At 69.3% G+C, this 55,701-nt stretch carries 56 protein-coding genes and 1 tRNA gene (1 of these 57 only partly in view); 33 read left to right on the top strand and 24 right to left on the bottom strand.

The annotated features are described in order from the left end of the window. Window positions 1-226: the final stretch of a heme o synthase gene (locus tag LSF15_RS03980; RefSeq protein WP_232497229.1), read on the top strand. It extends 695 nt beyond the left edge of the window; only the last 226 of its 921 coding nucleotides appear in the window; the start codon falls outside the window, past its left edge; it ends in the stop codon at window positions 224-226. Between the two features lie 106 nt (window positions 227-332). Here the strand turns inward: LSF15_RS03980 and LSF15_RS03975 are convergent, their stop codons facing one another. Further along, window positions 333-1,238 carry a COX15/CtaA family protein gene (locus tag LSF15_RS03975; RefSeq protein WP_232497228.1) on the bottom strand — a complete coding sequence of 302 codons (906 nt, stop codon included), beginning with the start codon at window positions 1,236-1,238 and terminating at the stop codon, window positions 333-335. A 251-nt stretch (window positions 1,239-1,489) separates the two neighbouring features. On the opposite strand from LSF15_RS03975, the gene sufB reads away from it, so the two are divergent. The 5 genes from sufB to LSF15_RS03950 are packed head-to-tail and all read left to right on the top strand — an operon-like array spanning window position 1,490 to window position 5,588. After that, complete coding sequence (gene sufB, locus LSF15_RS03970) at window positions 1,490-2,908, top strand: Fe-S cluster assembly protein SufB (protein WP_232497227.1); 1,419 nt, start codon at window positions 1,490-1,492, stop codon at window positions 2,906-2,908. A 14-nt stretch (window positions 2,909-2,922) separates the two neighbouring features. Next, window positions 2,923-4,092 (top strand): Fe-S cluster assembly protein SufD, encoded by a 1,170-nt coding sequence (gene sufD / locus LSF15_RS03965; protein ID WP_232497226.1) that lies wholly within the window; start codon window positions 2,923-2,925, stop codon window positions 4,090-4,092. A 1-nt stretch (window position 4,093) separates the two neighbouring features. Beyond that, the gene (locus LSF15_RS03960) at window positions 4,094-4,420 is read left to right on the top strand and encodes a non-heme iron oxygenase ferredoxin subunit (protein ID WP_232497225.1); all 327 of its coding nucleotides are present in this window, start codon (window positions 4,094-4,096) and stop codon (window positions 4,418-4,420) included. Between the two features lie 47 nt (window positions 4,421-4,467). After that, entirely contained in the window at window positions 4,468-5,238 is a 771-nt protein-coding gene (gene sufC / locus LSF15_RS03955) for a Fe-S cluster assembly ATPase SufC (RefSeq protein ID WP_232497224.1), read from the top strand. Window positions 5,239-5,258: 20 nt separating this feature from the next. Continuing rightward, window positions 5,259-5,588, top strand: coding sequence for a metal-sulfur cluster assembly factor (locus LSF15_RS03950; protein ID WP_232497223.1), 330 nt, complete (start codon window positions 5,259-5,261; stop codon window positions 5,586-5,588). Window positions 5,589-5,694: 106 nt separating this feature from the next. Here the strand turns inward: LSF15_RS03950 and LSF15_RS03945 are convergent, their stop codons facing one another. Then, window positions 5,695-7,740 carry a M3 family metallopeptidase gene (locus LSF15_RS03945; protein WP_232497222.1) on the bottom strand — a complete coding sequence of 682 codons (2,046 nt, stop codon included), beginning with the start codon at window positions 7,738-7,740 and terminating at the stop codon, window positions 5,695-5,697. 54 nt (window positions 7,741-7,794) lie between these two features. Here LSF15_RS03945 and LSF15_RS03940 point away from each other — a divergent pair, with 54 nt between their 5' ends. Then, entirely contained in the window at window positions 7,795-8,622 is an 828-nt protein-coding gene (locus LSF15_RS03940) for a methyltransferase domain-containing protein (protein WP_232497221.1), read from the top strand. Window positions 8,623-8,634: 12 nt separating this feature from the next. Here the strand turns inward: LSF15_RS03940 and LSF15_RS03935 are convergent, their stop codons facing one another. From LSF15_RS03935 to LSF15_RS03905, 7 genes are all read right to left on the bottom strand, one after another. Continuing rightward, on the bottom strand, window positions 8,635-8,859 hold the full coding sequence (locus tag LSF15_RS03935) for a hypothetical protein (RefSeq protein ID WP_232497220.1): 225 nt from the start codon (window positions 8,857-8,859) through the stop codon (window positions 8,635-8,637). Next, window positions 8,859-9,305 carry a GNAT family N-acetyltransferase gene (locus LSF15_RS03930; protein ID WP_232497219.1) on the bottom strand — a complete coding sequence of 149 codons (447 nt, stop codon included), beginning with the start codon at window positions 9,303-9,305 and terminating at the stop codon, window positions 8,859-8,861. The genes LSF15_RS03935 and LSF15_RS03930 overlap by 1 nt, the downstream gene beginning before the upstream one ends. 19 nt (window positions 9,306-9,324) lie before the next feature. Then, a complete protein-coding gene (gene valS / locus LSF15_RS03925; protein WP_232497218.1) occupies window positions 9,325-11,907 on the bottom strand; it encodes a valine--tRNA ligase in 2,583 nt (860 codons plus the stop codon). A 137-nt stretch (window positions 11,908-12,044) separates the two neighbouring features. Then, window positions 12,045-13,694, bottom strand: coding sequence for a dipeptide ABC transporter ATP-binding protein (locus LSF15_RS03920; RefSeq protein ID WP_232497217.1), 1,650 nt, complete (start codon window positions 13,692-13,694; stop codon window positions 12,045-12,047). Next, the gene (locus LSF15_RS03915; RefSeq protein WP_232497216.1) at window positions 13,691-14,572 is read right to left on the bottom strand and encodes an ABC transporter permease; all 882 of its coding nucleotides are present in this window, start codon (window positions 14,570-14,572) and stop codon (window positions 13,691-13,693) included. The genes LSF15_RS03920 and LSF15_RS03915 overlap by 4 nt, the downstream gene beginning before the upstream one ends. Continuing rightward, window positions 14,569-15,543 carry an ABC transporter permease gene (locus tag LSF15_RS03910; RefSeq protein ID WP_372459900.1) on the bottom strand — a complete coding sequence of 325 codons (975 nt, stop codon included), beginning with the start codon at window positions 15,541-15,543 and terminating at the stop codon, window positions 14,569-14,571. Before LSF15_RS03910 ends, LSF15_RS03915 begins: the two co-directional genes overlap by 4 nt. Further along, window positions 15,528-17,195, bottom strand: a complete 1,668-nt coding sequence (locus tag LSF15_RS03905; protein ID WP_232497215.1) for an ABC transporter substrate-binding protein — start codon at window positions 17,193-17,195, stop codon at window positions 15,528-15,530. Before LSF15_RS03905 ends, LSF15_RS03910 begins: the two co-directional genes overlap by 16 nt. Before the next feature lie 128 nt (window positions 17,196-17,323). Here LSF15_RS03905 and LSF15_RS03900 point away from each other — a divergent pair, with 128 nt between their 5' ends. The 5 genes from LSF15_RS03900 (at window position 17,324) to ndk (ending at window position 23,533) form a co-directional block, all read left to right on the top strand. After that, window positions 17,324-17,719, top strand: a complete 396-nt coding sequence (locus tag LSF15_RS03900) for a GntR family transcriptional regulator (RefSeq protein ID WP_232497214.1) — start codon at window positions 17,324-17,326, stop codon at window positions 17,717-17,719. Between the two features lie 249 nt (window positions 17,720-17,968). Further along, window positions 17,969-21,307 (top strand): isoleucine--tRNA ligase, encoded by a 3,339-nt coding sequence (gene ileS / locus LSF15_RS03895; protein WP_232497213.1) that lies wholly within the window; start codon window positions 17,969-17,971, stop codon window positions 21,305-21,307. After that, window positions 21,304-22,668 (top strand): bifunctional folylpolyglutamate synthase/dihydrofolate synthase, encoded by a 1,365-nt coding sequence (locus LSF15_RS03890; protein WP_232497212.1) that lies wholly within the window; start codon window positions 21,304-21,306, stop codon window positions 22,666-22,668. The genes ileS and LSF15_RS03890 overlap by 4 nt, the downstream gene beginning before the upstream one ends. Further along, a complete protein-coding gene (locus LSF15_RS03885) occupies window positions 22,668-23,114 on the top strand; it encodes a DUF4233 domain-containing protein (protein WP_232497211.1) in 447 nt (148 codons plus the stop codon). Before LSF15_RS03890 ends, LSF15_RS03885 begins: the two co-directional genes overlap by 1 nt. Further along, window positions 23,111-23,533 (top strand): nucleoside-diphosphate kinase, encoded by a 423-nt coding sequence (ndk, locus tag LSF15_RS03880; protein WP_232497210.1) that lies wholly within the window; start codon window positions 23,111-23,113, stop codon window positions 23,531-23,533. The genes LSF15_RS03885 and ndk overlap by 4 nt, the downstream gene beginning before the upstream one ends. 146 nt (window positions 23,534-23,679) lie before the next feature. Here the strand turns inward: ndk and LSF15_RS03875 are convergent, their stop codons facing one another. Then, complete coding sequence (locus LSF15_RS03875; protein WP_232497209.1) at window positions 23,680-24,300, bottom strand: vitamin K epoxide reductase family protein; 621 nt, start codon at window positions 24,298-24,300, stop codon at window positions 23,680-23,682. A 276-nt stretch (window positions 24,301-24,576) separates the two neighbouring features. On the opposite strand from LSF15_RS03875, the gene LSF15_RS03870 reads away from it, so the two are divergent. Further along, complete coding sequence (locus tag LSF15_RS03870) at window positions 24,577-27,237, top strand: Rne/Rng family ribonuclease (RefSeq protein WP_232497208.1); 2,661 nt, start codon at window positions 24,577-24,579, stop codon at window positions 27,235-27,237. Between the two features lie 7 nt (window positions 27,238-27,244). Here the strand turns inward: LSF15_RS03870 and LSF15_RS03865 are convergent, their stop codons facing one another. Next, entirely contained in the window at window positions 27,245-27,538 is a 294-nt protein-coding gene (locus LSF15_RS03865) for a DUF4031 domain-containing protein (RefSeq protein WP_232497207.1), read from the bottom strand. A 238-nt stretch (window positions 27,539-27,776) separates the two neighbouring features. Here LSF15_RS03865 and rplU point away from each other — a divergent pair, with 238 nt between their 5' ends. The 11 genes from rplU to LSF15_RS03810 all read left to right on the top strand — a co-directional run bounded on the left by rplU (window position 27,777) and on the right by LSF15_RS03810 (window position 35,929). Then, window positions 27,777-28,085, top strand: coding sequence for a 50S ribosomal protein L21 (rplU, locus tag LSF15_RS03860; RefSeq protein WP_232497206.1), 309 nt, complete (start codon window positions 27,777-27,779; stop codon window positions 28,083-28,085). A 26-nt stretch (window positions 28,086-28,111) separates the two neighbouring features. Then, entirely contained in the window at window positions 28,112-28,369 is a 258-nt protein-coding gene (rpmA, locus tag LSF15_RS03855; RefSeq protein WP_232497205.1) for a 50S ribosomal protein L27, read from the top strand. Window positions 28,370-28,441: 72 nt separating this feature from the next. Continuing rightward, entirely contained in the window at window positions 28,442-30,031 is a 1,590-nt protein-coding gene (gene obgE, locus LSF15_RS03850) for a GTPase ObgE (RefSeq protein WP_232497204.1), read from the top strand. Next, window positions 30,028-30,810 (top strand): glutamate 5-kinase, encoded by a 783-nt coding sequence (gene proB, locus LSF15_RS03845; protein WP_232497203.1) that lies wholly within the window; start codon window positions 30,028-30,030, stop codon window positions 30,808-30,810. The genes obgE and proB overlap by 4 nt, the downstream gene beginning before the upstream one ends. 53 nt (window positions 30,811-30,863) lie before the next feature. After that, window positions 30,864-32,132, top strand: a complete 1,269-nt coding sequence (locus LSF15_RS03840; RefSeq protein WP_232497202.1) for a glutamate-5-semialdehyde dehydrogenase — start codon at window positions 30,864-30,866, stop codon at window positions 32,130-32,132. A 51-nt stretch (window positions 32,133-32,183) separates the two neighbouring features. Further along, entirely contained in the window at window positions 32,184-32,405 is a 222-nt protein-coding gene (locus LSF15_RS03835) for a hypothetical protein (RefSeq protein WP_232497201.1), read from the top strand. Window positions 32,406-32,421: 16 nt separating this feature from the next. Further along, on the top strand, window positions 32,422-33,021 hold the full coding sequence (gene nadD / locus LSF15_RS03830; RefSeq protein WP_232497200.1) for a nicotinate-nucleotide adenylyltransferase: 600 nt from the start codon (window positions 32,422-32,424) through the stop codon (window positions 33,019-33,021). A 35-nt stretch (window positions 33,022-33,056) separates the two neighbouring features. Then, window positions 33,057-34,160, top strand: a complete 1,104-nt coding sequence (locus LSF15_RS03825; protein WP_232497199.1) for a hypothetical protein — start codon at window positions 33,057-33,059, stop codon at window positions 34,158-34,160. A gap of 44 nt (window positions 34,161-34,204) precedes the next feature. Then, window positions 34,205-34,567: a ribosome silencing factor gene (gene rsfS / locus LSF15_RS03820; protein ID WP_232497198.1), complete on the top strand. Its 363-nt coding sequence runs from the start codon at window positions 34,205-34,207 to the stop codon at window positions 34,565-34,567. Between the two features lie 90 nt (window positions 34,568-34,657). Then, window positions 34,658-34,733 (top strand) — tRNA-Ala (locus LSF15_RS03815). Between the two features lie 266 nt (window positions 34,734-34,999). Beyond that, a complete protein-coding gene (locus LSF15_RS03810; protein ID WP_232497197.1) occupies window positions 35,000-35,929 on the top strand; it encodes an NAD(P)/FAD-dependent oxidoreductase in 930 nt (309 codons plus the stop codon). Between the two features lie 62 nt (window positions 35,930-35,991). On the opposite strand, the gene LSF15_RS03805 is transcribed toward LSF15_RS03810, so the two are convergent. Then, window positions 35,992-36,267, bottom strand: coding sequence for a hypothetical protein (locus LSF15_RS03805; RefSeq protein ID WP_232497196.1), 276 nt, complete (start codon window positions 36,265-36,267; stop codon window positions 35,992-35,994). Between the two features lie 132 nt (window positions 36,268-36,399). Here LSF15_RS03805 and LSF15_RS03800 point away from each other — a divergent pair, with 132 nt between their 5' ends. Further along, a complete protein-coding gene (locus LSF15_RS03800; protein ID WP_372459899.1) occupies window positions 36,400-36,945 on the top strand; it encodes a glutathione peroxidase in 546 nt (181 codons plus the stop codon). Between the two features lie 104 nt (window positions 36,946-37,049). Further along, window positions 37,050-37,550, top strand: coding sequence for a hypothetical protein (locus LSF15_RS03795; protein ID WP_232497195.1), 501 nt, complete (start codon window positions 37,050-37,052; stop codon window positions 37,548-37,550). Between the two features lie 51 nt (window positions 37,551-37,601). Here LSF15_RS03795 and LSF15_RS03790 read toward each other — a convergent pair whose 3' ends face one another. The 5 genes from LSF15_RS03790 to LSF15_RS03770 form a co-directional block, all read right to left on the bottom strand. Next, window positions 37,602-39,035, bottom strand: coding sequence for a dihydrolipoamide acetyltransferase family protein (locus tag LSF15_RS03790; RefSeq protein WP_232497194.1), 1,434 nt, complete (start codon window positions 39,033-39,035; stop codon window positions 37,602-37,604). Then, a complete protein-coding gene (locus tag LSF15_RS03785; RefSeq protein WP_232497193.1) occupies window positions 39,032-40,060 on the bottom strand; it encodes an alpha-ketoacid dehydrogenase subunit beta in 1,029 nt (342 codons plus the stop codon). Before LSF15_RS03785 ends, LSF15_RS03790 begins: the two co-directional genes overlap by 4 nt. Beyond that, window positions 40,057-41,190 (bottom strand): pyruvate dehydrogenase (acetyl-transferring) E1 component subunit alpha, encoded by a 1,134-nt coding sequence (pdhA, locus tag LSF15_RS03780; protein WP_232497192.1) that lies wholly within the window; start codon window positions 41,188-41,190, stop codon window positions 40,057-40,059. Before pdhA ends, LSF15_RS03785 begins: the two co-directional genes overlap by 4 nt. Before the next feature lie 108 nt (window positions 41,191-41,298). Then, window positions 41,299-41,793 carry an Lrp/AsnC family transcriptional regulator gene (locus LSF15_RS03775; protein ID WP_232497191.1) on the bottom strand — a complete coding sequence of 165 codons (495 nt, stop codon included), beginning with the start codon at window positions 41,791-41,793 and terminating at the stop codon, window positions 41,299-41,301. Then, window positions 41,790-42,614, bottom strand: coding sequence for an oxygenase MpaB family protein (locus LSF15_RS03770; protein ID WP_232497190.1), 825 nt, complete (start codon window positions 42,612-42,614; stop codon window positions 41,790-41,792). The genes LSF15_RS03775 and LSF15_RS03770 overlap by 4 nt, the downstream gene beginning before the upstream one ends. A gap of 127 nt (window positions 42,615-42,741) precedes the next feature. On the opposite strand from LSF15_RS03770, the gene LSF15_RS03765 reads away from it, so the two are divergent. From LSF15_RS03765 to LSF15_RS03755, 3 genes are all read left to right on the top strand, one after another. After that, window positions 42,742-43,923, top strand: coding sequence for a glycoside hydrolase family 3 N-terminal domain-containing protein (locus tag LSF15_RS03765; protein WP_232497189.1), 1,182 nt, complete (start codon window positions 42,742-42,744; stop codon window positions 43,921-43,923). A gap of 123 nt (window positions 43,924-44,046) precedes the next feature. Further along, the gene (locus tag LSF15_RS03760) at window positions 44,047-44,613 is read left to right on the top strand and encodes a YceI family protein (RefSeq protein WP_232497188.1); all 567 of its coding nucleotides are present in this window, start codon (window positions 44,047-44,049) and stop codon (window positions 44,611-44,613) included. 186 nt (window positions 44,614-44,799) lie between these two features. Beyond that, window positions 44,800-45,354 carry an NADPH-dependent FMN reductase gene (locus LSF15_RS03755; RefSeq protein WP_232497187.1) on the top strand — a complete coding sequence of 185 codons (555 nt, stop codon included), beginning with the start codon at window positions 44,800-44,802 and terminating at the stop codon, window positions 45,352-45,354. A 63-nt stretch (window positions 45,355-45,417) separates the two neighbouring features. On the opposite strand, the gene LSF15_RS03750 is transcribed toward LSF15_RS03755, so the two are convergent. Then, window positions 45,418-46,512, bottom strand: a complete 1,095-nt coding sequence (locus LSF15_RS03750; protein WP_232497186.1) for a winged helix DNA-binding domain-containing protein — start codon at window positions 46,510-46,512, stop codon at window positions 45,418-45,420. Between the two features lie 149 nt (window positions 46,513-46,661). Between LSF15_RS03750 and LSF15_RS03745 the strand changes: the two genes are divergently transcribed. Then, a complete protein-coding gene (locus LSF15_RS03745; protein ID WP_232497185.1) occupies window positions 46,662-48,260 on the top strand; it encodes an ABC-F family ATP-binding cassette domain-containing protein in 1,599 nt (532 codons plus the stop codon). A gap of 28 nt (window positions 48,261-48,288) precedes the next feature. Here LSF15_RS03745 and LSF15_RS03740 read toward each other — a convergent pair whose 3' ends face one another. The 3 genes from LSF15_RS03740 to LSF15_RS03730 are packed head-to-tail and all read right to left on the bottom strand — an operon-like array spanning window position 48,289 to window position 49,714. Further along, window positions 48,289-49,134: an SURF1 family cytochrome oxidase biogenesis protein gene (locus tag LSF15_RS03740; RefSeq protein ID WP_232497184.1), complete on the bottom strand. Its 846-nt coding sequence runs from the start codon at window positions 49,132-49,134 to the stop codon at window positions 48,289-48,291. Beyond that, window positions 49,131-49,385, bottom strand: coding sequence for a hypothetical protein (locus LSF15_RS03735; RefSeq protein WP_232497183.1), 255 nt, complete (start codon window positions 49,383-49,385; stop codon window positions 49,131-49,133). Before LSF15_RS03735 ends, LSF15_RS03740 begins: the two co-directional genes overlap by 4 nt. Further along, window positions 49,382-49,714 (bottom strand): DUF3099 domain-containing protein, encoded by a 333-nt coding sequence (locus LSF15_RS03730; RefSeq protein WP_232497182.1) that lies wholly within the window; start codon window positions 49,712-49,714, stop codon window positions 49,382-49,384. The genes LSF15_RS03735 and LSF15_RS03730 overlap by 4 nt, the downstream gene beginning before the upstream one ends. A 132-nt stretch (window positions 49,715-49,846) precedes the next feature. Here LSF15_RS03730 and LSF15_RS03725 point away from each other — a divergent pair, with 132 nt between their 5' ends. Continuing rightward, a complete protein-coding gene (locus LSF15_RS03725) occupies window positions 49,847-50,557 on the top strand; it encodes a beta-ketoacyl-ACP reductase (protein WP_232497181.1) in 711 nt (236 codons plus the stop codon). A gap of 27 nt (window positions 50,558-50,584) precedes the next feature. On the opposite strand, the gene LSF15_RS03720 is transcribed toward LSF15_RS03725, so the two are convergent. The 3 genes from LSF15_RS03720 to glgC all read right to left on the bottom strand — a co-directional run bounded on the left by LSF15_RS03720 (window position 50,585) and on the right by glgC (window position 53,528). Next, window positions 50,585-51,535 carry an SMP-30/gluconolactonase/LRE family protein gene (locus LSF15_RS03720; protein ID WP_232497180.1) on the bottom strand — a complete coding sequence of 317 codons (951 nt, stop codon included), beginning with the start codon at window positions 51,533-51,535 and terminating at the stop codon, window positions 50,585-50,587. A gap of 86 nt (window positions 51,536-51,621) precedes the next feature. Continuing rightward, window positions 51,622-52,284, bottom strand: a complete 663-nt coding sequence (serB, locus tag LSF15_RS03715; protein WP_232497179.1) for a phosphoserine phosphatase SerB — start codon at window positions 52,282-52,284, stop codon at window positions 51,622-51,624. Next, window positions 52,281-53,528 (bottom strand): glucose-1-phosphate adenylyltransferase, encoded by a 1,248-nt coding sequence (glgC, locus tag LSF15_RS03710; protein ID WP_232497178.1) that lies wholly within the window; start codon window positions 53,526-53,528, stop codon window positions 52,281-52,283. Before glgC ends, serB begins: the two co-directional genes overlap by 4 nt. An 80-nt stretch (window positions 53,529-53,608) precedes the next feature. Here glgC and glgA point away from each other — a divergent pair, with 80 nt between their 5' ends. Together glgA and LSF15_RS03700 are read left to right on the top strand one after the other, a co-directional pair. Continuing rightward, window positions 53,609-54,796 (top strand): glycogen synthase, encoded by a 1,188-nt coding sequence (gene glgA / locus LSF15_RS03705; protein WP_232497177.1) that lies wholly within the window; start codon window positions 53,609-53,611, stop codon window positions 54,794-54,796. A gap of 51 nt (window positions 54,797-54,847) precedes the next feature. Further along, window positions 54,848-55,642: an ABC transporter ATP-binding protein gene (locus LSF15_RS03700; protein WP_232497176.1), complete on the top strand. Its 795-nt coding sequence runs from the start codon at window positions 54,848-54,850 to the stop codon at window positions 55,640-55,642. Window positions 55,643-55,701 lie beyond the last annotated feature (59 nt).

Below are 55,701 nucleotides of genomic sequence, written 5' to 3'. Positions count from 1 at the left end.
GACGGTCGCCTGCTCGCTGCTGCTCATCCCGATCGCCCAGATGGGGCTCGTCTACTCGACTGTCGCCGTGGTCACGGGCGTCTGGTTCATCTACGAGACCCACCGCCTGTACAACCTCGCGATCCGGCACGAGCAGGTCTCACCGATGCGGGTGTTCCACAGCTCGATCGCGTACCTCTCGCTGCTGTTCCTCGCGATCGGCGTCGACCCGCTGCTGCCGTTCTAGTCGATCGGGCGGATGTCGCTACCGTTGTTCCGAGATCCAGGTGGGCGCCCGTACTCCGGCTGCCGTCGAATCGCGTCGAGCTCGCGCGGCTCGTCGGCCGCGTCGGTCAGTGAGCGGATGCCGCGGCAGCAGTCTCGGTCGACGCACGCGGTGCCCTGACCGGCCGCTTGAGCCGCAGCACGACGAGCGTCATCGTCGCCGCGGTGAGCGCCGCGAGCACCATGTGCACGCCGACGGCCAGCACGGGCAGGCCGTTGCGGGCCTGGTAGAGCCCCACCGCGACCTGCACGACCTCGATGGCGAGCAGCACGAGCGTCCAGCCGAGTGTGGGGAGCTTCAGGCGCCACGCCGCGATGACGAGGACGAGCGTGAGCACGAGGAGTGCGTACCCCGGCCAGGCATGGACGTGCTCGAGCAGCTCGGAGTCGAATCCGGTGCGCCCGGCCGCGGCGTCGCCCGAGTGGGGGCCCGAGCCGGTGGTGAGCACGCCGAACACGATCGTGAGCGCCAGGACGGCGCTCGTCGCGTGGGTGAGACCCGCGTACCACCCGGGTACTGCGCGCTCGCGCGGGCCGGCGGGCTGGTCCATGCGCGCGAGGAACGCCGCCGTCACGCACACGAGCGCAAGTGACGAGACGTAGTGGAACCCGACGATGAACGGGTTGAGGCCCGTCCATACGGTGATGCCGCCGACGATCGCCTGCGCGACGATGCCGACTCCCACGATGAACGAGAGCACGAAGAGGTCGCGACGTTCGCGGCGGATGCGCCACACGAGCAGGAAGACGATGAGGGCGAGGATGCCCACGACGCCCGTCATCAGGCGGTTGCCGAACTCGATGAGCGAGTGGTAGCTCAGCTCGTCGGTCGGGACGAGCGAATCGGGTGTGCACGTGGGCCAGGTGGGACATCCGAGACCCGAACCGGTCAGGCGCACCGCGCCGCCCGTCGCGATGATCGCCACCTGCGCGACGAACGAAGCCCAGGCGAAGGTGCGGAGTGTGCGGGTCACGCGGGTCGATCCTGCTCCGGGTCGCTCTGTGACCGGGCTGGGAGTCCGCCCGGCGCAGCCTGCGACCCTATAGACTTGAGGGGTTGGGTAATCTCCGCGAGGCGCGCGACAACGCGCGATGCGGGTTCCCAGCCATCTTAGGTTCGCACTGACGCCACCCGCACATCATCTCCTGATCAGCGAGCACCTCGACTCGCGACGGGGATGAGCCGGACTGATATCCGGTCGCACGGGAGGAGAAGAGGGAGAGCATGACGGACGTACTGATCGACCGCCCCGAACTGGAAGGGCTCGGCACGTACGAGTTCGGCTGGGCCGATTCCGACGCCGCCGGGGCATCCGCCCGGCGCGGCATCTCGCCGGAGGTGGTCGCCGACATCTCGGCCCTGAAGGCAGAACCCGAATGGATGCTCCAGCGACGCCAGCGCGCGCTGAAGCTGTTCGAGCGCAAGCCCATGCCCACCTGGGGTGCAGATCTCTCCGAGATCGACTTCGACAACATCAAGTACTTCGTGCGCTCCACCGAGAAGCAGGCCCAGACCTGGGAAGACCTGCCCGATGACATCAAGAACACCTACGAGAAGCTCGGCATCCCCGAGGCCGAGCGTCAGCGTCTCGTCGCCGGCGTCGCCGCGCAGTACGAGTCCGAGGTGGTCTACCACCAGATCAACGAAGAGCTCGAGCGCCAGGGCGTCATCTTCATGGACACCGACACCGCGCTCCGCGAGCACCCCGAGTTCTTTCAGGAGTACTTCGGCACCGTCATCCCGGCCGGCGACAACAAGTTCGCCGCGCTGAACACGGCGGTGTGGTCGGGAGGCTCGTTCGTCTACGTGCCCCCGGGCGTTCACGTCGAGATCCCGCTGCAGGCCTACTTCCGCATCAACACCGAGAACATGGGTCAGTTCGAGCGCACGCTGATCATCGCCGACGAAGGCAGCTACGTGCACTACATCGAGGGCTGCACGGCGCCGATCTACAAGAGCGACTCGCTGCACTCGGCGGTCGTCGAGATCATCGTGAAGAAGAACGCCCGCGTGCGCTACACGACGATCCAGAACTGGTCGAACAACGTCTACAACCTCGTCACCAAGCGCGCCACGGCCGCCGAGGGCGCCACCATGGAGTGGGTCGACGGCAACATCGGCTCGAAGGTCACGATGAAGTATCCGTCGATCTTCCTCATGGGCGAGCACGCCAAGGGCGAGACCCTCTCGGTCGCCTTCGCAGGCCCGGGCCAGCATCAGGACGCCGGCGCCAAGATGATCCACATGGCGCCCTACACGCAGTCGTCGATCGTCTCGAAGTCGATCGCCCGCGGCGGCGGCCGCGCCGGCTATCGCGGCGAGGTGCGTGTCGACGCCAATGCCCACCACTCGGCGAACACGGTGCGTTGCGACGCCCTGCTGGTCGACACGATCTCGCGATCCGACACCTACCCGGCGATCGACATCCGCGTCGACGACGTGCAGCTCGGCCACGAGGCCACCGTGTCGAAGGTCAGCGAAGAGCAGCTCTTCTACCTCATGTCACGTGGTCTCCCCGAAGACGAGGCCATGGCCATGATCGTGCGCGGCTTCATCGAGCCGATCGCGCGCGAGCTGCCCATGGAGTACGCGATGGAACTCAACAAGCTCATCGAGATGGGCATGGAAGGATCGGTGGGCTAGGAGTGACCGCCCAGATGACCAGCACAGCCATGCCCACGGCCGAGCAGCACGGCCTCGTCGCGCACACCGACGGTGCGTTCGTGCCCGTGCAGACGCGCTCCGAGCGGTTCCGCTCGGTGAACGTCGACGACTTCGCGCCGGTCAACGGCCGCGAGCACGAGTGGAAGCTCTCGCCCGTCGCCGCCTTCGCCGACCTCACCGGCGGCGAACTCGACGGCTCCCGTCCGACGATCGAGACGACGGATGTCGCGGGCGTCGCGATCTCATGGATCGCCCGCACCGACGCCCGCATCGGATCGGCCGGCATCCCCGAGGAACGCGCGAGCGCCAACGCCTGGTCGACCTTCGGCGAGTCGCTGCTCGTGTCGGTCACCGGCGAAGACGAGAAGGTCGCCGTCATCACCCGTTCGGGTCTCGGCAGCGCCCCCCGCGCGGCGCACACCGTCATCGAGGCGGCGCCGTTCAGCCGCGCGCTCATCGTGCTGCGCGGCATCGGTGATGCCCGCCTCAGCGAGAACGTCGAGATCCTGGTCGGCGAGGGCGCATCGCTCACCGTCGTCTCGCTCCAGGAGTGGAGCGACGACTCGGTGCACCTCGCGAGCCAGTTCGCCCGCCTCAGCCGCGACTCGTTCCTGAAGCACATCGTCGTCTCGCTCGGCGGCAAGGTCGTGCGAGTCAACCCCTCGACCCACCTCGCCGAGCAGGGTGCCGACATCGAGGCGCTCGGCCTCTATTTCGCCGACGCGGGGCAGCACCTCGAGCAGCAGGTGTTCGTGCACCACGATGCACCGCACACCAAGAGCCGCGTCACCTACAAGGGTGCGCTGCAGGGCTCGGGTGCGCGCACCGTGTGGATCGGTGACGTGCTGATCGGCCAGAAGGCCACCGGCACCGACAGCTACGAGCAGAACCGCAACCTCGTGCTCACCGATGGCACCCGTGCCGACTCGGTGCCGAACCTCGAGATCGAGACGGGCGACATCGCGGGTGCCGGTCACGCGAGTGCCACCGGGCGATTCGACGACGAGCAGCTGTTCTACCTCATGGCACGCGGCATCCGCGAAGACGAGGCGCGTCGCCTCGTCGTGCGCGGGTTCCTCACCGAGATCGTGCAGAAGATCGGGTCGCCCGAGCTCGAAGCACGCCTCAATGCCGCCGTCGAAGCCGAATTGCAGGGCAACTGACATGGCCGCAGTTCGCGTGTGCGGGGTCGACGACCTCGCCGTCAACGAGGCGTCGCGCTTCGTCGTCGATGGCGTGCCCATCGCCGTCGTCAAAGACGCGGCGGGCGATGTCTTCGCGATCGGCGACACGTGCACGCACGGCGACATCTCACTCGCCGAGGGGTTCGTCGAGAACGACACCCTCGAGTGCTGGGCCCACGGCTCGATGTTCTCGCTGAGGACCGGCAAGCCGCTCACCCTCCCGGCCTACGAGCCGGTCCCCGTCTACCAGGTGCAGATCGAGGGCGGCGACGTCCTCATCGACCCCGCGGTCACGCTGACCGTCTGAAACATTCCGGCCCGCGCGGCCGATCAACGAAAGAGACCAACCAGAACATGTCTGTGCTCGAGATCAAGAACCTGCACGTCAACGTCGAGACCGACCAGGGCACCCGCGAGATCCTTCGCGGCGTCGACCTCGTCATCAACAAGGGCGAGATCCACGCGATCATGGGCCCCAACGGCTCGGGCAAGTCCACGCTCGCCTACACGATCGCCGGACACCCGAAGTACACCGTCGTCCAGGGCGAGATCCTGCTCGACGGCGAGAACGTGCTCGAGATGACGGTCGACGAGCGTGCCCGAGCGGGCCTGTTCCTCGCCATGCAGTACCCGGTCGAGATCCCCGGCGTCACCGTCACGAACTTCCTCCGCACCGCGAAGACCGCGATCGACGGTCAGGCGCCGTCGGTGCGCACGTGGGTGAAAGACGTGCGCGAGTCGATGTCGAACCTGAAGATGGACAAGGCGTTCGCCGAGCGCAACGTCAACGAGGGCTTCTCGGGAGGCGAGAAGAAGCGCAACGAGATCCTGCAGCTCGAGCTCCTGAAGCCGAACTTCGCGGTGCTCGACGAGACCGACTCGGGACTCGACGTCGACGCGCTCAAGGTCGTCTCCGAGGGCGTCAACCGGGCGATGGCGAGCACCGGCCTCGGTGTGCTGCTGATCACCCACTACACGCGCATCCTGCGCTACATCAAGCCTGACTTCGTGCACGTGTTCGTCGCCGGTCGCATCGCCGAGCAGGGCGGCCCCGAGCTGGCCGACCGGCTCGAAGAAGAGGGCTACGACCGCTACAACGTTGCCGAGGCGGCCGCGGCCGAGTAGGGCGCGCGTAGACTCGAATCATGGTCACCACACTTGCGCCCGAGCGCTTCGACGAGGTCACCGAGGCACTGAAAGACGTCATGGATCCCGAACTCGGGGTCAACGTCGTCGATCTCGGCCTCATCTACGACCTCGGCTGGGATGACGAGAACGACGCGCTGGTCATCCACATGACGCTCACGAGCGCCGGATGTCCCCTCACCGACGTGCTCGAAGAGCAGACGGCTGAGGCGCTCGACGGCGTCGTCGAGGCATTCCGCATCAACTGGGTGTGGATGCCGCCGTGGGGGCCCGAGCGCATCACCGACGACGGCCGCGACATGATGCGGGCGCTCGGCTTCGCCATCTAGTCTCACGACGTAGAACCCCCCGGCTTCCTCGACGGAAGCCGGGGGGTCTCTCGCTTCCTGCCCCGGATGCTCCGGGTCGTCGTGCACGGGCAGCCGGTCGCGCGCCCTACTCGAGGCCACGGCGGCGGAGGAGCGGCTCGATCGTCGGTTCACGGCCGAGCAGCGTTCGCACCGATTGTCGCGGGTCGCGTGAGCCGCCCGGGGCGAGGATCTCGGCCCGGAAGCGGTCGCCGTTCTCACGCGTCGCGCCACCGTGCGCCTCGAACCACGCCACGATGTCGGCCCCGGCGACCTCGCTCCAGATGTACGAGTAATAGCCCGCGTCGTAACCACCCGCGAAGATGTGTGCGAAGTAGGCGCTCGAGTAGCGCGGCGGGATGAGCGGGTCGTCGAGGCCCGCCGCGGCGAGGGCGTGGTGCTCGAACGCGGCGACGTCGGTCACGGCGGCCGCGTCATCGGGCGAGAGGCGATGCCAGGCCTGGTCGAGCAGGGCCGCGGCGAGATACTCGGTGGTCGAGTACCCCTCGTTGAAGGTGCGCGACGCGAGCAGGCGGTCGATGAGGTGCCGGGGCATCCGCTCGCCGGTCTCGTGGTGCACGGCGTAGCCGGTGACGATCTCGGGGCGCAGCATCCACAGTTCGTTGACCTGGCTCGGCAGCTCGACGAAGTCGCGGAAGACGTTCGTGCCCGAGAACGTCGGATACGCCACCCTGGCGCACAGGCCGTGCAACGCATGGCCGAACTCGTGGAACAGGGTCGCGGTCTCGTCGAGCGTCAGCAGCGTCGGGTCGCCTGCGGCCGGCTTCGGAACATTGAGGTTGTTGACGACGACGGGCAGGGACCCCTCGAGCGTCGATTGCTCGACGAGTGAGCTCATCCACGCGCCGCCGCGCTTCGAGTCGCGCGCGTACAGGTCGAGCAGGTACAGGCCGACCGTGGTCCCGTCGTGTTCGGCGACCTCGAAGACGCGCGTGTCGGGGTGGTAGCCGATGAGATCGGCGCGCTCGGTGAACTCGATGCCGTAGAGCAGGGTCGCAGCCCGGAACACGCCGTCGACGAGCACACGGTCGAACTCGAAGTACGGGCGCATCGCCTGCAGGTCGATCTCGTGCAGTTCTGCTCGCACCCGCTCAGTGAGGTACGACCAGTCGGATGCCTCGACGCGGCGCTGCCCGTCGCGTGCAGCGCGGGCATCGAGCGCGACGGCTTCTCGCAGTGCGTTCGCGCATGCCGCGGGGGTGAGCCTGCCGAGCAGGTCGGCGACGGCGCCGGGGGAGCCGGCCGTCGAGTCCGCCGTGACGGCGGCAGCGTGGCTCTCGACTCCGAGCAATCGGGCGCGTCGGGCTCGAACCCGCACGAGCTCGAGCAGTGTCTCGCGGGTGTCGTGGGCGCCGCCGGCTCCACGCGCGCGTGATGCGGCCAGCAGCCGGTCGCGCACGCCGGGGTCGTCGAGCGCCGCGAGCAGCGGCTGCCCGGTCGGCAGGACGAGGGTGATCAGCCACCCGTCGAGCCCGCGCGCCACGGCGGCCGCCCGGGCCGCACCCCGCTGCGGCTCGTCGAGACCCGAGAGCTCGGCTTCGTCGGTGATGTGCACCGCGCGGGCGTTCGTGTCGGCGAGGAGTCGCTGCTGGAACTCGGTCGTCAGGGTGGCGATCCGTTCGTTCAGCTCGGCGAGCTCGGCACGGCCGGCGTCGTCGAGACCGGCGCCGGCCAGCATCGCGACACGGTGGCGGCGTTCGAGCAGGTATCGGGACTCGGCATCGAGTGCGAGGCGCTCACGGGCCACGAACAGGGATTCGATGCGTGCGAAGAGGCGCGGATCGAGGCGGATCGCATCGCGGTGTGCGGCGAGCCGCGGGGCGAACTCGGTCTCGAGTGCGTCGATCTCGTCGTCGGCGACGGCCGCGCTCGCGTTCTCGAACACCGGAAGCACGCGGCGCAGCAGGGCACCCGAGCGTTCGAGCGCGACGATCGTGTTGTCGAACGTCGCGGGGGAGTCATCGCCCGTGATCGCGTCGACCTCACGGCGCTGCTCGGCCATGCCCCGCTCGAGCGCGTCGCGGTAGTGCTCGGGGCGGATCAGTGCGAACAGCGGAAGCCCGAGCGGCAAGGGGCTGGGCTCGAGCAGGGGGTTGCGACGGTCGTCGACCATTCGCCAACACTACTTCGCGTGTCGCACGAGGGCGGAGGAGCCTAGGCTCGGATCATGCACATCGAACAGCCCGAAGTCGCCCCGCGTGACGCCTACACGCACGGACACCACGAGAGCGTGCTGCGCATCCACTCGTGGCGCACGGTCGACAATTCCGCGGCCTACCTCGCACCCCACCTGCGCGAGGGCGCGAAGGTGCTCGACGTCGGCAGCGGGCCCGGAACGATCACCATCGACCTCGCCCGGCGGGTGCGCCCGGGCAGCGTCGTCGGCGTCGACGCCTCGAGCGAGGTGGTCGACCGCGCGACCGGACTCGCCCGCAGCGAGGGCGTCTCGAACGTCGAGTTCCATGTCGGTGACGCGTACGCCCTCGACTTCGAAGATGACACGTTCGATGTCGTCCACGCGCACCAGGTGCTGCAGCACCTCGCTCGGCCGGTCGATGCGATGCGCGAGTGGCGTCGCGTTCTGAAGCCCGGCGGGCTCGTCGCGGCCCGAGACGTCGACTACGGCGGCGTGATCTGGAGCCCCACATCGGTGGGGCTCAGCCGCTGGCTCGAGCTGTATCACGACGTGCACGGCTGGAACGGCGGCGACGCGCACGCCGGTCGACACCTCAAGCAATGGGCTCGCGAGGCGGGGTTCCACGACCTCGCGGCCAGCGGGAGCACCTGGGTGTTCTCATCCGCACTCGAACGTGAATGGTGGGGTGGTTCATGGGCAGAGCGCGCCACCGAGTCCAGGTTCGCGGCCCATGCGATCGAGTCGGGTCACTCGAGCCCAGACGAGCTGCGGCGCATCGCGGCGGCGTGGCGCGAGTGGGCGGCCGACGACAGCGGCTGGTTCCTCATGCCGCACGGCGAGATCCTCGGTCGCGGCTGAACGGCGAGCCGGCTACCAGTCCTCGTCGCCGTCGAGCGCGTCGGCGATCACGTCGCTCACGACGGTGCCGTCATCGAGTTCGGCGATCGGCCGGCCTTCGAGCCATGTGAGCGTCCAGTGGCGACCGGTGCCGTCGCCGGCTGCGCGTGCTTCGGCGGCGGCGATTCGCGGGCGCAGCTCCGTGGGCACCGAGGCCGGCGGCTCATCGCCGAACGCCCACCGCGTGCCGAGCCGCATCACGCGTCCATCTCGTAGGTGATCCAGCTCGTGCGACGCGCGATCACGTCGTAGAGCTGTTGCGCTTCGGTGTTGTCGGCTGCCGTGATCCAGCGAACCCCGCCCGTGCCGTGCTCGGCAGCGCGGGCGTGCACGTACTCGATGAGGGTCCGTCCGGCCCCGTCGCCGCGGTGCTCGGGGTCGACGAACAGGTCGTCGAGGTAGACCGCACGTGTCGCGAGCAGCGAATCGGGCACGACGCGGAAGTGGGCGAGGCCGACCGGCCGGCCCTCGCCGTCGATCGCCAGCACGGCCTCGAGCGGGTCGTGCTCGTCGCGCAGCCAGGTCCACACGGTGAGCGCCTTGGCGTCGTCGAGCTCGGACTCGTAGAACCTGCAATATGCCTCGAAGAGCGGCATCCAGCCGAAGAAGTCGTCGTCGGCGACCGGTCGGATCTCGTACGTCATGGTTCCCCCCTTGTTCTGCCTACTCCGACGGCGCCTCGAGGGCGACATCGCGAACTTCGAACGCCTCACCTTCGACGAAGGAGAGCTCGATGATGCGACCCACTGCCCGCAGATCGGACGCCACCGAGTGCAGCAGCGTGATCGACGTCACAGGCGCCGCGATCGTGGCACGAAGCGCGGGCGTCTTCTGCGACGCCTTGGCGTCGGTCTTGGCACGGCGGATGCCGGTGAGGGCCAGGCTCGCGAGTTCGAGCAGCTCGCTGCCGGCCTCACCGCGTGCGGCCAGATCGCCGCCCGTCGGCCACGAAGCGAGGTGCACCGAGGTGTCGTGCGACCAGCGCCACACCTCTTCGGTGGCGAACGGGATCACGGGCGCGAACAGTCGCAGCATCACGTCGAGTGCCGTCTTCAGCGCGGCAACGGCCGAAGCCTGCTCTGGACTCGGCTCGCCATAGGCGCGCTCCTTCACGAGCTCGAGGTAGTCGTCGCAGAAGGTCCAGAAGAAGGTCTCGGCGACCTCGAGCGCCCGGGCGTGGTCGTAGCCGTCGAACGCGCGCGTGGCTCGATCGACCACCGACGCGAGCTCGGCGAGCATGCTGCGGTCGACCGGCATGGTGACCGGGGCGTCGGCGCTGCCGTCGAAGGCGAGGATGAACTTCGCCGCATTGAGCACCTTGATCGCGAGGCGGCGGCCGATCTTCACCTGGGTCGGGTTCTGCGGGTCGAACGCCGCGTCGGTGCCGAGGCGCGACGATGCCGCCCAGTAGCGCACCGCGTCGGAGCCGTGCTGCTCGAGCAGCCCGGCGGGAGTGACGACGTTGCCCTTCGACTTCGACATCTTCTTGCGGTCGGGATCGACGATGAAGCCAGAGATCGCCGCGTTCGACCATGGCTTCTCGCCGAGTTCGAGCTCTGCGCGGAGCACCGTCGAGAACAGCCAGGTGCGGATGATGTCTTGCGCCTGGGGGCGCATGGAGTAGGGGAACACGAGGTTCCAGAGTTCGGGGTCGCGCTCCCAGCCGCCCGCGAGCTGCGGGGTGAGCGACGAGGTCGCCCACGTGTCCATGATGTCGTGCTCGCCGATGAAGCCGCCGGGCTCGCCGCGCTGTGCCTCGTCGAAACCGGGTGCGGGCGCCGACGACGGATCGACCGGCAGCAGGTCGCGCGTGGCGACGATGGGCTCGTCGAACTTCGGGTCGCCGGCTTCATCGAGCGGGTACCACACGGGGATCGGCACGCCGAAGAAGCGCTGTCGCGAGATGAGCCAGTCGCCCGAGAGTCCATCGACCCAGTTCTCGTAGCGCACCCGCATGAAGTCGGGGTGCCAGTCGATGTCGCGCCCGTGCGCGATCAGCCGTTCGCGCAGTTGCTCGTCGCGTGCACCGTTTCGGATGTACCACTGCCGCGTCGACACGATCTCGAGCGGCCGGTCGCCCTTCTCGTAGAACTTCACGGGGTGCGTGATGGCTTTGGGGTCGGCGAGCAGGTCGCCCGAATCGCGCAATTGCTGCACGACGGCCTGCTTGGCCGAGAAGGTGGTCTTGCCCGCGATCTCGGCGTAGGCCGCACGCCCCGCCGCAGAGCTGATCGCCTCGGGGACCTCGGCGATGATGCGACCGTCGAAGCCGATGATCGCGCGATTCGGCAGGTCGAGCTCACGCCACCACACGACGTCGGTCACGTCGCCGAACGTGCAGATCATCGCAATGCCCGTGCCCCTGTCTTTCTGGGCGAGGTGGTGCGCGAGGACGGGCACCTCGACGCCGAACACAGGCGTCGTGACGGTCGTGCCGAACAACGGCTGGTAGCGCTCGTCGTCGGGATGCGCGACGAGAGCCACGCACGCCGGGATCAGCTCGGGACGGCTCGTCTCGATCTCGATGACGCCGCCGTCGGGGCGGTGGAACGACACACGGTGATAGTGCCCCGACTGCTCGCGGTCTTCGAGTTCGGCCTGCGCGACGGCCGTGCGGAACGTGACATCCCACAGCGTCGGCGCGAGCGCCTGGTAGGCCTCACCGCGCTCGACGTTGCGGATGAACGCGAGCTGCGAGGTGAACAACGCCTCGTCGGCGATGGTGCGGTAGCTCTGGGTCCAGTCGACCGACAGGCCGAGCATGCGGAACAGCGCCTCGAAGTGCTGCTCGTCTTCGACCGTGAGCCGCTCGCACAGCTCGATGAAGTTGCGCCGGCTGATCGGGATCTGGTCGGCCGCCTTCACGCTCTTGCCGTCGGCCCCCTCGAATGGCGGCGTGAAGTCGGGGTCGTACGGAAGCGTCGGGTCGCACCGCACGCCGTAGTAGTTCTGCACGCGGCGCTCGGTGGGCAGCCCGTTGTCGTCCCAGCCCATCGGGTAGAAGACGTGCTTGCCGCGCATGCGCTGGAAGCGCGCGGCCAGGTCGGTGTGCGTGTACGAGAAGACGTGGCCGATGTGCAGCGAGCCCGACGCCGTGGGCGGGGGCGTGTCGATCGAGTAGATCTGCTCGCGCGGGGCCGCGGTGCGGTCGAACCGATAGGTGCCCTCGCGCTCCCACGTGCCTCCCCAGACCGATTCGAGGCCTTCGAGTGCGGGCTTGTCGGGAATGCGAGCGGTGTCGGTCATGATGCTCCGGTTCGATATCGGCGGCACCGAGTCAATTGGGAGGTGCCTGAATGTGCGACGATCCAGCCTACCGGAGCGCGCCCTCGTCGCCGTAGCGCGCAGTATCGCGCGACGGACGGCGCCGGAACCGCGATGGTTCAGGCACGCACGAGTCGCGGCGCGTCGGCGATGAGGCGCACGGTGTACGGGTGCTCGGGATCGGTGAGCACTCGATCGGCCGCACCCGTCTCGACGATGCGGCCGGCCTGCATCACCGCGACTCGATCGGCCATGTGCGCCACGACCCCGAGGTCGTGCGAGATGAACAGCAGGGCCAGTCCGCGTTCGCGCTGCAGGTCGTCGAGCAGGTCGAGGATCTGCGCCTGGATGGTGACGTCGAGTGCCGAGACGGGCTCGTCGCAGATCAGGATCTCGGGTGAAGCCGCGATCGCGCGGGCGATCGCGACGCGCTGTCGCTGGCCGCCCGAGAGCGTGAGCGGTCGCCGGCGGGCGACGGATGCCTCGAGCCCCACCTGTTCGAGCAGGCCCGCGATGCCGTGGTCGGTGCGCGGCGGACGATGGCCGTCTGCGGCGACGCCAAGGGCGTCGGCGATGATGCGCCCGACGCTCCAGCGGGGATCGAAGGAGCTGAGCGCATCCTGGTAGATGGCCCCGATACGACGACGGCCGGGTCGCCGTGTGCGCTCGTCGAGCCGGGACCAGGGTGCGCCGTCGAGCGTGACCTCACCGGTGTCGGGTGTCGTGAGCCCGAGCGCGAGGCGCGCGAGCGTCGTCTTGCCCGAACCCGACTCGCCGACGAGCCCCACGGTCTCGCCACGGCGCACCTCGAGTGAGACGTCGTCGACTGCGGTGAACCGGCCTCCGGGCACGGCGAAGGTCTTGCTCACGTGCTCGATCGCGAGCAGCGACGGTTCGCGGGCGGCACTCGCTACGACCGCCGTGGACGCCGACTCGAGGCGGTCCGCTGCGGTCGGCACCGGAGATCCGTTGCGCACGAGGGGAACCCCCCGCGGGACCTCGCTCGGCACAGCGGCGATGAGCTGTCGCGTGTAGGGCTCCCGGGGGGCGCCGAGGACCTCGGCTGCGGTGCCCGATTCGATGATCTCGCCGCCGCGCATCACGAGGATCCGGTCGGCGAGGTGGCCGACGACGGCGAGGTCGTGGCTGATGAGCAGGATCCCGGTGCCGCGCGACCGGATCTCGCCGATGAGCGCGAGGATGCGTGCCTGCACGGTCGCATCCAGCGCGGTGGTGGGTTCGTCGGCGATGAGCAGCGGGGGGTCGAGCGCGATCGCCGCCGCGATGAGCGCGCGCTGTCGCAACCCGCCCGAGAGCTCGCCCGAACGCCGGCGTGCGGCGAACTCGGGGTCGGGCATGCCGACCGAGGCGAGCAGCTCGTGCACCCGTGCGCGGCGCTCGGGCTGGGACATCCGTTCGTGGATGCGCAGCGGGTCGTCGATCTCACGGCCCACCGGACGGAGCGGATCGAGTGAGACGAGCGCATCCTGCAGGATGAGTCCGACGTCGCGGCCACGCACCCGACGCCACTCGCGTTCGCCGGCGCGGCCGAGTTCGCGACCGCCGATGCGCAGCACGCCCGACTCGGCGCGCGAGCCGCGACCGGCCATGCCGAGCAGCGCACGCGCCGTCACCGACTTCCCCGACCCCGACTCGCCGACGATCGCGACGCACTCGCCCGGAGCGATCGAGAACGAGACGCCGCGCACGACCTCGGTGTCGCCGAACGCGACGCGCAGGTCGGCGAGTTCGAGGAGCGGTTCGGTCACGCGTCACCCCTTCCGCGACGTGCGAGCGCGCGGCCCAGCACGGTTGTCGAGATCGTCGTGCCGACGATCATGAGGCCTGGGAAGACTGTCATCCACCACGCGACCGAGAGGTAGGTGCGACCGGCGGCGAGCATCGCGCCCCACTCGGCGGCGGGCGGCTGCGCGCCGAGGCCGAGGTAACTGAGCGCCGCGGCCCACACGATCGCCTGGCCGACGCCGAGCGTCGCCAGCACGAAGATCGGGATGAGCGCGTTGGGCAGCACATGGCGGGCGATGACGCGTCCGCGCGAGTGCCCCAGCACGCGAGCCGCCTCGACGTACTGCGACGATCGGATCGCCACGAACTGCCCGCGGATGATGCGTGCGTATCCCGGCGCCGTCGAGAGCCCGACTGCGATCGTGGCCGTGACGGGCCCGGGACCGTAGACGACGATCACGAGCAGCGCGAGCAGCAGGCCGGGGAACGCGAAGAGCACCTCGACGAGCCGGTTCACGCCGTAGTCGACGACGCGTCCGCCGAACCCGGCGAGCACGCCGAGCACGAGCCCGAGGGCGAGGCCGATGAACGTCGCCGTCACGCCGATGAGCAGCGACGTGCCCGTGCCGGCGACGACGCGGCTGTAGACGTCGCGCCCCGATTCGTCGGTGCCGAACCAATGCGCGAGCGACGGCGACTCGAATGCCTCGCCCGGCGAGATCTGGTTCGGGTCCTGCGTCTCGAGGAGGCCGGGGACGATGGTCGCCGCAAGCAGGAACAGCACGAAGGCGCCCGCGACGATCGTGCCCGCGCGCGGCAGCCGGGCGGCGCGTGCACGTCGTCGAGGCGCGTGTGCGACCTCGGCATCGATCGTCGTCTGGCGGAGTTCGAGTTCGCTCATCGGCCGGCCTCCTGCCGCAGCCGCGGATCGGCGATGCGCGAGGCGACATCGGTCAGCACGGTCATCACGACGTAGACGAGCGCGATGAGCAGCACCACGCCGGTGACGACGGGGATGTCGCGCAGGGTGACGGCCTGCAGCAGCGTCCTTCCGAGACCCGGGATGGCGAAGATCGTCTCGACGACGACGGCCCCCGAGAGCAGCCATCCGAGCGCCCAGCCCGAGAGGCTGATGCCGGGCAGCGCCGCATGGCGGATCGTGTGCCGCAGGCGCACACCGACCGCGCTCTCGCCGCGCGCCCGTGCCGAGATCACGAACGGCTGCGCCATCGCGTCGAGCAGGCTCTCGCGCATCACCTGCGCGAGGAACCCGGCGAGCGGGATCGCGAGGGTCACCACCGGGAGCACGAGTCCCGACGGCGTTCCGGTCGCGACCGGCGGGAGCCACCCGAGCCCGGTGCTGAAGATCGCGATGAGCACCGCGGCGAGCCAGAACTGGGGAAGCGCGGCGGCCGTCAGCTCGACGCCCTCGCCGACCGCAGTCGCGATGCGGCCGCGACCGGTCGACACGAGCGACAGTGCGAGCGCGAGCACCCAGGCGAGCGCGAGCGAGAGCACCGCCAGCAGCAGTGTGCCCCCGATCTGCGCACCGAGCAGTTCGGCGACGGGGACCTTCAGCGCATAGGAATCGCCGAGGTCGCCCGTGAGCAGGCGACCGAGCATCGCGAAGTACTGCACGAGCAACGGCTGGTCGAGCCCATAGTCGCGGCGGACCTGGTCGAGCGCCTCCTGTGATGCCTGCGAGCCCGGGCCGCCGAGGATCGCCTGCGCGGGGTCGCCGGGGATCAGGCGAATCGCGAAGAACGTGAGCGTCGCCACCGCCCACATGACGAAGACGGCGCCGCCGAGGAGCAGCCCCAGATGTCGCAGCGGGCGGCCGCCGCGACGCGAGGCGCTCAGTCGATGAGCCACGCGTCGGAGAAGCTGGGTGTCGAGACCGTCGGCATGGCCCGTGCGCCCTGCAGGTTCGCGCTGAGCAGGAAGCTGTTCTGCTGGTCGTACAACGGCAGCAGGTAGTGCCCGCCGAGGATCAGCTGCTGCGCCTGCTCGTAGAGCGCCGCCCGCTCGGCCGGATCGCTCGTCGACGCCGCGCCGGTGAGGAGGGCGTCGACCTCGGGGTCGTCGAGCTGCGCGAGGTTCGCGAAGTACCCGCTGGGCGCGGGCGTGATGCTGTCGGAGTGGTAGAGGATGCGCAGCACGTCGGGTCCGACCTTCGTGTACGGCGCGCTCACGATCTCGTACTCGTGTGCGAAGAGTGCGCCGTACCAGCTCGACAGGTCGAGCAGCGAGATCACCACCTCGAATCCGGCCTCCTTCGCCGTGGCCTGCACCTGTTCGAACAGCGACTGCTCGGCCGGGATCGACTGGTTGGTGCTCACCGGGAACCGGAGTGTGAGTCGCGCGCCGTCCTTCATGCGCGTGCCGTCGCTGTCGCGCTCGGTCCAGCCGGCCTCGTCGAGCAACGTGTTCGCCGCGTCGACGTCGGTCTCGAAGAGCGTCTCGTCGGAGTGGGCGAGCGGCTCGACCGACGAGAGCGGGGAGTACGAACGCTCGGCGGTGCCGAAGAAGAGCGAGTCGATGCCGTCGTTCACCGCGACGGCGCGGATGAACGCCTCACGGACGCGCTCGTCGTCGAACGGCGCCTGCCCCGAGTTCAGCTCGATGCGGTTCGAGGCGCCGGGCCGCGGTGCGTCGATCCAGGTGAACGCGTCGTCGCCCTCTGTCGCGGCGATCGTGTCGGGCTGGGGGTTGTCGATCACGTCGACCTGCCCGCCCTGCAGTGCGGCGTATCGCGTCGACGAGTCGGGCACGAACCGCCACTCGATGCCCTCGAGGTATGCCGGGCCGGTGTGCGCCGCGTCGGCAGGAGCCGACGCGTAGTCGTCGTTGCGCACGAGCGACACGTGATCCTGCTTGACCCACTCGTCGACGATGAACGGGCCCGTGCCGACGGGCGCCTGGCAGTTCGCGTCCATGCCGCGGGCGATGCCGGCCGGCGACTGGATCGCCGTCCACGGCTGGGCGAGCGACTCGAGCAGTGCGCTGTCGGGAGCGCTCAGCACGAACCGGGCGACGCGGTCGCTGACGACCTCGACCGACTCGACCTTGCCCATCGCCAGATATCCCGTCGACGACTGGGTGGCCGGGTCCTTCAGGTGCTCGACGTTGACCTTGACGGCCTCGGCGTCGAGGGGGGTGCCGTCGGTGAACTCGATGCCCTCGCGCAGCGTGAACTCCCAGGCGAGCTGGTCGTCGGCGGGCTCCCACGACTCCGCGAGCCACGGGATGATCTCGCCCGACTCGTCGCGCGAGACGAGCGACTCGAGGAACTGCCCCGCGATGAGCGCCTGCGGGTAGTTGCCGCCGACGTGCGGGTCGAGGCAGGTCGGCTCGGCGTCGCCGCTCGCGTAGACGAGGGTGCCGCCTTCGACGGGATCGCCGGATGCCTCGGGCTCGGCGGCCTGGCACCCGGCGAGCGTGATCGTGGTGACGAGCGCGACGGCGCCGGCGATGATGCCGGCCCTGCGCTTCGTCGTGGTGGCAGTCACGGGTGCAGCACGCATCGAGTTCCTTGCGACGAGGGGGAGTGGACGGGTCATCCGCTTATTCGGAGCCCGGAATCATCCTGACACCGCGCGGCAACGCCGACAAGCAAGTTGTTCTATTACAGCTAGAAGAATATGATTTGAAGATGCTCATTCGCATCGATCCGACGCTCGCGACCCCGCTGTACGAGCAGCTCGTCTCGGGCATTCGCGCGTCGATCATCGACGGGCGGCTTTCGGGCGGCGAACGGTTGCCGGCCGCCCGTGAGCTCGCGGCCTCGCTCGACCTCAACGTGCACACCGTGCTGCGCGCCTATCACGTACTGCGCGACGAGCGACTCATCGAACTGCACCGCGGGCGAGGTGCGGTCGTGGCCGTTCGCATCGGCGGTCATGCCGCGCTCGCCGGGGCGATCCACGACCTCGTCGACGAGGCGAAGTCGCACGACGTCTCCGAGGGCGCGCTCCTCGCGCTCATTCACGAGGCATATCGGTGGACGCCCCAGGCCGCCGGGGTGCAGCGGCCCGTGCCGACCCGCTGATCGCACGTCGTGGGCCGACCCGATACACTCGAGGGAACGACATCGAACCGGCCATCACCGGGGAGTCTTCGGAAGAACGGCGAACGCTCAGTAGAACCGAACGGGTCTGGCCCGTCACAGCCTAAGAACAAGCGGTGCAACGATCCCCGGGCAGGTCGACGGGTCGATGCGCAAGCGGGGTGGTACCGCGGCTGAACTCGTCGAGTCGGCCGTCCTCGTGGATCAGGTCAGTCCATCCAGGAGAGCACGTTGTACCCCAAGGGTCAGGATCCAGAGTCCGCCGCCGCAGGCGTCGCGCCGTCGCCGAGCTTCCCCGCCATCGAGCGCGGCGTGCTCGCCTTCTGGAACGCCGACGGCACCTTCCAGGCATCGATCGACCACCGTCAGGGCGCGCCCGAGTGGGTCTTCAACGACGGCCCGCCCTTCGCCAATGGGCTGCCGCACTACGGCCACCTGCTGACGGGGTACGCGAAAGACGTCTTCCCGCGCTTCCAGACCATGCGCGGCCGTCAGGTGCACCGCCGCTTCGGGTGGGACACGCACGGACTCCCCGCCGAACTCGAGGCCGAGCGCCAGCTCGGCATCACCGACAAGAGCGAGATCGAGGAGATGGGCATCGCGGCCTTCAACGAGGCCGCGCGCACAGCGGTGCTCCGCTACACGAAGGAGTGGCAGGACTACGTCACCCGCCAGGCACGCTGGGTCGACTTCGAGAACGACTACAAGACCCTCGACGTCACGTTCATGGAATCGGTCATCTGGGCGTTCAAGACCCTGCACGACAAGGGACTCGCCTACGAGGGCTATCGCGTGCTGCCGTACTGCTGGCGCGACCAGACGCCGTTGTCGAACCACGAACTGCGCATGGACGACGACGTCTACAAGGACGTGCAAGACCAGACCGTGACGGTCACCTTCCCGCTCACCGGCGCCAGGGCCGAGTCGCTCGGCCTCACCGCCGTGCGTGCGCTGGCGTGGACCACGACTCCGTGGACGCTGCCCACGAACTTCGCCCTCGCGGTCGGTCCCGACATCGAGTACGCCGTCGTCCCCGCGGGCCCCAACGGCACGCCCGACGCCACCGTGCTTCGCGAGAAGGTCGGCGACGGGGCATCCGATACCGAGGTGCTCGGCGGTGAGTACCTGCTCGCCGCCGACCTCGTCGGCAACTACGCGAAGGAGCTCGGCTACGATGCCGCCGACAACGCTCGCGCCGCGGTCTCGCGGACGGTGCGCGGTGCCGACCTCGAGGGCGTGACCTACGACCGGCTCTTCGATTACTACGCCGACGTCGAGGCCTACGGGTTGCAGCACGCGTGGCAGATCCTCGTCGCCGACTACGTCACGACCGAAGACGGCACCGGCATCGTGCACCAGGCGCCCGCCTACGGCGAAGAAGACCAGAAGGTCAGCGAGGCGGCCGGCATCCCGGTCATCATCTCGCTCGATGAGGGCGGCAGGTTCCTGCCGGCCGTGACCGATGTCGCCGGAATGCTCTGGAGCGACGCCAACAGGCCGCTCATCCGGCTGCTGAAGGCCGAGGGGCGGCTGCTCCGCGAAGCGAGCTACGTGCACTCGTACCCGCACTGCTGGCGCTGCCGCAACCCGCTCATCTACAAGGCCGTCTCGAGCTGGTTCATCCGCGTCTCCGAGTTCCGCGACCGCATGGGCGAACTCAACCAAGAGGTCACGTGGGTGCCCGAGAACGTCAAGGACGGCCAGTTCGGCAAGTGGGTCGCCGGCGCGCGCGACTGGTCGATCAGCCGCAACCGCTACTTCGGTTCGCCGATCCCCGTGTGGAAGAGCGATGACCCGGCGCACCCGCGCGTCGACGTCTACGGCTCGCTCGCCGACCTCGAGCGCGACTTCGGCACACTGCCGCGCAACCCCGACGGCGAGCCCGACCTGCACCGCCCGTACATCGACGAGCTCACGAGGCCCAACCCCGACGATCCGACCGGTCGCTCGACGATGCGGCGCATCCCCGACGTGTTCGACGTGTGGTTCGACTCGGGTTCGATGCCGTTCGCGCAGGTGCACTACCCGTTCGAGAACCAGGAGTGGTTCGACACCCGCCAGCCCGCCGACTTCATCGTCGAGTACATCGGGCAGACGCGCGGATGGTTCTACGTCATGCACGTGCTGTCGACGGCGCTCTTCGACCGGGTGGCGTTCAAGAACGTCGTGAGTCACGGCATCGTGCTCGGCAGCGACGGGCAGAAGATGTCGAAGTCGCTGCGCAACTACCCCGACGTGAACGAGGTCTTCGACCGCGACGGGTCCGACGCGATGCGCTGGTTCCTGATGTCGAGTCCGGTGCTGCGCGGCGGCAACCTCGTCGTCACCGAGGAGGGCATCCGCGAGGGCGTGCGCCAGTTCATGCTGCCGCTCTGGAGCACCTGGTACTTCTTCTCGCTGTATGCGAACACGGCGCGCTCGTCGACCGACGGTGCGACGGCAGGCTACGAGGCGCAACGGCGCACCGACTCGACCGACGTGCTCGATCGCTATCTGCTGGCGAAGCTCCGTGATCTCGTGACCCGGGTCACCGACGATCTCGAGGACTTCGATACGACCCTCGCCGCGCAGAAGCTGCGGGACTTCGGCGACGTGCTCACCAACTGGTACGTGCGTCGCTCGCGCGACCGGTTCTGGACGGGCGTCGACGCCGACGGCGGCGGCCGCGAGGCGTTCGACACGCTGTTCACGGTGCTCGAGACCCTCACGCGCCTCGCGGCGCCGCTGCTGCCGCTCACGTCCGAGCAGGTGTGGCGCGGACTCACGGGGGGCCGCAGCGTTCACTTGGCCGATTGGCCCGACGCCGCCGAATTCCCGGCCGACAACGAGCTCGTCGCCGTGATGGACGCGGTGCGCGAGATCAGCGGAGCGTCCCTCGCGCTGCGCAAGCAGGCGGGCCGCCGGGTGCGGCTGCCGCTGGCGAACCTCACGATCGTCACGACGGATGCCTCGGGCCTCGCTCCGTTCGAAGCCATCCTGCGCGACGAGCTGAACGTGAAGTCGGTCGACCTCGTGTCGCTCGACGGGTCGAGCGCCGAGGTGTACGGCGTCACCAAGCGGTTGAGCGTCAACGCCCGGGCCGCCGGGCCGAGGCTCGGCAAGTCGGTGCAGCAGGCGATCCAGGCGGCACGTGCCGGCGACTGGTCGCTCGACGGTGATTCGGTCGTCGCGGGCGGCATCGCGCTCGAGCCGGGGGAGTACGACCTCGTGCTCGAGGCCGGGGGTTCCGGCGATGGGCAGAGCGCGCTCGCGCTGCTGGCCGACGGCGGCTTCGTGATCCTCGACACGGCGACGACGGCCGAGCTCGAGGCCGAGGGCAGGGCCCGCGACATCGTGCGTGCGGTGCAGGACGCCCGCAAGGCCGCCGGACTCGAGGTCGGCGACCGTATCCGGCTCACGCTGTCGCTCGACGACGAGAGCCGTGCATCAGCCGAAGCGCACCGCGAGCTCATCGCCGGCGAGACGCTCGCGACGGAACTCGAACTCGGGGAGATCGACGCGATCGCGGCGTCGGTCGCCGAGCCCCTCGCCGGCGGAACGAAGCTGCACATCGGATTGGAGAAGGCGTGAACGACGAGATCGACCACGACGCCCGCGACGCCGCCGACGCGGTCTTCGCGGCACTGCTCGCTCGCGTGGGCGAGGGGTCGCCCCGCCCGCGGCTGGCACCCACTCGCCGGGCCGTCGAATTACTCGGCGACCCGCACCGTGCGGCGCCCGTGATCCACATCACCGGCACGAACGGCAAGACCTCGACGAGCCGCATGATCGAGAGCCTGCTGCGCGCATCGGGTCTGCGCACGGGACTGCTCACGAGTCCGCACCTCGAACGCTTCACCGAGCGCATCCGCATCGACGGCGAGCCGATCGACGATGAGGCCGTCGCGCGAAACTGGGACGAGATCCTCCCCTTCATCACCATCGTCGACGTCGAGCTCGAACAGGCCGGCGAAGCACCGCTGACCTTCTTCGAGGTGCTCACCGCGTTCGCGTTCGCATGCTTCGCCGACGCGCCCGTCGACGTCGTCGTGCTCGAGGTCGGCATGGGCGGCGAGTGGGACTCGACGAACGTCGCCGATGGCCAGGTCGCCGTGTTCACCCCGATCGCGCTCGACCACGAGGGGCGACTCGGCTCGACCATCGAGGCGATCGCGCGTACGAAGTCGGGCATCATCAAGCCGGCTGCCTCGGTCGTGACGGCGATCCAACCCGACGAGGCGCTCGCGGTGCTCGAAGAGGCGGCCGACATGACCGAGTCGACCCTCGCCGTCGAAGGCGACGCATTCGCCGTCCTCGACTCCAAGGTCGCCGTCGGCGGCCAACTCGTCACGATCCGGGGCCTCGCAGGCGAATACGCCGACCTCCAGTTGCCGCTCTTCGGACGTCACCAGGCCGAGAACGCCGCCGTCGCGGTGGCCGCGGTCGAGGCGTTCATCGGCGGCGGCTCGGTGCGTCTCGCCGACTCCGTCGTCGCGCAGGGCCTCGGTGGGGCGTCGTCGCCCGGACGACTCCAGGTCGTCGGCGCGGACCCGACGATCATCGTCGACGCGGCCCACAACCCGCATGGCGCCGCTGCGCTCGTCGCCGGGCTCGAGGAGTACTTCGACTTCGACGAGGTGGCGTTCGTCTTCGGCGTGCTCGCCGACAAAGACGTGGCCGGCATCGTCAACGCGCTCGCGCGTCGTCCGGGCCCCTTCGTGGTGACCGCCCCCGAGAGCGACCGCGCGGTCCCCGCCGAGCAGCTCGGCGTGTACGTCGCCGACCGCATCGGCGATGATCGGGTGAGTGTCGAACCTCGTCTCGACGATGCGCTCGACGAGGCGCGCACCTGGGCGGCCGAAGCCCCCAGGCGCGCAGTCGTGGTGGCTGGCTCGATCGCCCTCGTCGGCGAGGCCATGCTCATCGCCGCCGACCGGGAATGGGGTCGCTGATGGCCGAATCCGCACAGCCCGAGCCGACACCCGACGCGCCTGATGACGCGACCACGCACCCGGTGCGCCCGGCGCGATCACTGCGACGGAGCCTCGCCGCGGTCATCCTCGCGTCCGAGGCGCTCATCGTGTTCCTCGCCGCGCTCGTGATCTGGGGACTCGCCCAGGGCGCGCCCTCGGGTCAGCTTCCGTCGTGGGTCGCCCTCGCGGCCGGCGGCGTCATCATCGTGGCCCTGATCGCGACGATCGGGCTGCTGCGCCACAACTGGGCCTATGCGCTCGGCTGGGTGCTGCAGCTGCTGATCCTCGCTTCGGGGTTCCTCAACCCGGCGATGTTCGTCGTCGGGGTGATCTTCGGCGGCATGTGGTGGTACGCCATGGTCGTCGGGGCCCGCATCGACCGACAGCACGCGGCAGCCGCCGCGGCAGGGAAGGAACAGCAATGACCAGTGCGATCGAAGAGACCCTCGTGCTCGTGAAGCCCGACGGAGTCGCCCGCAACCTCAGCGGCGAGATCCTGCGCCGCATCGAGGCCAAGGGCTACTCGCTCGTCGACATCCGACTCGTGCAAGCCGACCGGGAGCTGCTCGCGAAGCACTACGCCGAGCACGAGGGCAAGCCCTTCTACGAGCCGCTCATCGAGTTCATGCAGTCGGGTCCGACGGTCGCCATCCGAGTCGCGGGCAACCGCGTCATCGAGGGATTCCGCATTCTGGCCGGCACGACCGACCCGACGACGGCTGCCCCCGGGACGATCCGCGGCGACTTCGGCCGTGACTGGGGCCTCAAGGTGCAGCAGAACCTCGTGCACGGCTCGGACTCGGCCGAGTCGGCCGAGCGCGAGCTCGGGCTCTGGTTCGGCTGAGATGCCGTGGGTTGAGGAGGGAGCGCCCGTTACCTTCTCGAAACCGCGAGTCGTGTTCTCAGGGTTTCAAGACGCTGGTCTCGAGACGGCGCTGCGCGCCTCCTCGACCCATCGCCTTCGTCGCTCCTCAACCCGCTCAGGCTCGGTCACAGGTTCTGCAGGTCGATGAGCACCCGCGGGATCGCGTTCATCTGAGCCTGTGCGAGCAGCACGACGACCGCATAGCTGACGACCGAGATCAGCGGCACCCACGCGAACCAGGCACCGGCGAGCCGCCGGACACGTGCCGTGGCGGGAATATTGCCCTCGCGCAGGTTGAACAGCGTGACCGACCAGAAGGTCGGGATGGTGACCGCCCACGTGAGCATGCACCAGGGACAGAGCACGTCGAGCACGTAGATGCTCTGGGCGATGAGCCAGCCGACGAACACGAGTGCGCCGGCGACGCCGAGGTTGAACCCCGCCCAGAACCAGCGCGGAAAGCGCACGCCGCCGAGCAGCGCGACGCCGATCGTGATCACGACCGGCCAGGCCATCAGCCCGATGAACGGATTCGGAAACCCGAACACCGAGCCCTGTGCCGACTCGAGGTTCACGCCGCATCCGACGAGCACGCCGACGTCGCATGACGGCACATGCCCGGGTTCGCTCAGTACGAGCACCTTCTCGAGTGCCAGTTCGAACGCCGCGAGGAGCCCGAGCGCCCCTGCGACGATCAGGAATACAGCGAACGCGACGGGCCGGGAACGGCTGGACGGGTCGGGCATGATCCGTATTCTGGCATGCCGATTCCACCGTCTCCCGTGAGAGCATGCGATAATCGAGGGAGTCGTCCGGGCCGCGCCCGGCACGACGCCGACGAAGGCTTCGAGGATGCACCGCATCCGCAGTGGGCGGGAACGAACCCGCAAGACGTGGCGACACAGGCAACCTGCCGGTCGCAGTGATGAAGGATTGGCGGGGCTGCGCATGGCGCGGCACCCCTCGAGAAGAGTACGGAACGACGGCGCGGCCGTCGCAACCGGCGTAGGAGTGCACCAGAGATGGTGGAAGGCAACGAGAAGAACACCAACGAACCCGACTCGCGCGGCAACGCCCCCAAGCGACGCGGTGGCCTCTTCGGGTCACGTCGTGGGCGCGGCAAGTCAATCGAGGCGCCGACGGTCGAGTCCCAGTCGCAGCCGCTGAACGAGTCGGATGTCCCGGCTCGCGACTCGGTCGCGACGCGCGCCCCAGCTGTCGAGCCCGTGGTCGCGACCGGCCAGACGGCCCCTGTCGACGCGAAGGCCTCGGTCGAGGCGTCCGCCGACTCGTCGGGACCGACGGGCGGCTCCGACCTGGCCGCGGCCGACGCGGCTGACGTCGAGCCGCCGGCGGTGTCGCCGATTCCGGCCACCCTGACGACCACGTCGCTGATCTTCCATGCGCCGCCCGTGCTCGTGCCGGTCGAGCGGCCCGACCGGCCCGAGCGGCCTGAGCGGCCCGACCGGCCCGAGCGGCCCGATCGCGGCGAGACCGCCGATGACGAGTCGTCGAGCGTGCGCCGCCGCACCCGGCGCCGCAGCGGCGAAGAGGGCCGCGCCACCGGCGACGAGCCCGCCAACAACGTCGTCAAGGTGCGCAAGCCCCGCGAGCCCGAGCTCATCACCGAGCCGCAGAAGGTCAAGGGTTCGACGCGCCTCGAGGCCAAGAAGCAACGCCGCCGTGACGGCCGTGACGCCGGTCGCCGCCGCGCGGTGATCACCGAGGCCGAGTTCCTGGCGCGTCGCGAATCGGTCGACCGCTCGATGGTCGTGCGCGAGAAGGGCGGCCGCATCCAGATCGGCGTGCTCGAGGACGGCGTGCTCGTCGAGCACTACGTCGCCCGCAATCAAGATGCATCCCTCATCGGGAATGTGTACCTCGGTCGCGTGCAGAACGTCCTCCCGTCGATGGAAGCCGCGTTCGTCGACATCGGCCGCGGGCGCAACGCGGTGCTCTACTCGGGCGAAGTCGACTGGGACGCCGCCGCCGAGAACGGCGAGAAGAACCAGCCCCGTCGCATCGAGTTGGCGCTCAAGCCCGGCGACCGCGTGCTCGTGCAGGTCACGAAGGACCCGGTCGGCCACAAGGGTGCACGCCTCACGAGCCAGGTCTCGCTGCCCGGCCGCTACCTCGTGTACGTGCCGAACGGTTCGATGAACGGCATCAGCCGCAAGCTGCCCGACACCGAGCGGGCGCGCCTCAAGAAGATCCTCAAAGAGGTGCTCCCCGAGAACCAGGGCGTCATCGTTCGCACGGCCGCCGAGGGCGCGACCGAAGAACAGTTGACGCTCGACGTCAACCGCCTCATCGCGCAGTGGGCCGACGTGCAGGCGACGCTCGAGAAGGTCCAGGCGCCCGCGCTGCTGCATTCCGAGCCCGACCTGCTCATCAAGATCGTGCGCGACGTCTTCAACGAGGACTTCCAGAAGATGGTCATCGACGGCGACGGTGCCCGTCAGACGATCGAGCGATACCTGCGCGCAGTGGCGCCCGACCTGCTCGAGCGGGTCGAGGGCTACGAGGGCGAGCGCGACTCCTTCGACGAGTTCCGCATCAGCGAGCAGATCGAGAAGGCGCTCGACCGCAAGGTGTGGCTGCCGTCTGGTGGCTCGCTGGTCATCGACCGCACCGAGGCGATGACCGTCGTCGACGTCAACACCGGCAAGTTCGTCGGCTCGGGCGGCAACCTCGAAGAAACCGTCACGAAGAACAACCTCGAGGCGGCCGAAGAGATCGTGCGCCAGCTGCGCCTGCGCGACATCGGCGGCATCATCGTCGTCGACTTCATCGACATGGTGCTCGAGTCGAACCGCGACCTGGTGCTGCGGCGCCTCGTCGAGTGCCTCTCGCGCGACCGCACGAAGCACCAGGTCGCCGAGGTCACGTCACTCGGCCTCGTGCAGATGACCCGCAAGAAGCTCGGCCTCGGCCTGCTCGAGACGTTCAGCGAGCCCTGCGAGGTCTGCGCCGGCCGGGGCATCATCGTGCATCACGAGCCCATCCTGAAGCACCGCGCTCCGCAGCAGCCCGAGCGCCGTCGCGGCCGCGGCGGCAACCAGCAGCAGTCGCAGCCCGCCGCGTCGACCGCACCGCACACGGGCACGCACGCGATCACCGAAGACGTCAAGCACGCGCTGGCCCAGATCGCCGCGTCGACGATTCCGCACGGCGAGTCCAAGCCCGAGACGACCGGTGCCCCCGCTGCGGCGTCGAGCGAGGCCCCGGCTTCGACGGCACCCGATCAGAAGCCGGTCGAGTCGACCGGTGGCCGTCGTCGCGGTCGTCACCGTCGTGTCACGCAGGAGCAGGGACCCGGCGAGGCGACCGCGGCCGCAATGCCCGCTGAGCCGCAGGCGGCTGCCCAGGCCGCATCCGACGTCACTTCCACCGCAGAGCCCGTCGACGCCGAGTCCGCGCCTCCCGAGCCGGTCGTCGCCGAGGTGCCGATCATCGACCTGCCCGCTCCCGCGGTCGACCGCAAGCGGCCGGCACGCGTGCCCGAGGCCGAGGTGCTCCTCGACTCCGTGCTCGACGCCCTTCCCGCACCGAAGAAGGCCGGCGAGGGTCGCGCTCGCAGCCGTCGGGTGTCGACCGGAGCGCTCAGCGGCGGCAGTGCCATCCCCGTCATCACCCGAGTCGACGGCGACGACGCAGACGAGGCACCCGACCGCTCGGAATGATGATCACTCAGAGCGACGCGTCGCGCCCATTGCGCGCGCGTCGCTCTCGCGGGGTGACCCGAAGGCCGCTGCGGCGCAGGCGCACGATGAGTTCGCGCGGCGAAACCGCTTCGGCGCCCGCGGCGACGAGCTCGTCGTACCGTTCGATCGGCACGTCGTAGTGGTCGAGGTCGAACGCCCGAGGCGGCACTTCCATGCGTCGAGCGAACGCGTGCAGCTCGTCGACCGAGGCATCGCTCACGAGGTGCGACCACACGGTGCCGTGCTTGGGCCAGAGCGGCGTGTCGATGAGCACCGTCATGCCGCGATACTACGCGGGCGAGCTCCCGACTCGCCGCGGTGACGCGCGTTTGACCGGCCCCGGGTCATCCGGTAAACTCGACCGTTGGTGCCACCGCTTATCCCGGTGTGCCCGCCTGCAGACGATTCTGCAACACAGTTTTCTGGCAGTGACGACCCTCCTTCCCGCTGGGGTCCCGCGCAGTGACACCCCATCAGACAGTCGGAGCCGTCAGGTTCCCCAGAGATAGGTACGAGTAGTGGTTTACGCAGTAGTGCGCGCCGGCGGTCGGCAGGAGAAGGTCGAAGTCGGCACCATCGTGACGATGGACCGCATCAAGGCTGACAAGGACGGCAACGTCCAGCTCACCCCGGTGCTCCTCGTCGATGGCGAGACGATCACCTCCGACGCCAAGTCGCTCGCGAAGGTCACGGTCACGGCTGAGGTCCTCAACGACCTTCGCGGCCCCAAGATCGTGATCCAGAAGTTCAAGAACAAGACCGGCTACAAGAAGCGCCAGGGCCACCGTCAGGAGCTCACGCGCGTCAAGATCACCGGCATCAAGTAGCCCGCGGCTCGCAAGGAGAATCAGACATGGCACACAAAAAGGGAGCGAGCTCCACTCGCAACGGTCGTGACTCGAACGCCCAGCGCCTCGGCGTGAAGCGCTTCGGCGGCCAGGTCGTCGGCGCAGGCGAGATCCTCGTCCGCCAGCGCGGCACCCACTTCCACCCCGGTGCGGGTGTCGGCCGTGGCGGCGATGACACGCTGTTCGCGCTCGAAGCCGGTGCAGTGCAGTTCGGCAACAAGGGCGGCCGCAAGGTCGTCAACATCGTGGCGGCCGGCGAATAGCCGACCGACGGTCTTCGTGAGGGCGGGCTTCGGCTCGCCCTCACGTGTTTTCATCAGAAAGAGGGGTGCGGAATGGTCAGCTTCGTCGACGAGGTGACGCTGTTCCTGCGCGCCGGTCACGGCGGCAACGGGTGCGTCTCGGTGCGTCGTGAGAAGTTCAAGCCGCTCGGCGGCCCCGATGGAGGCAACGGCGGCAGCGGCGGTGACATCGTGCTCGTCGCCGACCCGAACGTGACGACGCTGCTCGGGTATCACGGCCGCCCGCATCGCTCGAGCGACAACGGTCAGCCGGGCATGGGCGACAACCGCGCGGGCGCGATGGCCGAGACCCTCGAGCTTCCGGTGCCGATCGGCACGGTCGTGAAGGACGACGAGGGCAACGAACTCGCCGACCTCACCGAGCCCGGCATGCGATTCGTCGCCGCCGCAGGCGGTCTCGGCGGTCTCGGCAACGCGGCGCTCGCGTCCACGAAGCGCAAGGCACCCGGCTTCGCCCTGCTCGGCACGCTCGGCGACGAGACCGAGGTCACGCTCGAGCTGAAGACCATCGCAGACGTCGCACTCGTCGGGTACCCGTCGGCCGGCAAGTCGAGCCTGATCGCCGCCCTCTCCGCGGCACGGCCGAAGATCGCCGATTACCCGTTCACAACGCTGCACCCGAACCTCGGCGTCGTGCAGGCCGGCGACCACCGGTTCACCGTCGCCGACGTGCCCGGCCTCATCGAGGGCGCCAGTGAGGGCAAGGGGCTCGGACTCGAGTTCCTGCGCCATGTCGAGCGCTGCTCGGCGCTGCTCCACGTCGTCGACTGCGCCACGCTCGAGCCCGGGCGAGACCCCGTCACCGACCTCGACGTGATCCTGGCCGAGCTCGCCGCCTATCCCGTGCCCGAGGGGCAGCTTCCGCTGCTCGAACGCCCGCAGCTCATCGCTCTCAACAAGATCGACGTGCCCGAGGCGCGTGAGCTCGCCGACTTCGTGCGCGGCGAGTTCGAGGCGCGCGGCTACCGCGTGTTCGAGATCTCGACCGTCAGCCACGAGGGCCTGCGTCAGCTCGGATTCGCGCTGGGTGAACTCGTCGACGAGGCACGAGCGGATGCCGCTGCCGAGCCCGTCGCCGAACGCATCGTCATCCGCCCGCGGTTCGCCAACGACCCCGGATTCACCGTGCGCGCCGAGGGCGGCAGCTACGGCACGCTCTACCGGGTGCTCGGCAAGAAGCCCGAGCGATGGGTTCAGCAGACCGACTTCACCAACGACGAAGCGGTGGGCTTCCTCGCCGACCGGCTCGCGAAGCTCGGCGTCGAGGATGAACTCGTGCGCGCGGGTGCCGTCGCAGGATCGACCGTCGTCATCGGCAAGGGCTCTGGCGTCGTCTTCGACTGGGAGCCGACGCTGACCTCGACCGCCGAGCTCATCACCGCGCCGCGCGGCACCGACGTGAGGCTCGACGAGAACCGTCGCGCAACGCGCGCCGAGCGCAAGAGCGAGTACCACGAGCGCATGGACGCGAAGGCCGAGGCGAGAGCCGAGCTGCTGCGCGAGCGCGAGGCGGGGATGTGGGCTGTTGAGTCCGAACTGCCCCACACGGCCGACGCGGCCGACGACGCCGGCGTGACGGTCGAGACCGGTTCGGAGGACGCGACGGGCGAGGGCGACCGGTGACCCCGCGCTCTCGTGCCGAGATCCACGCGGCGCGCCGCATCGTCGTGAAGGTCGGCTCGTCGTCGATCTCTGGTGAGAATGCCGGGCAGATCGCACCGCTCGTCGACGCCCTCGCCGGCGCTCATGGGCGCGGCGCAGAAGTCGTGCTCGTGTCGTCGGGTGCGATCGCCACGGGAATGCCGTATCTTCGCCTCGATGCGCGGCCCACCGATCTCGCGACACAGCAGGCAGCGGCATCCGTCGGCCAGAACCTGCTCGTCTTCCGCTACCAGGACTCCCTCGACCGATACGACATCGTCGCGGGCCAGGTGTTGCTGACCGCGGGCGACCTCGAGCACGAGACCCCGCGTCTGAACGCGCAACGTGCCATGGACCGGCTGCTCGCCCTGCGGATCCTGCCGATCGTGAACGAGAACGACACGGTCGCCACCCACGAGATCCGATTCGGCGACAACGATCGCCTCGCCGCCCTGGTCGCCGAACTCATCGGTGCCGACCTGCTCGTGCTGCTCTCGGACGTCGACGCGCTGTACACGCGCCCGCCCCACCTCGAGGGCGCCGAACGCATCGCCGACGTGCCATTCGGCGACGAGTTGGCGGGTGTCGAGATCGGCTCGGTCGGCCGGGCCGGCGTCGGCACCGGGGGAGCAGAGACCAAGGTCTCGGCGGCGCGCATCGCGGCAGAGGCGGGCACCGCGGTGCTCATCACCGCGACGACGCTCGTCGACGATGCCCTGGCCGGCCGCGAGGTCGGCACCTGGTTCGAGCCCGCGCGCTGACGCCGCCTCGTCACACGGCGGTCGCATGTCGCGGCGCGCCGTAGGCTGGATCCATGGAGCAGACCGACCTCGACACCACAGTGCTCGACGATCGCCTCGCCGCGGCCAAGCAGGCGTCGTACCGACTCGCCCGCGCGACGACGGCCGAGAAGGACGCGGCGCTCGAGCAGGTCTCGTCGTTGTTGCGGGCACGCGCCGTCGACATCGTCTCAGCGAATGAGCTCGATCTCGAAGCCGGTCGCGCGTCGGGCCTGGCTGAGGGGCTGCTCGACCGGCTCACGCTCGACGTGCGCCGCATCACGTCGATCGCCGATGCCGTGCTCGAGGTCATCGGCCTCACCGACCCGATCGGCGAGACGCTCAGTGGTCGCACCCTGCCGAGCGGAGTGCGCATCGACCAGGTGCGCGTGCCGCTCGGGGTCGTCGGCGCCATCTATGAGGCACGTCCGAACGTGACCATCGACATCGCCGTGCTCGCACTGAAGAGCGGCAACGCCGTCGTACTCCGCGGCGGCAGCGCGGCCGAGCACACCAATCGCGTGCTCATCGACGTGTTGCGCGACGCACTCGACGCCGTGGGGCTCCCGGCCGAGGCAGTGCAGACCGTCGACGACTTCGGTCGCGCCGGTGCACGGCACCTCATGCAGGCCCGCGACTACGTCGACGTGCTCATCCCGCGCGGCAGCGCCGGGCTCATCCGCGCGGTCGTCGACGAGGCACGCGTCCCCGTCATCGAGACCGGCGCCGGTGTGGTGCACATGTTCCTCGACGAGTCGGCGCCTGAACAGTGGGCGGTCGACCTGGTGCACAACGCCAAGGTGCAGCGGCCGAGCGTCTGCAACGCCCTCGAGACCCTCCTCGTGCACCGCGACGCCGCCGAGCGACTGCTGCCGTCGGTGATCGACCGGCTCGAGGCATCCGGCGTCACCGTGCACGCCGACGAACGCGTGCGCGCCCTGCGGCCCGAGGCGCTGCCGGTCACCGACGAGGACTGGGCGACCGAGCACATGAGCCTCGACATCTCGGTCGGCATCGTCGACTCGCTCGACGACGCGCTCGCGCACATCCGGCGGTACTCGACCAAGCACACCGAGTCGATCATCACGAACGACCTCGGCAATGCCGAGCGGTTCCTCAACGAGGTCGACGCGGCGGCGGTCATGGTGAATGCCTCGACCCGGTTCACCGATGGTGCCGAGTTCGGCTTCGGCGCCGAGGTGGGCATCTCCACCCAGAAGCTGCACGCACGTGGCCCGATGGGACTTCCCGAGCTCACGAGCACGAAGTGGATCGTGCGCGGTGCCGGGCACGTGCGTGCCTGACCTCGCTAGACTGTCACGAGCGACACCCGCAGGATTCGAAAGGAACGGCGAATGAGCCTCACCACCGCAGCGTTGACCGGAACGGTGCTCACCGAGACGGTGCACGCGAGGCACCTGCCGATGGAGTCGTGGCTCTACGGGCTCGTGGCGCTCGTCGTCTTCGCCATCCTCGCGTTCGTCGTCGCGTCCTACCGCGACGTCGCCAACCGTCACCGTTCCAAGGCCGAGGCCTACGCTGCCCGCCACTCCGGAGACGCGCACGGCGGCCACTGAGGCTGGCGATCGCGCGATGACGGGCGAGCCCCGCCGGCCACGTATCGGGGTCATGGGCGGCACGTTCGATCCGATCCACCACGGCCACCTGGTCGCGGCGAGCGAGGTCGCGCAGTCGCTTGAACTCGATGAGGTGATCTTCGTCCCGACGGGGCAGCCGAGCTACAAGACCGTCGTCACACCGGCCGAGCACCGGTACCTCATGACGGTCATCGCCACGGCGTCCAATCCGCGCTTCACGGTGAGTCGCGTCGACATCGACCGGCCGAAGGCCACGTTCACGATCGACACGCTTCGCGACATCCGCGATGAGCGTCCCGATGCCGACCTCTTCTTCATCACCGGCGCCGATGCGATCGCGCAGATCCTGGCCTGGAAAGACGTCGAAGAACTCTGGGACCTCGCGCACTTCGTTGCTGTGAGTCGCCCGGGACATGTGTTGTCCGTTTCGGGTTTGCCAGAGCAAGACGTAAGCTTGTTGGAAGTTCCGGCACTTGCGATCTCGTCGACCGATTGCCGGAGCAGGGTGCGCCGGGGTTTCCCGGTGTGGTACTTGGTGCCCGATGGGGTCGTCCAGTACATCTCCAAGCACCATCTCTACCGGAGTGTCGAATGACGTCGTCGCAGGAACCGCCGCTCACGCGCCGCGAAATGCGTGAACGCGAGCGTCTGCTCGAGCAGCAGACGGGTTCGTCGACCCCAGATGCCGAATCACCTCCGGCACCTGCACCGCAGCCGGTGCCCGCCGCACCCCAGCCTGCACCGTTCGCGACGCCCGCCACCGCGACTCCTCCCATCCCGGCGAACACGCCGCCTGCACCGTCGACACCCGCCGTGCGCGGGCCGGCAACGGCGCCGACGTTCGCTCCGCCGCGGCCGGTCGGCGGATTCCCGGTTCCTCAGGGCTCGCCCTTCGGCGCGCCGCCCGCAGCCCCCGCGCCGCAGCACGATCCGTTCTCGCCTCGGCCGGCCGCACCTCCGGCAGACGCGCCCGCGGCTCCGGTTGCGGCGACCACGCCCGAACGCACCCTCACCCGTCGCGAACTTCGGGCGATGCTCGACGGCGGCCAGCTCGACGAGTTCGACGACGAGGTCGAAGAGAGCGCGCCGGCACCGGTCGCCCATCCTGTGCCCCCGGCGCATCCGGTCGCGGCGCCTTCCTCACCGGCCGCCGCGGTACCGGCCGCATCGATGCCCTCGACGCCCGTCGCGCCCAATCGCCCGCAGCCCGTAGCGCCACAGTCCTCGAACGCCACCGTCGATCCCGTGCCGGTGCCGAACGCCGGTCACTGGACGTCGCAGCTCAACGTGCCGATCGATGCGCCCGAGCCGTTCGACCAGCTGCTCTCGCGTGGGGCCCTGAGCCACGGCGTCCCCACGACGACGAATGCGCTCATCCTGCCGTCCCTGCCCGACCAGGGTCCGCTCGGCAACCAGATCACGAGCGCCGGCGAGATCATCGCCACGGGGTCGATCGACCTGCCTCGAAGCTATGGCGCCACCGGGGTTCACCCGAGCCAGATCGACTCCTCCGACGTCGACCGCCTGTTCGACCAGGTCGAAGACGTCGGCACGGGCGTCGCGCCTGTCGCGGCGACCCGGGCGATCAGCACGCAGGGGGCCTCTCGTGCGATGATCGCTCCGCCCAAGAAGGAGGGCATGAACGTTCCGCTCGTGCTCGCCGTGACCGCCGGTGTGCTCGCACTCGGTGTCGTCGCCACCCTCGTGATCGGTGCAGTCGCGGGCCTGTTCTGAGCCTCAGCACCGATCGACAGCCAACGCAGACCGGAAATGAGCGTATGACCGCATCCGACCAGGCACTCGAGTCCCTCGCCCTTGCGGCGCGGGCCGCAGACGCGAAGGGCGGCGAAGACCTCGTCGCCCTCGACGTGTCACGACCGCTCCCGTTCGCCGACGTGTTCTTCCTCGCCACGGGCAACTCCGAACGGAACGTCATCGCCATCGCCGATGCCATCGAAGAGGTGCTCGGCCGCGCCGGGCGACGCGAAGGGCACGATGCGGGCCGTTGGGTGCTCCTCGACTTCGGCGATCTCGTCGTGCATGTCTTCCACCGCGAAGAGCGCATGTACTACGGGCTCGAACGGCTCTGGGCCGACTGCCCGGCCCTGCCCGTGGCCCCGTTGCTGGCCGCGAGCAGCTGACCGAGCGCTCGCATCGCCTGCGGCGCCCTCGATTTCGTTCGCGGGCACGGGCTGGTGTAAGCTCAATTCGTTGCCCCGAACGGGGCGCATGGGTCTGTGGCGCAGCTGGTAGCGCACCTGCATGGCATGCAGGGGGTCAGGGGTTCGAGTCCCCTCAGATCCACCAAAAACCCCTGATGAATCGCAAGATTTGTCAGGGGTTCTTTCGTTGAAGAAGGCCTGAAATGGGCCGTTGGGGCTGTTTTGGGTCCATTTTCAAATCGCCCCGAGGTTTGCAGCGAGCCACAACGGATCACGTCAGACCGCGATGATGCATTGGGATGTGCGGCACTCACCAGGTGTTGGCACATCCGTACGGCTCGTCGTCTCATCGCTGCCGCTCTTCGTGGCCGTCGGTTGCGGACCATGAGGAATTCGTCGCAGTGTGGGGTGATGAGCGAAGAATTCGACGTCGTCGTGGTCGGTGGGGGACCGGCGGGACTGAGCGCGGCCTTGAGCCTCGTTCGCGCCCGCAGGAAGGTTCTGGTCCTGGACGCCGGGCGGCCGCGAAACCGGTTCGCAGCACATATGCATGGCGTGCTCGGCCACGATGGTCTTTCGCCTCGTACGCTGCTCGCGGCCGGCCGTGACGAGATCCTCGGGTACGGCGGCGAGGTTCGCGACGCCGCGGTCACCGGGGTGACCGTGATGCCCGGTATCCGCGTCTCCTCGAGCGCGGGAGAGGTCTCGGCGCGGCGGCTGCTCGTGGCGACAGGGCTGACGGATGAACTCCTCCCGATCCCGGGGCTGCGTGAGAATTGGGGCACCGCAGTGGTGGTGTGTCCATACTGCGACGCATGGGAGCGCCGAGACCGGATCATCGGAGTTGTGGCCACCTCCGTCGACAGCGTCGAGCAGGCACAGACGCTTCGACAATGGACTGACCGGGTCGTGTACTTCGCGAACGGTTTCGAGGTGCCGAATGCCGAGACCTCCCGACGGCTCAGGGTGCGGGGTATCCGGATCGTCCACGCCCCGGTGGTGCGGCTCACGATGAGATCCGACCAGGAAGTCCGATTGCATCTCGCAGACGGGGCCGACGTCGGCGTCGGCGCTGTCTTCACTGGGACCACGATGCGGCCCAACGACGACCTGCTTCGCGCGTTGGGTGCGCGCACCACGATCGACCGCACGAGCGAGTGGATCGCAGTGGATTCCGACGGGCGCACGAGCGTTCGGGGTGTGTGGGCGGTCGGCAACGTGGTCGATCCCCGGTCGAACGTGTCTGTTTCGCTCGGGGCCGGCTCGCTCATTGCGGGAGCCATGAATGCAGACATGGTTGCGGAGGATATCGATGCTGCGGCCGCCGAAGCGCGCGAATGACGGGTGCAGGGTCGATCATCGTGCCGAACCGACCTGGCCGGCCGTCGACGTGCGTGCGCCGACTACGGGTAGACCTGCTCGACCTGCCATTCGGCTCCGGTGTGACGGAGGTCGAAGACCAGCGCTTCGCCGGTCACCGTCGAGCGTGCGGTGAGACGCCATCCTCGGGTGCTCCGTCGAGCCGGCGGATGGGTGATCCCGGTGGGCCAGTCGACGTCGCCGGGGAGTGGCGTCGGGATGTCGATGGTCGTGTAGCGGGCGCCTTCGTAGACAAGACGAACCGGGCGGTCTGCGTCGTCGAGCCAAACGGCGACCGGTGCGGGTTGAGCGAGGAGCATGGGGAGCCTCCAAGTTGTTCGAACGTGTGTTCGAATGGTACGTCACGGAACGGCGACACGCCAACGCGCGAATCGGCATTCGGGTGCAGAGCGCCGGTGCGGTTTCCGGGCAGCTGGCCGTTGACCGGGAGTATGTCTCGAGGCGCGTCCGGGCCGCGCGCAACGCCTAGGCTTGAGCGTGTGGACATCCGAGACATCCCGCTGACGACCATCGACGGCGACCCTGCAACGCTCGCGGAGTACGCCGATGACGTCGTCATGGTCGTGAATGTCGCCTCGCGGTGCGGCCTGACACCGCAGTACGAGAAGCTCGAGGCGCTGCAGCGCGAGTACGGCGAGCGCGGGTTCACCGTGCTCGGGTTCCCGTGCAACCAGTTCGCCGGGCAGGAGCCCGGTACCACCGACGACATCAAGGAGTTCTGCTCCACCACCTACGGCATCTCCTTCCCGCTGATGGCGAAGGTCAAGGTCAACGGGCGTCAACGCCATCCGCTGTATGACGAGCTGACGAAGGTGCCCGACTCCTCGGGCAAGGCCGGTCGCGTGAAGTGGAACTTCGAGAAGTTCGTCATCCAGCCCGGTGGCGAAGTGCAGCGGTTCCGTCCGGCGACGCAGCCCGACGCGCCCGAGGTCGTCGAGGCCATCGAGCGCGGACTCTCCGAGCGACGCGCCGCCTGACCCGTTCCTGCTTGGCTCGGGCGCGGCGCGGTTCCTTGACCCCGCCGTGAGACGCGGCCCACAATTGGGGAGTCGATCCGTTCTCAGGGGAGCAGGGGTAGCGAATGTCCGATGCCTACACACGTCCGATCGAAACCGAACTGATCGAAGACCCGGGTCTCGGCAACGCGCGCGAGTCCGAAGCGGCGCCGAGCGCGCACCCCGCCACCGCGGAACAGCCGCACGCGTGGAGCCGCGATCTGCGGTTCATGCTGGTCGTGCTCACGGCGATCGTCGTCCTCTTCCTCGCGTTCGCGCTGCTCATCGCGTTCAGTCCCACCGGCGAGGCGATCAGCGCACTGGCGATCATCGCCGCCCCGATCGCGACGATGGTCGCGGCGTACTACGGCATCTCGCTCGCGCTCCGTCAGGTGCGCGACGCACGTGAGGCGGCCGACGCGGCCGAGGCGCGGGCACGAGCGGCCGAGGCCAGCGCCCGTGAGTCCGACTCATGGGCGGCGCAGATGGAGTCGGGGCTGCGGGTCGCCGTCGCGAAACTCCGGTCTGCCGGGCAGAACACCCGTGACGTCGAGCGAGCGGCCGGCACCCCCGACGAGTTCTTCTGATCCGTCGCCGTCGCCGTTGCCGTCGGCGGCGACCCGGCAGCCGCCCCGGTCTCAGAGCTCGGCGAGCACCGACACCGGCCGCTCGATGCAGCGCGCCACGAACGTGAGGAACGCGGCCGCTTCTGCACCGTCGCACACACGGTGGTCGAACGAGATCGTCAGTTCGGTGACGGTTCGCACCGCGAGTTGCCCGTCGACCACCCACGGGCGCTCGACGAGTCGGCCGATGCCGAGCATTGCGGCCTCGGGGTGGTTGATGATCGCGGCCGAGCCGTCGACGCCGAGCGTGCCGTAGTTGTTGAGCGTGAACGTGCCGCCGGTGAGCGCCGAGAGCGGGAAGGCGCCGGCCGCGGCCTGCTCTGAGCGCGCGCCGATCGCGTCGCGCAGCTCGCGCAGCGACATCCGTTCGGCGCCGTGCACGACGGGTACGAGCAGGCCACGCGGTGTCTGTGCCGCGAGGCCGAGGTTCACTGCAGAGTGCAGCACGAGCTCTTCGCGTTCGGCGTCGTAGCTCGAGTTGAGCGACGGGTGCCTGCGCAGGCCCGCGACGACGAACCGTGCGACGAGCGCGGTCACGCCGTAGCGCTCGCCCGTGGCTTCGTTCAGCTGGCGCCGGGCTGCGAGGAGCTCGGTCGCGTCGACATCCATCCACACCGTGGCCTCGGGGATCTCGCGCCGTGAGCGCGAGAAGTGCGCGGCGGCCGTGCGAGCGGTTCGATCGAGCGGCACCCGGCGGTCACCTGCGTCAGGCGACGACGAGGCGAGCGAGGACGCTGCGGCCGCCTCCGCGGCCGGTGCGACCGACGTGGCGGATGCGGCGCCCTGTGCCGCCGTCGCGCCCAGCTCGTCGCTGATGAACGATTCGACGTCGCGACGCATGACCAGGTGGTCGGGCCCCGACCCGTCGAGCTGGCTCGCGTCGAATCCGTGCTCACGGGCGATCCGCCGCACGATCGGCGAGACCACGGGGGAGCGGCGGCCGGCATCAAGTCGTGAGCCGCCCGAGGCGGCGCGAGGCGCGTTCGAGCCGCCGCCGACGACCGCGGGCCGGCGCCCGAACCGTGCGGGCGCCGAGGCGTGGCGTTTCGTGACCGTGGACTGCTTGGTGCCGTACCCGATGAGCACGGCGCCCGAGCCCTCGGCAGCGGGCTCGGCGGCCGGGACATCCGCATCGCCGGACACGGCGCCGGACACGGCGCCGGGCGAAACGCCCGGCGAATCGGCAGCAGCGGCGCCCACCTCGGCTCCGACGGCGGCGAGGGTCAGGAGCACGCTGCCCGCGTGGATGACCTGACCGACCTCACCGCCGAGCGACTCGACGACACCGGCGAACGGCGTCGGCAACTGCACGACCGATTTCGCCGACTCGAGCTCGACGACGGGCTGGTCGATCGCGACCTCATCGCCGGGGGCCACGAGCCACGCGACGATCTCGGCCTCGGTGAGGCCCTCGCCCAGGTCGGGAAGGATGAACTCGCGGCTCATGCGTCCCACTCCCAGGCGTCGAGGGCGGCGAGCACGCGGTCGGCGGTCGGCAGGTGGTACTCCTCGAGCTTCGGCGAGGGGAACGGGATGTCGAAGCCGGCGATGCGCAGCACGGGTGCCGCGAGGTGGTGGAAGTTGCGCTCGGTGACCCGGGCGGCGACCTCGGCGCCGTAGCCGCCGAACTGCGCCGCCTCGTGGATCACGGCCGCACGCGACGTCTTGCGAACGGATGCCCCGACCGTCTCATCGTCGAACGGGGAGAGGCTGCGCAGGTCGACGACCTCGATCGAGAGTCCCTCGTCGACCGCCGCGTCAGCCGCCTCGAGCGCTGTGCGCACCGTGGGTCCGTAGGCGATGAGCGTGACGTCGGCACCCTCGCGCACGACCTCCGCGCGGTCCATCGGCGCCGTCGTCACGGGGAGCGCGAGCGGAGCCTTCGACCAGTAGCGGCTCTTGGGCTCCATGAACACGACGGGGTCGTCGCTGTCGATCGCCTCCCGCAGCATCGAGTACGCGTCGGCGGGATTCGACGGCATCACCACGGTGAGGCCGGGCGTCGAGGTCCAGTACGCCTCGGACGAGTCGGAGTGGTGCTCGACCCCGCCGATCGCACCGGCGCACGGAATGCGCACGACCATCGGCAGAGTGACCCGTCCCTTGGTGCGGTTGCGCATCTTGGCGACGTGCGACACCATCTGCTCGAACGCCGGGTAGCTGAACGCGTCGAACTGCATCTCGACGACCGGGCGCATGCCGTACATGGCCATGCCGATCGCGGTGCCGATGATGCCCGACTCGGCGAGCGGCGAGTCCCAGATGCGATCTTCGCCGAACTGCGTCTGGAGGCCGTCGGTCACGCGGAAGACGCCGCCGAGCGGGCCCACGTCTTCTCCATAGACGACGACCCGGTCGTCGGCCGCCATCGCGTCGCGAAGCGCGGCGTTGAGCGCGCCGGCCATCGTCAGCTGGGTGGGGGCGGATGCCTCGGCCGCAGCCGGAGGCGCAGTGGTCGTGTCGGCGCTCATCGGGCCCCTGCCTCGTGCTGGGCGAACGCGCCGGCTGCGAGCTCGGCCTCGAGGGCCGACCGCTGCTCGAGCAGGGCGGTGCGCGGGCGGGAGTAGACGTGATCGAACAGTTCGAGCGGGTCGAGCTCGGCCTCGACCGACATGGCCTCGCGCGTCTTCGCCGCGAGCGCTTCAGCGGCATCCGTGATCTCGGAACGCACCGTCTCGCTCAGCGCACCCTCGGAGACGAGGTACTTCTCGAGCCGCTCGATGGGGTCGCGGCGCTTCCAGTGCTCGACCTCGCGGGCCTCGCGGTAGCGCGTCGGGTCGTCGGAGTTCGTGTGCGACTCGATCCGGTAGGTGACGCCCTCGATGAGCGTCGGCCCGCCGCCGGCTCGGGCCCGCTCGACGGCCGCGTGCGTCACCGCGTACATCGCGGCCACGTCGTTGCCATCGACGTGGTAGCCGGGCATGCCGTAGCCGACCGCCTTGTCGGCGAGGGTCGCCGCGTGCGTCTGGCGCGAGAGCGGCACGCTGATGGCGTACTGGTTGTTCTGCACGACGAACACGGTCGGCGTCTGCCAGACGGCGGCGAAGTTGAAGGCCTCGTGGGCGTCGCCCTCGCTCGTGGCACCGTCGCCGAGGAACGTCAGCGCGACGATCGGGTCGCGCCGCAGGCGTGCCGCATGCGACAGGCCCACGGCGTGCAGCGCCTGCGTGGCGAGTGGAGTGGCCTGGGCTGCGGTGCGATACGCATGCTGGTCGTAGCCGTTGTGCCAGTCGCCGCGGAACGACTGCAGGATCTCACCGGGCTCGAGGCCGCGGGTGATGAGCGCGACGCAGTCGCGATAGGTGGGGAAGAACCAGTCGGTGGAGCCGATCGCCGAGATCGCGCCGATCTCGCAGCCCTCCTGGCCGTACGCCGAGGGGTAGGTCGCGAGGCGTCCCTGCTTGGTGAGCGCGGTGACCTGCACGTCGAATCGACGGGCGATGACCATCTTGCGATACAGGTCGAGCAGCGTTTCGCCGTCGGGAAGCGCGAACCCGCCGGTGGCGGCTCCGGTCAGCGCGTGACCGGCATTGTCGAGCAGCCGCAACGGCTTCGCGGACGGGAGGGTGCGCATCGGGGCGTGCTCGACATTGAGGCTCATGCAGCCATCGTGCGCCATCTTGACGCGCTCCGGAGGGTCGCGCGAGCAACCGTGAACGATCGGCTGCAGCGGCGTGAACCGCGTGCCATTCGTCCGCCGACGAGGGGATCAGCTGCGCCAGATGTCCAGCGTCTGAGCGGGCGGGTGCCCCTCCAATTCGGCGAGGATGAGGTGCGACCGGGTCGACACCACGCCCGGCATGTCGTGGATGTCGCGCAGGATCGCCTGGCTCAGCTGTTCGTGGTCGGGTGCGCTCACGGTGAGGATGATGTCGATGTCGCCTGACACCGCCTGCACCTTCTCGACGAACGGGAGCGTCGCGAGCTTCTCGGCGATCGACTCCCACGAGACCTCGCCGATGCGCACGACCACGAGTGCCGAGATGTGCAGGCCGATGGCCTTGCGGTCGATCTGCGCGCCGAACCCCGTGATGACGCCGCGCTGCTGCAACTGCTGCAGTCGATTGTGCGCGGCCGTGCGCGAGATGTGCACGCGCTCGGCGAGCGTGCGGACTGACAACCGGCCGTCGCGGCTCAACTCGGCGACGATGCGTCGATCGATGTTGTCGAGCGCTTCGCTGCGGTGCGGAATCTGCTGGGTCATCGTCGTCCTCGTGGCTCAAGCCCAGCGTACCGGCTGCGGCGCTTCACGCGTCGGAGCGATGCGTGCAGCGGCGCGTGCCGAACGAGGCGGGGGAGCCGTGGCCAGACGATCGCGATCGCGCGAAGCCACGCATCGGCCGTGCGGCTCGCTCGCGGCGTCCACCTGAAGCCGTAGGCATCACGGATCGCGGGCGGCAGGAGCGCCGCCGTGATGAGGCGGATCGGGGGCAGCAGTGCGCGCGATCCGAACGGCAGGTCGGATGTCCCGGAGAGGAGGGCGTGCGCGACGAAACGCGCCTCCCGACCGACTTGCAGGACGGCGATTCGCTCGTCCCACCAGGCATCGAACTCGGCGCGCGATTCGGCCCAGCCTTCGTGCGTCGCCTGGAGTCTCGATCCGAACAGCCGATAGTTGCGGACGATCACGTCGGCCGTCTCGGTGTCGAGCGGCCCATGGAGGCGCTCATGGAGGCCGAGCGCGGCGGCGAGCAGTGTCGAGGCGACCCAACGCTGGGCATCGGCGTCGAACGCGCTGTAGGCGGGTGCATCGTCGTCGGCCGGGCCACGGACCGGTGCGTGCCGGGCGTTCACCGTGCGGACGGCGGTGGCAACCATGTCGTCGTCGCCGAAGCCGACGGCGTACACGTAGTCGAGGGTGCCCAGGAGTCGGTCGAGCGGCCGGTCGCGGAAGTCGCTGTGCATCGCGACGCCGCGCGCGACCCGGGGATCGGCGAGCTGGAGCAGGATCGCGGCGCCGCCGCCGAGGAGCAGCACGCCCTCGGCCGCATGGCGGCGGTACAGTTCCCGTTCATCGTCGTGCATCAGTACCAGTTGTACGCCACGAAGGCTGCACATGCACTGCACGCGATGCCGAAGGCGTTGCCGACGTCACGCGGACTGGTCGACCGGCCCTCAGCCGCGTGCCGAGCACGAAGCGTACACTCGGCTGATGCGATCGACCCGGGCGGCTCTGCCGATCATGATGGCGACGCTCATCGTCGCGATGAGCGGCTGCGCCTCGGCGAGCCCGCCTGCATCCGCTCCGACGCCGTCGTCGACCGCGCGAGCAACGCCCACTCCGACTCCGGCACCGACGCCGCTCGACCCGATCGCGGACTGGGTCGACGATCGCATGGCCTCGATGACCGTCGACCAGAAGGCTGCCGCGCTGCTCATGCTGCATGCTCCGGGCGTCGACCCTGCACCCCTGCGGGCGTACATCGACGCAGGCGTCTCGGGCCTCATCCTCATGGGCGACAACATCGCCGGCGACGCGGCATCGCTGACATCGCTCACCGCCGCGGCCATCGCCGACCCCGAACTCCCGCCGCTGTTCGGCGTCGACCAGGAGGGCGGGGACGTGGCGCGACTCGGCTGGGACACCGCCGCGAGCGCCGACACGCTCAGGGACGCCCCGCCCGAGGCCTCGCGCGAGGCGTTCGCCGCGCGGGCGGCGAGCGTGGCGGCGGGTGGCGCGAACGTGAACTTCGGCATCATCGCCGATGTCACCGCCGACCCCGACTCGTTCATCCACGGTCGGGTGCTCGGCACTGAGCCGGCCGGCTCCGCCGATCGGGTCGCGGCCGCGGTCACCGGCGAACGGGGAGTCGTCGCGAGCACGCTCAAGCACTTCCCTGGACACGGCGCCGCGCCCGGCGACTCGCACTCGAGCATTCCCGCCGCTCCGCTCTCCCTCGATGAGTGGCGCGCCGGCGCCGCGCTGCCGTTCGCCGCCGGCATCGAGGCGGGCGCCGAGCTCGTGATGACGGGGCACCTCGCATATCCGTCGGTCGACGCCGCGCCGGCATCGCTCTCGCCCGAATGGCACCGCATCCTCCGCGAGGAACTGGGGTTCGACGGGGTCGTCGTCACCGATGACATGCTCATGCTCCAGCACAACGGGCTGCCCGAGTTCGCCGATCCGGGCGAGAACGCGGTGCGTGCCATCGCGGCCGGTGGCGACCTGCTGCTCTACGTGCTTCCAGCCGATCCGTCGGAGTTCGGCATCTCGGTCGAGGGACTCGTCGCGTCGATCATCGCAGCCGTCGACGAGGGCCGCATCGCGCTCGATCGGATCGACGACGCCGTCGAGCGCATCCTGACGTTGCGCCGCACGCTCGCCGTCGCCTGAGCCGCCATCGGTCGCGCACTGACCAGGACGAGTTTCACGCCCTGGGAATAATCGCTCAATCTCCATGCGTTTGCATATACGTGGCCGAACGGCTACCCGAAGCGATTCTTGGAGAGACACCGCATGACCAACACCACCGCCACCACGATCGAGATCCCCGGCTACCGTGTCGGCACCTGGAACGTCGACGCCGCGCACAGCGAGGTCGGCTTCAGCATCCGCCACCTGATGATCAGCAAGGTGAAGGGCAAGTTCGAGCGCGTCGACGCCACCTTCGTGACCGCCGAGAACCCCCTCGACTCGACGGTGTCGGCCTCGGCCGAGGTCGCATCGATCACCACCAACGAGCCGAACCGCGACGCGCACCTCCGCACCGGCGACTTCTTCGACGCTGAGACCCACCCGACGATCGACTTCGTCTCGACCGGCGTGCGCGTCGAGAACGGCGACTTCAAGGTCGACGGCAACCTCACGATCCGCGGCATCACGAACCGAGTCACGTTCGACTTCGACTTCGGCGGATTCGGCGGCGATCCTTACGGCAACTACAAGGGCGGCGCCACGGCGAAGACCGTCATCAACCGCGAAGACTTCGGCCTCACCTACAACGCGGCGCTCGAGACCGGTGGCGTGTTGCTCGGCGAGCAGGTCACCATCACCCTCGAACTGCAGGCGTCGCTCCAGAAGTAGCGACGCGCCCCGACCGGGCGGTCCTGCTCCTCAGTGCCGCCCGGTCCACGCGGGCCGACGCCGTCGGCGTTTCACGATCCTCGGGTCGGGAATACCACGGCAACCGGTTGCGTTCACCAATTCGACGCCGACGTCCCACCGGACTCGGCGTCATCTCATTTCCCTCACGCTTCAAGGAGCACACTCTTGCCCAAGCTCATGGTCATCGTCGCCAGCACACGCCAGGCTCGCATCGGACGCACCGTCGCCGACTGGGTCGCCGCCACCGCGAAGAACCGTGGTGACCTCGAGGTCGATGTCGCCGACCTGCAGCAGATCAACCTGCCCTTCTTCGACGAGGCGCGGCCGCCGATGACGGGACAGTACGAGCAGCCCCACACCATCGCCTGGGCCGAGCGCGTGGCGTCGGCCGATGCGTTCCTGATCGTCAGCCCCGAATACAACGGCTCCTTCCCGGGTTCGCTGAAGAACGCCCTCGACTTCCTCAAGGCGGAGTGGGCGGGCAAGCTCGCCGGAATCGTCGGCTACGGCGCCTACCCCGAGAGCCGCATGATCGGCCAGCTCGGATTCGTGCTCGGCAACCTCGGCCTCGAGCGCACCTCGATCGACGTGCAGGTCGAGACCCCGTGGTCGCTGCTCGCCGAAGACGGCGCGCTCGTCGCCACGCCCGAGATCGCTGCCAAGCTGCAGTCGATGCTCGACGAGTTCTCGCTTCTCAACGTCGAGCGCGTGGCCGCCTGACCTTGGGCACGTCCGATGGGCGGCCGGGCTTCGGGCGGGCCGCCCGCCGCAGTACCGCCGAGTTCACGCTGCGATCACGGATGTCGCGTCGAGCCTGATGCCTCGGAATCGTGCCCACCGCTGGAGGGCGCGTCGATAGCGGGCGGCGTCGATCGGCGACTCGAACGGATCGAGCACGACGGATGCCCCACCGCGCGCCTGCTTCGCCTTCCATACGCCCTCGACCCGTCCGTTCGCGACGAGTATCGGCTGGAACACGCCGTTCGAACCCGGGACGACTCTCTGCGCGTACCGGGCATCGCACACGACCGAGCGATCGGCGTACCCGAGGAAGTACTCGTCGAACGGCGCCAGGGCGAGGGCAGCCGATCGACCCGGCGTCGGCGCATCGGCGCCGGAGACGACGAGCCGCTCGTCGTCGAACGCGTCGACGGCTGCTCGGGCGGCGGCGTGAGCGGTGCGCGCGTCGCCCAACGTCAGCCCCGACCACCAGGCGAAGTCGCGCAGGGTCGCCGGGCCATGCCCGTCGAGATAGCCCGTCATCAGCGCGGCGAGCGTCTCGTCCCGCGTCGGGTCGCTCGCCGCCGCCGGAATCCACTCGTCGAGCAGCACGAAGCGCTGCCCGCGACCCTCGACCGGTCCGGGGCACACGACGGCTTCGAGCGCGAGCCGCCAGATGAGGTGATACCCGCGCTGCGCCGCGGTGGCGATGCCCGCTCGCTGCCACGCCCCGAACAGCTCGTCTCGCGAGAGCGATCGACCGCCGCCGAGTTCGCGTTCGGCGATGAGGCGGGCCTGTCGGTACACCTCATCGTCGATCTCGAGGTCGCGATGGCGCTTCGCAGCACGGGCCAGCTCGCGTGGGCCCGTGACCGCGAGGATCGGGCGAAGCGATGCCGCCGGCACGAGATGCAGGGTGCCGCGCAGCGGCCAGCTGCGCACGATCTCGCGCGAGGCGACGGCCGCATCGACGTCGGCCTCGACCGCGCCCGGCACGCGGGCTCCGACGACCCATCTCGACGCGACGAAGTCCTGCGCCTGCACGGCACCGAGTCGCCGCACCGCCTCGCTCACCGAGGCGAAGCCGCGCCCGCCGCGAAGTCCGTGCGACGTCAGGCGCGCCGCGCGCACCTGGGCATCTGTGGCAAGGTTCGGCATGCGACGAGTCTGCCCGAACCCTGCGACATCCGATGCCCGTTTCGGCGACTGCCTCAGCACCGGCCGTTCGGTTCAGGTCGGCGGGATAGACTGACCGGCTGTGCCACTCGGCACGCCGACCCCCACCCAGAACCTCCCGGAGGATCCCCGTGCTCGCCGTCCATGATCTCGAGATCCGCGTCGGCGCACGCGTCCTCATGGAGCACGTGAACTTCCGCGTCTCCGACGGCGACAAGATCGGCCTCGTCGGCCGCAACGGCGCCGGCAAGACCACGCTCACCAAGACGCTCGCGGGCGAGACCCTGCCCACCGACGGGCGCATCGATCGCGGGGGCGAGATCGGGTACCTGCCACAGGACCCGCGCTCGGGCGACCCCGAGATGCTCGCCCGCACCCGCATCCTCGATGCCCGCGGCCTCGGCAGCCTCGTGCTCGGCATGCACGAGCAATCGCACCTCATGGCCAGCGACGACCCGGCCGTCGCCGAGAAGGCGATGCGCAAGTACGGCAACCTCACCGACCGCTTCACTGCGCTCGGCGGCTACGCCGCCGAGGCCGAGGCGGCATCGATCGCCTCGAATCTCAACCTGCCCGACCGCATCCTCGACCAGCCGCTGAAGACGCTCTCGGGCGGCCAGCGCCGACGCATCGAGCTCGCGCGCATCCTGTTCTCCGACGCCGGCACGATGATCCTCGACGAGCCGACCAACCACCTCGACGCCGACTCGGTGGTCTGGCTGCGCGAGTTCCTGAAGGGCTACAAGGGCGGCGTCATCGTCATCAGCCACGATGTCGAACTCGTCGGCGAGGTCGTCAACCGGGTGTTCTACCTCGACGCGAACCGATCGATGATCGACATCTACAACATGGGATGGAAGCACTACCAGCGCCAGCGCGCCGCCGATGAAGAGCGCCGCAAGAAGGAGCGCGCGAACGCCGAGAAGAAGGCGGGCGCGCTGCAGCTGCAGGCGGCGAGGTTCGGTGCGAAGGCGTCGAAGGCCGCCGCGGCCCACCAGATGGTCGCCCGCGCCGAGAAGCTGCTCGCCGGCCTCGACGAGGTGCGCACGGCCGATCGCGTCGCGAAACTGCGGTTCCCGACACCGGCGCCCTGCGGTCGCACGCCGCTCACCGCGAGCGACCTCTCCAAGAGCTACGGCTCGCTCGAGATCTTCACCGCCGTCGACCTCGCCATCGACCGCGGGTCGAAGGTCGTCATCATCGGGCTGAACGGTGCCGGGAAGACGACGCTCCTGCGCATCCTCGCGGGCGTCGACGCCCCCGACACCGGGGTCGTCGAGCCGGGGCACGGCCTACGGGTCGGCTATTACGCGCAGGAGCACGAGACCATCGAGGTCAAGCGCAGCGTGCTCGAGAACATGGTGAGCTCCTCGCCGAACCTCACCGAGACCGAAGCGCGCAAGGTGCTCGGCTCCTTCCTGTTCACGGGCGACGACGTGCACAAGCCGGCCGGCGTGCTCTCAGGCGGCGAGAAGACCCGGCTCGCGCTCGCGATGATCGTGGTGTCCGGCGCGAACGTGCTGCTGCTCGACGAGCCGACGAACAACCTCGACCCCGCGAGCCGCGCCGAGATCCTCGATGCGCTCGCGCACTACGAGGGCTCGGTCGTGCTCGTCTCGCACGACCCGGGAGCGGTCGAGGCGCTGAACCCCGAGCGCGTCCTGATCATGCCCGATGGCACCGAAGATCACTGGAGCCGCGAGTACCAGGAGCTCATCGAGCTGGCTTAGGCGGCCGAGAGGTCTCGAGCGAGACGGCTCAGCGCCGATCGAGGATGCCGTCTTCGACGTCGGCGTCATCATCGCGCTTCTCGCGCTTCGGTCGCCTCGGTTCGCGTGCCGCCGGTTTCGTCGACGCACCGGCGGCGGATGCCTCGCCAAGACCCTTGCGCTCCTGATTGGCGGCCCACGCGAGGCCGATGAAACCGAGCAGCGCGAACACGTACCACTGCAGCGCATACGAGAGATGCGGACCCTCGTCGCGGATCGGCCGGGCGGCGGCGAGCGGCGGTTCGTCGACATCGGCTCCGGACTGCACGAGCACGCCGTACGCCCCGGTGTAGGAAGCTTCGCCGACGCGCTCGGCGAGCTCTTCGAGATCGATCGTCGCGAGTTCGTCGCCGGTCGACGTGCGCCCGGCGATTCGGTCCTCACCGGCCTTGAGGCGTGCGGTCACCTCGACCTCGCCGCCCGGCGCCGGGGCGGCCTCGCTCGGTCGCCCTTGGGAGTTTTGGGGGATCCAACCGCGATCGACCATGAAGACCGTGCCGTCGTCGAGACGGAACGGCGTGATCACCTCGAAGCCCGAGCTGCCCTCGAACGGTCGGTTGCGCACCACGACCTCGTCGTCGGAGAGGAACACACCCGAAAGGGATACCACCTGCCACCGCTGATCGACATCGAACGCGGCCGGGTCGGGCAGTGCCTCGGCGACGGGCACCGGGTCGGCGTCGTAGTTCGCGTCGATGCGGGCGACCTCGGCCAGCGCCTCTGCGCGCCGGTTGAGCTGCCAGGTGCCGAGGGCGCAGCACACGATCGCGAAGATCACGGTGAGGGCGAGGTAGCCGGCCCACTGTCGTGAGAGCACGAAACGCCATCCGCTCACGAGCGACCTCCTGCCGGGGCATCCGGAATCGCCGCGTCGGCGACGAACGGTGAGACCGAGAGGGGAAATGATCTCGCCTCGAGGAATCCGCGCAGGTACTCGACGTGTTCGTCGCACGCGAGCCACGTCTTGCTGCGGCCGTCGGTGTGGATGCGCGGATTGCGCCAGTCGATGCGCCAGGCGGCGGATTCACGACACTCCGCGCGCGAGCACGTGCCCTGCGCCGGCGGCGCTCCGAGTCCGCCGATCACTCGGCACCGCGTTCGTCGGACGGACGGTCGGCCTGCTCGGGCGCGTCGTCGTGCGGCGGCTCGAAGGGTGGGGGAGCGGCGGGCACGATCGTACCCGGCCGCAGCACCGGCTGGCGTCGCGTGGGGCTCGCCACGTTCGCGAGCACCACCGCGACATACGGCAGGAAGACGGCACCGGCCGCGCAGACGGCGAGCCACCAGCCGTCGACGAACAGCATCGCGAAGATGCACAGCACCCGGATCGACATGGTGATCGAGTACTTGATCATCCGCGATCGACGCTCCTCCTCAGGCGAGGGGGGCAGCGTGGTGATCGACTGATGCTTCATCGTGGTCGCCGTGGCCCGACGGCGTTCCTCCACCCTCAAGCCTACGTCCGTTCGAGCGGTGCGGATGTCCCGAACGGCGAGCCTCTATGCTGAAACGGGCCATTCGGCCGCACCCACAGAACGGAGTCCGACATGACCACGAGCCGCACCGTACTCGTGACCGGCGGCAACCGCGGAATCGGGTACGCGATCGCGACCGAGTTCCTCGCACAGGGTCACCGGGTGGCCGTCACCGCGCGTTCGGGCGAGGGCCCCGCGGGCTCGCTCACGGTGCGCGCCGACGTCACCGACGCGGAGTCGATCGACCGGGCGTTCACCGAGATCGAGGCCGAACTCGGCCCGGTCGAGGTCGTCGTCGCCAACGCCGGCATCACGCGCGACACGCTGCTGCTGCGCATGAGCGAAGACGAGTTCACGAGCGTGATCGACACCAACCTCACGGGCGCCTTCCGGGTGATCAAGCGCGCATCGAAGGGAATGCTCAAGGCGAAGTTCGGCCGCATCGTGCTCATCTCGAGCGTCGTCGGGCTCTTCGGCTCGGCGGGCCAGGTCAACTACTCGTCGTCGAAGGCCGGACTCGTCGGCATGGCGCGCTCGCTCACCCGCGAACTCGGTGCGCGCAACATCACCACGAACGTCGTCGCACCGGGTTTCATCGAGACCGACATGACGGATGAGCTTTCAGAGACGCAGCAGGCCGAGTACAAGAAGAGCATCCCGCTCGGCCGGTACGCCTCGCCCACCGAGGTGGCGCGTGTCGTCACGTGGCTCGCGGGCGACGACGCGAGCTACATCTCGGGCGCCGTCATCCCGGTCGACGGCGGCCTCGGCATGGGGCACTAGACCGAGGCCTCGCCGTCGCGGACGCGCTCAGCGGTCGACGCGCACCACCTCGTACTCGGTGTCGGGCGTCGGTGGTGTGCCGAAACGGGCGTTCGGCAGGAACAGGCTGTTGCCGAATCGCGCGATCGTGGTCGGCACCCGGAAGTCCGGGTTCGTCAGCTGGTCCACGAGCGTGCCGCTCGTGCCGTCGGGTGCCAACTGCACGACCGCGACGGTGTTGAGCTGGTTCTGCACCACGTAGAGCGTTCGCCCCACCACGAGCAGGCCGTCACCGGCGGTCAGCGCCGCGCCGCCGAGATCGACTGCGGTGGCCTCCCCGGTCTCGGGGTCCACGCGGAAGAGCGTGGCGGTCGACGACTGGATGACGAGCAGCGCCTGGTGGTCAGGCGTCTCGGCGATGCCGTTGGCGTTGAACCCCGGCTGCTGCACCCAGTCGCCCGTGAGCGGCAGCGTCACGATGTCCGAGGCATCGGGCAGTTCGCCTGCGGGCCCGAGCGGCACGAGGTACAGTTCGGCGGCGAAGCTGTTCGTGAACCAGGCGCCGTCACGGGTCAGCACCACATCGTTGATGAAGGCCGGGCCGGTCGTGAGCTGAAGAGTCTTCAGCAGGTCTCCGGTCGCGGTATCGACCACGCGAGCCGCTCCCGTGGGTCCGCCCGAGATGAACAGGCGACCTCGCTGGTCGAGCTTGAGACCGACCGACGGCGTGCCGGTGCCCTCGAACGTGGTGATCTCGGCACCGGTGCGCAGATCGAACACGTAGACGTCGCCGTCGGCCAGCGAGCCGACGTAGCCGGTGGGGCCCTTGCCGATCGCGATGCCCTCGGGCTGGAATCCGTCGGGCAGCTCGATCAGGTCTTCGACCGCGCCTCCTCCGGGCGGCGCGCTCGCTGCCTGTGCGGTGCCGGCCGCTCCGACGGCGAAGAGCCCGACGAGTGCGGCGGCGGCGAATGTACGTGCGACGATGCGACCGGACATGGACCACATGTTACGACCGGTCGGGCGTCGCGGTCGGGGTTCGGAGCAAGCTCCCAGCGGGGTCCGTGGAACTGCGGTCGATCCCGTCAGCCGCGCAGGCCGAGCAGCGGCAGCACAGCGCTGAGATCGGGGGTGTCGATCGCGACATCCGCCTGCTCGCGCACGACGGGCTTCGCGCAGAACGCGACGCCGAGCGCTGCGACCCCGAGCATCTGCAGGTCGTTCGCGCCGTCGCCGACGGCGGCGGTGCGCGCGAGCGCGATGCCGCTCGCTGCAGCCCACTGCTCGAGAGCCGCGGCCTTCGCGCGCGCATCGACGATGTCGCCGTCGACCCGCCCGGTGAGTCGGCCGTCTGCGGTCTGGAGCCGATTTGCGCGGCAGAAGTCGAGGCCGAGCTGCTGTGCGAGCGGGTCGAGCAGCTCGTGGAACCCCCCGGAGACGACGCCCACCCGACCCCCGGCCGCGTGCACGCCATCGATGAGCTCTTGCACCCCGGGAGTCGGGGTCATGCGGGCACGTGCCGATTCGAACACCGTGACGTCGAGGCCGGCGAGCGTCGCGACGCGCTCGCGCAGGCTCTCGGCGAAGTCGAGTTCGCCGCGCATCGCGCGCTCAGTGACTTCGGTGACGAGCTCGAGGCTTCCGGCAGCGTCGGCGAGCAGTTCGATGGCCTCCTCGCGGATGAGCGTCGAATCGGCGTCGAGCACGACGAGCGGGCCGCGCGAGCGGCCGGCGGCGTCGACCGTCACGACAGCGACCGGACCCGGGAACCCTTGCCGACCACCGTGATACCGCTGTCGGTCACGATGAAACCGCGCGCGACGTCTTCGTCGCGATCGACGCCGATGTGCGCGCCTGCCTCGACGACGACCTCTTTATCGAGGATGGCGCGCTGCACGGTCGCGCCGGCCTCGATGCGGGCGCGGTCGAACAGGATGGAGTCGGCGACGTGGGCACCCGAGCCGACGATGGCCCACGGCCCCAGCACGCTGCGCTCGACGTGCGCGCCCGAGATGACCGAGCCGAGCGAGACGATCGAGTCGATGACCGTTCCGAGCGAGCCGCGAGCATCACGGGTGAACTTCGCGGGCGGCGAGTTCAACTGCTGGCTGAAGATCGGCCACTCGCGGTTGTAGAGGTTGAAGACCGGCAGCACCGAGATGAGGTCTTGATGCGCCTCGAAGAACGAGTCGATCGTTCCCACGTCGCGCCAGTAGTAGCGGTCGCGATCGGTCGAGCCGGGCACGTCGTTGTTCTGCAGGTCGTACACGCCCGCCTTGCCATCGGCCACGAACGCGGGGATGATGTCGCCGCCCATGTCGTGGCTGGAGTCCGTCCGCTCGCCGTCGCGCAGCACCGCGTCGATGAGGGCGTCGGCGTCGAAGACGTAGTTGCCCATCGAGGCGAGCACCTCTTTGGGGGAGTCGGGCAGGCCGACCGGGTCCTTCGGCTTCTCGAGGAACTGGTGGATACGGGTGGGATCCTTCGCGTCGACCTCGATGACGCCGAACTGGTCGGCGAGCGAGATGGGCTGGCGGATCGCGGCGACCGTTGCGGCGGCACCCGAATCGATGTGCGCCTGGATCATCTGGCTGAAGTCCATGCGGTAGACGTGGTCGGCGCCGACGACGACGATGATGTCGGGCTGCTCGTCGTAGATGAGGTTGAGGCTCTGCAGGATCGCGTCGGCCGAGCCGGAGAACCAGCGCTTGCCGAGTCGCTGCTGCGCGGGCACCGACGCCACGTACGACCCGAGCATGCCATCCATGCGCCAGGTCTGCGAGACATGACGGTCGAGGCTGTGCGACTTGTACTGGGTGAGCACGACGATCTGGCGCAGTCCCGAGTTCAGCAGGTTCGAGAGCGCGAAGTCGATGAGACGGTACTGCCCGCCGAAGGGCACGGCGGGCTTGGCGCGATCTTCGGTGAGGGGCATCAGTCGCTTGCCTTCGCCGCCCGCGAGGACGATGCCGAATACCTTGCGCGTCATCATGCCCCAACCCTACCCACGCGCCGCGCGATTCCGGCTTTCGATGACGTCCATGTCGGATGCCCCTGCGCTAGCGTTGCCGTATGCGCATCGACCTGCTCACCCGTGAGTATCCACCCGAGGTCTACGGGGGTGCCGGCGTGCACGCGGCAGAACTCGTGCGTGCGCTGCGCCGTGACATCGACGTGCACGTGCGGTGCTTCGGCGCACCTCGCGACGAGGCGGCAACGACCGCCTATTCGACACCCGCCGAGTTCGGGGGAGCGAACGTCGCGCTCGCGACGATGGGCGTCGACCTGCTCATCGCCGGCGACACGGCCGGCGCCGACGTCGTGCACTCGCACACGTGGTACGCGAACTTCGCCGGGTTCAGCGCGAAGCGCCTGCACGGCATGCCGCACGTGGTCACCGCGCACAGCCTCGAGCCGCTGCGGCCGTGGAAGGCCGAACAGCTCGGCGGCGGGTACCGAGTCTCGTCGTGGGTCGAACGCACCGCCTTCGAAGACGCCGATGCGGTCATCGCCGTGAGCGCGGGCATGCGTCGTGACATCCTGCGCTCATATCCGCGGATCGATCCCGAGCGCGTCGAGGTCGTGTACAACGGCATCGACCTGACCGACTGGGCTCCGAGCGACGACCCCGACACGGTGCGCACCCTCGGCGTCGATCCTGACCGCCCCTCGATCGTGTTCGTGGGTCGTATCACACGCCAGAAGGGGTTGCCCTACCTGTTGCGCGCGGCGCGGTTGCTGCCGCCCGAGGTGCAGCTCGTGCTCTGCGCGGGGGCGCCAGACACCGACGAGATCATGGCCGAGGTCACCGGGCTCGTCGAGGTGCTGCGCACCGAGCGCGACGGCGTCGTGTGGATCGACCGTCACCTGCCGCGACCCGAGCTCACCGCGCTCCTCACGGCGGCGACCGCCTTCGTATGCCCGTCGGTCTACGAGCCGCTCGGCATCGTGAACCTCGAGGCGATGGCGTGCGGTGCACCGGTCGTCGGCACCGCCACCGGTGGCATTCCCGAGGTCGTCGACGACGGCGTCACCGGTGTGCTCGTGCCGATCGACCAGGCCGATGACGGCACCGGAACCCCACTCGACCCCGACCGATTCGTGCGTGACCTCGCCGACGCGCTCGCCGCAGTCGTCGCCGACCCCGAGCGGGCCCGAGCCATGGGGCAGGCGGGCCGGCGACGCGCCGAGACGCACTTCGCCTGGGACGCGATCGCGGCGCGCACGATCGAGGTCTACGAGCGCGTGCTCGCTCGCTGAGGGACGTCGGGCGCGCAAGCGGGGTCTCCGCCTGCCGATAGCATTGGACGCATGTCGAGTGCGAGTACGGTCCTGCAGTTCCACGATGTGTCGGTGATCCGCGATGGCAACACGATTCTCGACTCGGTGAGCTGGAAGGTCGACTCCGACGAACGCTGGGTCGTGCTCGGGCCCAATGGTGCAGGCAAGACCACGCTCCTGCAGATCGCGGCCGCTGCGATGCACCCGACCTCCGGTACCGCCGAGGTGCTGCAGGAGGCGCTCGGCAAGGTCGACGTGTTCGAGCTCCGCCCCATGATCGGCTTCGCGTCGACGGCGATGGCCCGCCGCATCCCGCGTGACGAAACCGTGCTCGATGTCGTGCTCACGGCGGCCTACTCGGTCACCGGGCGCTGGAACGAGGAGTACGAGAGCATCGACACCCGCCGTGCCGAGCGGGTGCTCAAGGAGTGGGGGCTCGAGGGCTTCGCCGGGCGCCGATTCGGCAGCCTCTCCGACGGCGAGCAGAAGCGAGTGCAGATCGCCCGATCGGTGATGACCGACCCCGAACTCCTGCTGCTCGACGAGCCCGCGGCGAGTCTCGACCTCGGCGCTCGCGAAGAGCTCGTCGGGCTGCTCGGCGGATACGCCGCGTCGGCGTCGTCACCCGCGATCGTCATGGTCACGCACCACGTCGAAGAGATCCCCTCTGGCTTCACGCACGCGCTGCTGCTCGCCGACGGCGGCATCGTGGCGTCGGGCCCGCTCGACGAGGCGCTCACCTCCGAGACCCTCACGGAGACCTTCGGCATGACCATCGAGCTCACCGAGCGCGACAACCGATTCGCCGCGCGTGCCGCTGCCTGACATGCACCACCGCCGATTCTGCTAAGATCGATAGCTGGCCCAAGGGCCGCAGTACTTTC

The organism is Agromyces humatus, assembly GCF_021228295.1.
GTDB classification, from domain to species: domain Bacteria; phylum Actinomycetota; class Actinomycetes; order Actinomycetales; family Microbacteriaceae; genus Agromyces; species Agromyces humatus.
The sequence above is the reverse complement of the archived record's forward strand: the minus strand, read 5'-3'. Positions and strand labels throughout refer to the sequence as shown.

What these genes read in the sequence shown, in the direction of transcription:
- glgC (WP_232497178.1), bottom strand. Translation starts at nt 53,528, where the DNA reads ATGATGACGCGCAAGGTATTCGGCATCGTCCTCGCGGGCGGCGAAGGC.
- LSF15_RS03870 (WP_232497208.1), top strand. Translation starts at nt 24,577, where the DNA reads ATGGTGGAAGGCAACGAGAAGAACACCAACGAACCCGACTCGCGCGGC.
- sufB (WP_232497227.1), top strand. Translation starts at nt 1,490, where the DNA reads ATGACGGACGTACTGATCGACCGCCCCGAACTGGAAGGGCTCGGCACG.
- LSF15_RS03730 (WP_232497182.1), bottom strand. Translation starts at nt 49,714, where the DNA reads ATGAAGCATCAGTCGATCACCACGCTGCCCCCCTCGCCTGAGGAGGAG.
- LSF15_RS03805 (WP_232497196.1), bottom strand. Translation starts at nt 36,267, where the DNA reads ATGCTCCTCGCTCAACCCGCACCGGTCGCCGTTTGGCTCGACGACGCA.
- ndk (WP_232497210.1), top strand. Translation starts at nt 23,111, where the DNA reads ATGACCAGTGCGATCGAAGAGACCCTCGTGCTCGTGAAGCCCGACGGA.
- nadD (WP_232497200.1), top strand. Translation starts at nt 32,422, where the DNA reads ATGACGGGCGAGCCCCGCCGGCCACGTATCGGGGTCATGGGCGGCACG.
- LSF15_RS03775 (WP_232497191.1), bottom strand. Translation starts at nt 41,793, where the DNA reads ATGACCCAGCAGATTCCGCACCGCAGCGAAGCGCTCGACAACATCGAT.
- LSF15_RS03800 (WP_372459899.1), top strand. Translation starts at nt 36,400, where the DNA reads ATGTCTCGAGGCGCGTCCGGGCCGCGCGCAACGCCTAGGCTTGAGCGT.
- LSF15_RS03935 (WP_232497220.1), bottom strand. Translation starts at nt 8,859, where the DNA reads ATGCGGCTCGGCACGCGGTGGGCGTTCGGCGATGAGCCGCCGGCCTCG.
- LSF15_RS03865 (WP_232497207.1), bottom strand. Translation starts at nt 27,538, where the DNA reads ATGACGGTGCTCATCGACACGCCGCTCTGGCCCAAGCACGGCACCGTG.
- LSF15_RS03900 (WP_232497214.1), top strand. Translation starts at nt 17,324, where the DNA reads ATGCTCATTCGCATCGATCCGACGCTCGCGACCCCGCTGTACGAGCAG.
- LSF15_RS03770 (WP_232497190.1), bottom strand. Translation starts at nt 42,614, where the DNA reads ATGCACGACGATGAACGGGAACTGTACCGCCGCCATGCGGCCGAGGGC.
- LSF15_RS03960 (WP_232497225.1), top strand. Translation starts at nt 4,094, where the DNA reads ATGGCCGCAGTTCGCGTGTGCGGGGTCGACGACCTCGCCGTCAACGAG.
- glgA (WP_232497177.1), top strand. Translation starts at nt 53,609, where the DNA reads ATGCGCATCGACCTGCTCACCCGTGAGTATCCACCCGAGGTCTACGGG.
- obgE (WP_232497204.1), top strand. Translation starts at nt 28,442, where the DNA reads ATGGTCAGCTTCGTCGACGAGGTGACGCTGTTCCTGCGCGCCGGTCAC.
- LSF15_RS03725 (WP_232497181.1), top strand. Translation starts at nt 49,847, where the DNA reads ATGACCACGAGCCGCACCGTACTCGTGACCGGCGGCAACCGCGGAATC.
- LSF15_RS03840 (WP_232497202.1), top strand. Translation starts at nt 30,864, where the DNA reads ATGGAGCAGACCGACCTCGACACCACAGTGCTCGACGATCGCCTCGCC.
- LSF15_RS03875 (WP_232497209.1), bottom strand. Translation starts at nt 24,300, where the DNA reads ATGCCCGACCCGTCCAGCCGTTCCCGGCCCGTCGCGTTCGCTGTATTC.
- rsfS (WP_232497198.1), top strand. Translation starts at nt 34,205, where the DNA reads ATGACCGCATCCGACCAGGCACTCGAGTCCCTCGCCCTTGCGGCGCGG.
- LSF15_RS03930 (WP_232497219.1), bottom strand. Translation starts at nt 9,305, where the DNA reads ATGACGTACGAGATCCGACCGGTCGCCGACGACGACTTCTTCGGCTGG.
- LSF15_RS03810 (WP_232497197.1), top strand. Translation starts at nt 35,000, where the DNA reads ATGAGCGAAGAATTCGACGTCGTCGTGGTCGGTGGGGGACCGGCGGGA.
- LSF15_RS03885 (WP_232497211.1), top strand. Translation starts at nt 22,668, where the DNA reads ATGGCCGAATCCGCACAGCCCGAGCCGACACCCGACGCGCCTGATGAC.
- sufC (WP_232497224.1), top strand. Translation starts at nt 4,468, where the DNA reads ATGTCTGTGCTCGAGATCAAGAACCTGCACGTCAACGTCGAGACCGAC.
- LSF15_RS03790 (WP_232497194.1), bottom strand. Translation starts at nt 39,035, where the DNA reads ATGAGCCGCGAGTTCATCCTTCCCGACCTGGGCGAGGGCCTCACCGAG.
- pdhA (WP_232497192.1), bottom strand. Translation starts at nt 41,190, where the DNA reads ATGAGCCTCAATGTCGAGCACGCCCCGATGCGCACCCTCCCGTCCGCG.
- LSF15_RS03915 (WP_232497216.1), bottom strand. Translation starts at nt 14,572, where the DNA reads ATGAGCGAACTCGAACTCCGCCAGACGACGATCGATGCCGAGGTCGCA.
- LSF15_RS03795 (WP_232497195.1), top strand. Translation starts at nt 37,050, where the DNA reads ATGTCCGATGCCTACACACGTCCGATCGAAACCGAACTGATCGAAGAC.
- valS (WP_232497218.1), bottom strand. Translation starts at nt 11,907, where the DNA reads ATGACCGACACCGCTCGCATTCCCGACAAGCCCGCACTCGAAGGCCTC.
- LSF15_RS03950 (WP_232497223.1), top strand. Translation starts at nt 5,259, where the DNA reads ATGGTCACCACACTTGCGCCCGAGCGCTTCGACGAGGTCACCGAGGCA.
- LSF15_RS03760 (WP_232497188.1), top strand. Translation starts at nt 44,047, where the DNA reads ATGACCAACACCACCGCCACCACGATCGAGATCCCCGGCTACCGTGTC.
- rpmA (WP_232497205.1), top strand. Translation starts at nt 28,112, where the DNA reads ATGGCACACAAAAAGGGAGCGAGCTCCACTCGCAACGGTCGTGACTCG.
- LSF15_RS03720 (WP_232497180.1), bottom strand. Translation starts at nt 51,535, where the DNA reads ATGTCCGGTCGCATCGTCGCACGTACATTCGCCGCCGCCGCACTCGTC.
- LSF15_RS03835 (WP_232497201.1), top strand. Translation starts at nt 32,184, where the DNA reads ATGAGCCTCACCACCGCAGCGTTGACCGGAACGGTGCTCACCGAGACG.
- LSF15_RS03905 (WP_232497215.1), bottom strand. Translation starts at nt 17,195, where the DNA reads ATGCGTGCTGCACCCGTGACTGCCACCACGACGAAGCGCAGGGCCGGC.
- LSF15_RS03940 (WP_232497221.1), top strand. Translation starts at nt 7,795, where the DNA reads ATGCACATCGAACAGCCCGAAGTCGCCCCGCGTGACGCCTACACGCAC.
- LSF15_RS03945 (WP_232497222.1), bottom strand. Translation starts at nt 7,740, where the DNA reads ATGGTCGACGACCGTCGCAACCCCCTGCTCGAGCCCAGCCCCTTGCCG.
- LSF15_RS03750 (WP_232497186.1), bottom strand. Translation starts at nt 46,512, where the DNA reads ATGCCGAACCTTGCCACAGATGCCCAGGTGCGCGCGGCGCGCCTGACG.
- sufD (WP_232497226.1), top strand. Translation starts at nt 2,923, where the DNA reads ATGACCAGCACAGCCATGCCCACGGCCGAGCAGCACGGCCTCGTCGCG.
- LSF15_RS03825 (WP_232497199.1), top strand. Translation starts at nt 33,057, where the DNA reads ATGCGTGAACGCGAGCGTCTGCTCGAGCAGCAGACGGGTTCGTCGACC.
- LSF15_RS03785 (WP_232497193.1), bottom strand. Translation starts at nt 40,060, where the DNA reads ATGAGCGCCGACACGACCACTGCGCCTCCGGCTGCGGCCGAGGCATCC.
- LSF15_RS03765 (WP_232497189.1), top strand. Translation starts at nt 42,742, where the DNA reads ATGCGATCGACCCGGGCGGCTCTGCCGATCATGATGGCGACGCTCATC.
- LSF15_RS03700 (WP_232497176.1), top strand. Translation starts at nt 54,848, where the DNA reads ATGTCGAGTGCGAGTACGGTCCTGCAGTTCCACGATGTGTCGGTGATC.